The organism is Phyllobacterium lublinensis (genome assembly GCF_020164435.1).
Classification (GTDB): domain Bacteria; phylum Pseudomonadota; class Alphaproteobacteria; order Rhizobiales; family Rhizobiaceae; genus Phyllobacterium; species Phyllobacterium lublinensis.
The window spans coordinates 1-57,553 of the sequence record NZ_JAIUDQ010000021.1; the positions used below are offsets into that span (position 1 = coordinate 1).

Here is a 57,553-nt window from a genome sequence, read left to right on the forward strand (position 1 = left end):
AGTTCCCACGGGAAGGACGGCAATGAGCATAAGCGAGGTTCGGAGGGCGTGGATAAGTTTCAGGTGATTTTTTTTGCAAAGGCGCTGTGCGTGATGACCAGCCGTTATCCTGACACCACCCTCTCCGGCATCCTCGGGTTAAACCCGGACCGAGGATGACGGAGAGCGTGGGAATGATCTCTGCTCAGCCGCCGTCCGTACTGGCGGCCTCGACGAGCCAGTTCCTAAAGGCGGCCATGGCGGGTGACTCGGTTCGTGATTGGAGGCGCGTCAGCCAATAGCTTCCCATAGTCACCGTGACATTGAAGGGTTGCCGGATGGTTTCAGCCCGCAGATGACGCGCGAACATCAAGGGCGGTGCCAGAGCAATGCCGGCACCCTGCATCGCCGCTTCCATCATGGCGATCGAGGAATCGAAAACAATGTCTCTTGGCACTGGCATCCTTGTGGAAACGCCGGCGGCCGCAAACCATTGCTGCCATTCATCGGATCGGTAGGAGCGCAGAAGGGTGTGCTGCGCCAAATCAGCCGGCGTGGAAAGCTGTTCTGCGATCTCCGGAATGCACAGCGCCGAAAGTGGCGCCTCGAGGATGCGCAATGCGTCCACCCCATGCCATGCCCCGGTACCGAACCGGATGGCATAATCGAGCCCCTCTGCGGCAATATCCACCCGGTTGTTGTTCGTCGAAAGGCGCAGGTCGATGAAGGGATGCTGTTCCTGAAAGTCGCGCAGGCGCGGCAATAGCCAGCCGACGGCAAGGGTTCCAACAGCGCCTACGCGCAAAACCTCGCGATAATGCCCGCTCTCGAAGTGTTCCAGTGTCGACGCAATACGGTCGAAGGCGTCACGCAGGGACGGCAGCAGCGTCTCGCCTTCGCGCGTCAGCATCAGGCCGCGCGGAAGCCGGTTGAACAAGGTTACGTTCAACCGGCTCTCGAGACCCTTCACCTGATGGCTGACGGCAGCTTGTGTCACGCGCAGTTCGATCGCGGCGTTGGTGAAACTCAAATGCCGTGCCGATGCTTCGAATGCCCGAAGAGCATTCAAGGGCAGATGAGGTCGAACCATGGAGATGCCCCAATTTTTCTAATGGCCAATGCAAAATATCGTCGTTTGTTCAGTATGTGTCGTTTGCGTATATCGCAGTGGCCGTTTCGGTCAACAACCGCGCAGGTCACGATAGCGCGGTTTTGTTACGAGAATGCCCGTGCCGAGCGACCGCGCGCCAACGGCGTGGCAAAGGCGGCCGACAACATGTACAACCGGAGTCTCCATCTGCCATGAGAAAAATTATCCCTTCAAGAATTAGCGTTCTCGCCGCTGTTCCGTTCCTGTGTGGCACTGCCGCCCATGCGTCTGACGCGCGCGACGTCGAACGCATCGTCGATGAAGCGATCCGTCCTGTGATGCAGAAGAATGAGGTTCCAGGCATGGCGGTGGCGGTCACAGTCAGGGGAAAGCAATATTTTCTCAATTATGGCGTGGCTTCAAAGGACACCCGGATAAAAGTCACGAGGAACACGATTTTCGAGATCGGCTCCATCAGCAAGACTTTTACGGCAACGCTGGCATCCTATGCGCAGGTGAGGGGAGCCCTGTCCCTCTCCGACAGTGCGAGTACTTACTTGCCGGCGCTTGCTGGGAGTAGTTTCGACGGGATCACCCTTCTCGACCTCGGCACTTACTCTGCGGGCGGCCTGCCGCTGCAATTTCCGGACGATGTAACCAATCTGGAGCAGATGATCGCCTATTACAGAAGCTGGCGTCCCGATTACGCGGCCGGTACCCACAGATTATACTCGAACCCGAGCATTGGCCTCTTCGGCTATCTGGCGGCCGAAAGTCTGGAGCAGCCCTTCGACGATCTGATGGGCCAGCAGCTACTGCCTATGCTTGGCTTGTCGAATACGTACATCCATGTCCCCAAGGAAGAGATGGGCAACTATGCCTACGGTTATTCCAAAACGGGCAAACCCGTCCGCGTCACGCCGGGCGTCCTTGATTCAGAGGGCTATGGCGTCAAGACGAGTGCTTACGACCTGATCCGGTTCGTAGAGGCGAACATGAACGGTTCGGGGTTGGACAAGACACTGCAGAGCGCCATTACCGCAACCCATACCGGGTATTTCAGGGTGGGTGACATGACGCAAGGCCTGGGCTGGGAGATGTATGCCTATCCCACGGATCTGGCGCACTTGCTGGTCGGCAACTCTCCGGACATGGCCCTCAAGGCCAACAAAGTTGAGAAATTTGCCTCTCCCCTGCCGCCGCAGGACGATGTGCTGATCAACAAGACCGGTTCCACCAATGGTTTCGGTGCCTACGTCGCCTTTGTTCCGGCCAAAGGCATCGGCATCGTGATGCTGGCAAACAAGAACTATCCCAATGCAGAACGGGTGAAGGCTGCATACGAGATTCTGACCGCGCTCGACGGCGGCACTGACTAGGCGATCTGGACGGCGCATTCTTCGCCGCAACGTCGCATCAGAGCTGCATCGGCAACACATCCAACCCGCCTTGCGCGGCGGGTTTTGACGTATTTCCAAACTGTCAAAAATGACTGATTGCGCCGTTGACAGTGTCTCGCATTCATGTTGAATTGGCCCAATGGTCCAACCAATTTAGGTGATGCGTTTCGTGATCAGTCCGATCCTTGCCCCGGTACATACATCATCGCGTGATGACGCCGTGCTGCATGCGCTGGTGGATTTTGTGACTGGGGAGGGGCTGCGGCCGGGCGATCGCCTGCCGACCGAACGCGAACTCGCCGAACATCTGAAGGTCAGCCGGACAACGGTACGCGAGGCGCTGACCCGGTGGCAGGAGCTTGGCCTTGTCGAACGACGCCAGGGGAGTGGCACCTATTTGAAATCGGCGGTCACGCGCAACATGCTGCATCTGCCGCTGACATTGCCGTCCGGCAATGATTTCAACAGCCTCATGCATACGCTCGAGATACGTCGCGGCCTTGAGGCAGAGGCGGCAGTTCTCAGTGCAGAGCGCGCAAGCGATGCAGATATCGCATTCATCGAGCAGCAGCTTATCCGGATGGAAGAGGCCTTTCACGCGCGGCATGGCATGTCGGCTGACGAGGACTGGGATTTCCACCTTGCGGTATTCCGCACGTCCGGTAATCCGCTTTTCGAGCAGATCATCGCTGCCATGTACGAAATGTTCCACCGGTTCTGGGAGCATCCGCTCGGCGTGCGCGACTTCGGTCATGCCAGCTTCCCGTATCACCGGACATTGTTCAACGCCATTGCGGCGCGCGATCCCGTAGCGGCACGTGCCGAAGCATTGAAATTGATTGCCACCGTCGAGGACGACCTACGGCGCGGTGCTGCAAACCTGAAAAAGCAGAGCAAGAAGAGTTGAAAATGAGCGACAATCCCTATTTTCACGATCAGGACATGATGGCGCAAGCTGCAACGCTGCTTGCCCATGACGAGCCGTTTCCAGGCGGCTCGGTCGTTCCGCCGATCTACCAGACATCGCTCTTCACCTTTGCCAATTATGCGGAGATGGCCGATGCATTTGCCGGGCGCAAGCGCCAGCCGATGTATTCCCGCGGCGACAATCCGACGGTGATGGAGTTCGAGGCCAAGATCGCGGCGCTCGAGGGCGCCGAGGCGGCCCGCGCCTTCTCCAGCGGCATGGGTGCGATAAGCGCCATGGTCCTGGCATTTGTTGGGGCAGGGGACCGTATCGTCGCCGTTCGCAATTGCTATGGCGACGCCTACCGGCTGTTTGAGCGGCTTCTGCCGCATCTCGGCATCAAGGTCGACTATGTCGACGGCTCCGATCCCGATGCCGTGGCCACGGCATTGCCGGGCGCAAAATTGCTTTATCTCGAAAGCCCGAGCTCGATGATGTTCGAGCTTCAGGACATCGCGCACTATGCCAAGCTTGCCAAACAGCATGGCGTCGTCACCACGATCGACAATTCCTGGGCGACGCCACTGTTCCAGAAACCGATCAGTCACGGCATTGACCTCGTCATGCATTCGGCCTCGAAATATCTCGGCGGCCACAGTGACACTGTCGCGGGTGTCGTCGCCGGCTCGAAGGAACTGATCGAGCGGATCAACGGGCGCACCTATTCATATCTTGGAGCGAAGCTCTCGCCATTCGAAGCCTGGCTGCTGCTACGCGGGTTGCGGACGCTGACCTTGCGCCTGCCGCATCACATGAAGAGCGGGCTGACCATCGCCGAGCGGCTGAAAGGCCATGACAGCGTCGAGCGCATCATGCATCCCGCCTATTCCAATCATCCCGGCAAGGCGACGCTGACCGGGTATTCGGGCCTGTTTTCCTTCGAGGTCACCGAGGATATCGATGTGCCGGCCTTCGTCGATGCGTTGAAGTTGTTCCGCATCGGTGTCAGCTGGGGCGGCCACGAAAGTCTCGTTGTCCCGGCGCTTGCCTCGCTGCAACAGACGCCGGATGCCAATTCGATCGGGCGCTTCGGTGTCAGCCCGCGAACCATCCGCCTTCACGTGGGTCTCGAAAGTGTAGAGGAGCTTTGGGCGGACCTCACCAATGCACTGACAATAGCAAAACGCTGAACTTCTGAACTTTGCAAAATGGGAGCAGACAATAATGCAAAAACGAATGGGAACATTTCTGGCAGGGGCAATTGCTGCCCTGTCGATGACCGTATCGGCGGCCTTCGCCGACACGACGATCAAGATGGTGGAGGTTATTTCCAGTCCGCCACGCACCGAGCTGTTGAAGAAGCAGATTGCAGCCTTCGAGCAGGCTAATCCCGGCACGAAGGTTGAGCTTGTCTCGCTGCCCTGGGGCCAGGCCTTCGAGAAGTTCCTGACCATGGTGCAGGCCGGCGATACGCCCGACATTGTCGAGATGCCGGAACGCTGGATGGGTCTTTATGCAACCAATGGCCAGCTTGAGGATCTCGGACCCTATATGGCCAACTGGAAGGATGCGGGCACGCTGGGCGACCGCGCCAAGCAGTTCGGCTCCGTGGTCGACAACAAGCAGTACATGATCCCCTACGGCTACTATGTCCGCGCCATGTTCTGGAACAAGAAGCTGTTCGAACAGGCCGGCCTCAAGGAAGCGCCGAAGACGCTTGACGAGTTCATGGAAGCCAACAAGAAAATCTCGGCGCTCGATGGCAAGTATGGCTACTGCCTGCGCGGCGGGCCCGGCGGCTTCAACGGCGTCCAGATGTTCATGAACATCGCCAATGGCAAGGGCGGCTATTTCAACGAGGATGGTACGGCAACGCTGAACGAGCCGGGCGCAGTCAAGGGCCTGGAGATGTTGGCCGACATCTACAAGAACGGCTATGCGCCCAAGGACAGTGTCAGCTGGGGCTTCAACGAGGTGGTGACCGGTTTCTATTCCGGTACATGCGCCATGCTCGACCAGGATCCGGATGCATTGATCGGTATCGCCGAGAAAATGAAGCCTGAGGATTTCGGCGTTGCACCGCTGCCAACGGGGCCAAACGGGAAGTCGTATCCGACATTGGGTTATGCCGGCTGGGCGATGTTCGCCAATTCCAAGGTCAAGGACGACGCCTGGAAGCTGATGGGCACGTTGCTTGCGCCAGCCGACAACCTCGAATTCGCCAAGAATGTCGGTGTCCTGCCGATCCACAATGGCGCGGACAAGGACCCGTATTTCGGCTCGGAGAGCTTCAAGGGCTGGTTCCAGGAACTGAGCGATCCGAAAACCTTCGAATTCGTCACGCCGCCAACGCATCTGGAAAACCTCGGCAACTTCTATGACTCGGTTTCGGTCAAGAATTTCCAGGAAGTCCTGCTCGGCCAGAAGACGGCCAAGGCCGTTGCCGACGAATGGGCTGCGTTCCTTACCGAACAGCAGCAGGCCTGGATGGCCAAGAACAAGAAGTGACGTGACTGAGACGATGCTCCGGTGCCATGCGCCGGAGCATTTTCCCTTGTGGCTTTCTCCATCGGTCAACCGGATGGTGAAGGACGGGGAACGTATTGGCAAATGAGGGGCCGAACGCAATGGTAATGCAATCGACAGTGGCAGATCTGCCGCAGAAAAGCGGCGGCAAGAGCCGGTTCTCCATGGTGTTCGAACCATGGCTGTACCTGAGCCCCGCGCTCGTTCTGCTGATGCTGGTGCTGGTGGTGCCGCTGATCTTCGGCATCAGCTACTCGTTCCGCAAGTTTTCCGCCTTCAAATCCGAATATGTCGGCCTGGCCCAATATCAGGCAATGCTGCACGATCAGGTGCTTCATCAGGCATTGATGAACACCTTGTGGTGGACGGTCGCGAGCCTCGTCCTGCAATTCTTTCTCGGCCTTGGACTCGCTCTCCTCCTCGACAAGAATTTTGCCGGCAAGAAGTTTGTCCAGGCGATCGTTTTTCTGCCCTGGGCCGTCCCGTCGTTCCTGTCCGGCCTGACCTGGGCCTGGCTGTTCAATCCGATTGTCGGACCCTTGCCACACTGGCTCTTCGCCCTCGGGCTGAAATCGGAGCCGACCAACATCCTGTCCGACCCGGCCACCGCCATGTGGGGGCCCATCATCGCCAATGTCTGGTTCGGAGTTCCCTTTTTCGCCATCACGCTGCTGGCGGCGCTCAAGTCCATCCCCGGAGAGTTGCATGAGGCGGCGGCCATTGACGGTGCAAGTCCTTGGCAGCGCTTTACCAAGGTCACGCTGCCATTCCTTGCACCAACCATCGCAATTACGGTGATGCTGCGAACCATCTGGATCGCGACCTTCGCCGACCTCATCTACGTGATGACTGAAGGCGGGCCTGCAGGGTCGACGAATACGGTCGCAACCTACATTTACGTCAGCGCCTTCAAGACGCTCGACAAGGGCTACGCATCGGCGGTCGCCGTGCTGTTGCTGGCACTTCTCATCCTTTATGCGATCGTCCTGATCCGCATCCGCAAATCCCTCGTGAGGTACTCATGATCGCCGGACGCTCCCGCAACGCGCGCATCCTCGGCGGTATCGGCCTTTATGCCGCCGTCGGCGCCTATGTCGTCTTCGCACTCTTTCCGCTGTTCTGGACGCTGAAGATTTCGGTCACACCGCAGTCGCTGCTCTATTCGGAAGGCATCACGATGTGGCCATCCACGTCGACTTGGGAAAACTACGCCACAGTGCTTCGTGCCACCGACTTTCCGCGCTACTTCCTCAACAGTGTGATCGTCTCGGTCATAACCGCCATTCTGGTAACGATGATCGCTGCGGCGGCTGGCTACGCCATGTCGCGCTTTTCATTCAGGGGCAAGACGACGGTTGCCGTAACGCTGCTGCTGACACAGACCTTCCCGCTGGTCATGGTTATCCCGCCCATGTATCGCATCATGGGTCAGCTTGGACTTACCAATAGTCTGACCGGGCTCATCATCATCTACACGGCCTTCAACATCGCCTTCGCAACATTCCTGATGCAGTCGTTCTTTGACGGCATCCCCAAGGACCTGGAAGAAGCGGCGATGATCGACGGCTGCAGCCGGTCGCAGGCGTTGCGCAAGGTAATCATCCCGCTGACGCTTCCGGGCATGGGTGCAACCCTCGGCTTTGTCTTTACCGCAGCGTGGAGTGAGCTTCTGTTCGCGCTGATGCTGATCAGCAGCGACAGCCAGAAGACCTTCGCGGTTGGTCTGCTGACCTTCATCGGCAAGTTCGCCGTCGACTGGGGTCAGATGATGGCGGCTTCGGTGCTCGCACTGATACCAGCCTGCCTGTTCTTCGCCTTCCTGCAACGCTACCTCGTGACTGGCCTGACGGCCGGTGCGGTCAAGGGCTAACAAGGGATCAATTCGATGGCTTCAGTTACCATCTCCAATGTCCAGAAAAACTATGGCGCCATGAATGTGCTCTCGGCGGTCGATCTTTCCATTGCCGATGGCGAGTTCGTGGTTCTCGTCGGCCCTTCCGGTTGCGGCAAATCCACTCTTCTGCGGATGATCGCCGGGCTTGAAGAGATTTCAGCGGGCGAGATCCGGATTGGCGACCGCGTCGTCAATGATGTGGCGCCGAAGGACCGCGATATCGCCATGGTGTTCCAATCCTATGCGCTCTATCCGCATATGGACGTCGCCGAGAACATGGGCTTCAGCCTCACCCTGCGCAAGACCGCCAAAGAACTGGTCATGAACCGCGTCGGCAGTGCCGCCAAGCGGCTTGGACTCGACGTATTCCTCGAGCGGCTGCCGCGTCAGCTTTCCGGCGGACAACGTCAGCGCGTTGCCATGGGCCGTGCCATCGTCCGCGATCCGAAGGTGTTCTTGTTCGACGAACCGCTTTCCAACCTCGATGCCAAGCTGCGGGTGCACATGCGCACGGAAATCAAGGCGCTCCACCAGCAACTGAAGACGACCTCCGTCTATGTGACGCACGATCAGGTGGAGGCCATGACCATGGCCGACCGGATTGTCGTCATGCATGATGGGGTGATCCAGCAGGTCGGCACGCCGCTCGAACTCTATGATCGTCCCGCCAACGTGTTCGTCGCCGGGTTCATCGGCTCGCCGGGCATGAATTTCCTGCCCGCGGTTGTAAGCCGCCAGGGTGGCAAGGTGGCTGCGGAACTTACAGACGGGCAGATGATCCCCCTGCGGCCGGAGCTCAAGATCGAAGATGGCGACCGGGTGACCGTTGGTATCCGCCCGGAAAACATCGAGGTTGGCGGTGGCAATGCGTTGACATCCAAAATCGAGGTGATCGAGCCGCTTGGCCTGTCGACACAGTTCTACACCAAGCTGGCGGACCAGCAGATCTGCATATTTGCCATGGGGCGGACGGACCGCGGCCCGGGCGATACGATCAGCCTTGGTATCAACCCCGGGGACGTGCATGTGTTTCACGCAAAGACGGGTATCCGCCTGACTTAGACCGGACAGAAACTCGCGACCGAACGCGTGGGAATAATATTCTCCAAAATAGTCGATTTCTGGTATTAGTTTTGCTAAACAACGGTGTACTCCGCCGTGGGATGCCTATGCAGCGCCACGCCAAAGTGACATTTTTCGTTCACTTGCCGAAGGCACATTGGCCGGCCGGCAACCAACAGATGGATGGAAACAAAATGAACTGGCTGAAATCACTCCTCGTCGTCGGCGCCCTTGCAATCGTGCCTGCCCAGGCACAGGCTGCCTCCAATCTTGAACAGATCAAGGCGGCAGGTGTCCTCAAGATCGGTACGGAAGGCACCTATGCGCCATTCACCTATCATGATGCTTCCGGCAAGCTCGTGGGCTTCGACGTGGAGATCGGCGAGGCGATCGCCAAGAACCTGGGCGTCAAGGCGGAGTTCCTGGAAGGCAAATGGGACGGGTTGATCGCGGGTCTCGACGCAAATCGCTACGACACGGTCATCAACCAGGTCGGTATCACCGAAGCGCGCAAGCAGAAATATGATTTCTCGGAACCCTATATCGCCTCCAAAGCGGTGCTGATCGTCAAGGGTGACAATGATGAGGTGAAGGGCTTTGCCGATCTGAAGGGCAAGAAATCGGCACAATCGCTCTCCAGCAATTTCGGCAAGATCGCCCAAGAGGCTGGGGCCGAGCTGGTCGGGACAGACGGCTTCGATCAGTCGATCCAGCTGGTACTCAATGGCCGTGCCGATGCGACGATCAATGACAGCCTGTCCTTCCTCGACTTCAAGAAGCACAAGCCTGACGCCAATGTGAAGATTGCGGCGCAGCAGGAGAATGCCGATTTCTCGGGCATCATCATCCGCAAGGGAGAGCCCGATCTTTTGGCCGCCATCAACAAGGCGCTCGAGACGATCAAGGCGGACGGAACCTACAAGACGATCGCCGACAAGTATTTCGGCCAGGACGTTTCGAAGTAAGCCCCGTTTACGATCGATCCGTTTTACGCTCTAAGAGGGCAGGGAGCAAAACTCCCTGCCTTTGTGTTTGGAGGGAGTACCGGCCGTGCCTCATTGGCTGACGTTGATGCTTGAATCGTTGCCATCCCTTTTGTGGGCGGGGCTGATCTTCACTATTCCACTGACATTGCTCTCTTTCGTGCTTGGTTTGACCGTCGGCCTCATAGCCGCGCTCATCCGGCTTTTTGCGCCGGGACCATTTGCTGCGATCATCAAATTCTACGTATGGATCATTCGGGGCACGCCGCTGCTGGTGCAACTGTTCCTGATCTTCTACGGCTTGCCCAGTGTCGGCATTGTGCTTGATGCCTTTACCGCCGCACTGATCGGCTTCACGCTGAACATTGGAGCCTATACGTCGGAAATCCTGCGCGCAGTCATCTCCTCGGTTCCGAAGGGACAATGGGAGGCTGCCTATTCCATCGGCATGAGCTGGGGACAGGCGATGCGCCGCACCATCCTGCCGCAAGCGGCAAGGGTTGCCGTGCCGCCCCTGTCCAATACCTTCATCTCGCTTGTGAAGGATACCTCCCTCGCAGCCGCCATCACCGTGCCGGAACTGTTTCAGGCGGCGCAGCGCATTGTTGCGACAACATATGAGCCGCTTATCCTTTATATCGAGGCAGCGCTCATTTACCTCGTCCTGAGTTCGGTCCTGTCATCCTTGCAGGCGCGGCTCGAGACCCGCCTCAACCGGTACGGTGGGTTCCTGGAGGCACGGTCATGATGATTGAGCTCAAGAATATCGAAAAGCGCTTCGGGGATCACACTGTCCTGAACGACGTGTCCCTCAGCGTTGCGGAAGGCGCGGTCATGGCGCTCGTGGGCCCGTCAGGCGGCGGCAAGAGTACCCTGCTGCGCTGTATGAACCTCCTGGAAATTCCAACATCCGGATCCGTCGAGATCGCTGGTGACCGGCTGGAGTTTCATCCGGGCGCCAGGGTGAACACCAAGTCAGTGCAGATGCTGCGCCGGCATACCGGCATGGTGTTCCAGAATTTCCAGCTGTTCCCGCACCGCACCGTTGTCGAGAACGTGATGGAAGGCCTCGTTACCGTCCTGAAATGGCCCAAAGCGCGGGCGCATGAACGAGCAGCACAGCTGCTTGAGAAGGTCGGTCTCGCTCACAAGGCCGACGCCTGGCCATCGACCCTTTCGGGCGGGCAACAGCAGCGTGTGGCCATAGCGCGCGCCCTGGCACCGTCGCCCAAGGTTTTGTTGTGCGACGAGCCGACCTCGGCGCTCGATCCGGAGCTGTCTGGGGAGGTGGTCGACGTGCTGGCGCAGCTTGCACGGGAAGGGACGACCATGGTCATGGCCACGCACGATCTGCGTCTTGCATCCAAGATTGCCAATGAAGTGATCGTGCTCGATGGTGGTGTCATCGTTGAGACCGGGACGTCGCGTGATATTTTCACGCAGCCAAAGCGGGAACGCACCAAGCGCTTCATTGCAACGTTAACGCACGAACAAGGCCATACGCACGGGGAGGGGATCTAGCCGATACCCCGGCGCTTGCAATATGCGCGTGTCACGTGACCCATCAGTGGTTGCGCTTGCAAGTGAATGCCGTCACTGCCTGCGCCCCGTAACGATGTTCATGGCGATCCTGCTCATCACGATCCCATCGGCCGCCACTTGCGTCACTCTAGTCTCGAACTCCTCGCGTATCGCTGCGAGCTCCTGCGCAGGGAGTTGTGCGAGTTTGTGGCATGCCGGGTGGGCGATGGATTTCGGCCATATTGCCAGCGCATCGCCAAGATGCATGGCGTGCTCCTGCAGGAGTTCTTCCTTGATCTCAAGAGTCTCGAAGCCGGCGGCGGCCAGCAGTGTGGCACACTTTTCAGGCGTATTGGCGGCCGTAGCATAGGGCAAGGCGATACCGTGACTCAACGCGACATCCGCAATGACACTGTTGATGCCGAACGGCTCGCCTGGCGCGTCGAAGGCGACGATGCCGCCAGGCTTGAGCCAGCGGTGCCACGTCTGGAGCGCGCTCAACGGACTGGAAAGAAGCACGAAGGCCGATGAACACAATACCCTGTCGAAGGTGGCATCTTCGAGGTCCATGTTCTCTGCATCACCCTGGACAAACTGGATGTTGGTCAGGCTTTCCATGCCTGCCTTGAAATGGGCCTGCGTCAGCATTTCGGCGGAAAGATCAATGGCAACGACGGAGCCTGTGTCGCCGATAAGCTTGCTTGCATGCAGGGCGATCCGGCCGGTGCCAGTCCCGATGTCGAGCACAGCGAGGCCCGGTTCAAGGCGTGCGTGGCGTATGACCATTGCAGCGAGGCGGGGATGAATCGCATCCTGATCGTAGGTTTCGCTGCGACGATCAAAATAGTCTGCAGTGAGGCCCTTGTAGTCGGGGAGGTCTTCAGTGTCATCACGCATTCGGCAGTGCCCGTTCTGTCAGTGACGCCGGCATCGGTACAATATACCCGATTTTACTGCCGTGGTTGAATTCACTTGTTCTAGCTAACGGAATATCTGCCAATTGCTTGCATCACCTTTGAGTAGGCAAGTAGATTTCTGCCGGATTAACGGAACACCAAAAATGGTCGTTGGTTCCGAGCCTAGACCGAAAGAGTTAGCGACAGTTATTTGAAGTAAAGCCAAGGACGACGAAGTCTGACACCGGATCTGGAAGCCGCAACGCCTTGCCGATTTCGCAGAACTGTCATGCTTGGGGACGGAAAATTCAAGGAGAGCCCAAAGCCTGGAACGGATTTCTGCTGCATTGCAACATTATGTTGCAATGCAGCAGAAATCGCGTACGCTGTAGAACTGGGGGGAGCAATGTTCACAGAGGGTGCCGACAATGCTCCAAATCGTGATACTTATCTGCTCAACCAGTCTTACGCCCGCCGCGTGTCAGACCGACACGGCACTGGACGTTATCGTGGGACCACAGGCAACCAATGCAATGATGTGTGGCCTGCAGGGCCAGGCCTATGTAGCAAGAACAGCGGTCGTCGGTCGTTCGCCGAATGAATATGTCAAGATCAGGTGTTCACCACCAAAGGCAGTGAAAGCGGCACAGCGTCAATCGCTTTGACACTGCGCCGCCGGGTCAGTCGGCACCGCCGCTGAGAATTTCGCGCTTGCCGACGTGATTGGCAGGGCCGACGAGCCCTTCCTTCTCCATGCGCTCTACCAGCGAGGCGGCGCGGTTATATCCGATCTGTAGGCGACGCTGGATATATGACGTCGAGCATTTCTTGTCGCGCAGGATGACTTTCACGGCCTGATCATAGAGCTCGTTGCCATCTTCGGCGGCCATGCCGCTCTTGTCGAACACGGCGCTGTCATCCGCATCCGGCTCCTCCTCTTCATTTTCATCGGCGGTCACCGTATCGAGATAGTCCGGCTGGCCCTGGGCTTTCAGATGGGCAACCACCTTCTCGACCTCCTCGTCCGACACAAACGGGCCGTGGACGCGAGAGATTCGCCCGCCACCGATCATGTGCAGCATGTCGCCCTGGCCAAGCAACTGTTCGGCGCCCTGTTCGCCGAGGATGGTGCGGCTGTCGATCTTGGATGTCACCTGAAACGAGATGCGAGTCGGGAAATTGGCCTTGATGGTGCCGGTGATGACGTCAACGGAAGGACGCTGCGTCGCCATGATCAGGTGTATGCCGGCGGCACGGGCCATCTGGGCAAGACGCTGGATCGCGCCTTCGATCTCCTTGCCGGCGACCATCATCAGATCGGCCATCTCGTCGACGATGATGACGATGTAGGGCATCGGCGTCAGGTCCATGGTCTCCTGTTCGTACTGCGGCTCGCCGGTTCCCTTGTCAAAACCGGTCTGTACGGTGCACGTAACGGTCTCGCCCTTGTCCTTGGCACTGGTCACGCGAGCATTGAAACCGTCAATGTTGCGGACGCCCAGCTTGGACATCTTGCGGTAACGGTCCTCCATCTCGCGCACCGCCCATTTCAGGGCCATCACGGCCTTTTTCGGATCGGTCACGACTGGTGTCAGCAGATGCGGGATGCCGTCATAGATCGACAATTCCAGCATCTTCGGGTCGACCATGATCAGCCGGCACTCGTCCGGTGTGAGCCGGTAAAGCAGCGAAAGAATCATCGTATTGATGGCAACCGACTTGCCGGAACCGGTCGTGCCGGCCACGAGAAGATGCGGCATCTTGGCGAGTTCCGCGATGACGGGCTCGCCGCCAATCGTCTTGCCAAGACAGAGCGCGAGCTTGAACTTCGTCTTGTCGAAATTGTCCGAGGCGACCATCTCGCGCAGGTAGACGGTTTCGCGTGTCGTGTTGGGCAGCTCGATGCCGATGACGTTGCGACCCGGCACAACGGCCACGCGCGCCGACAGGGCAGACATGGAACGGGCAATATCGTCGGCAAGGCCTATGACGCGCGAGGACTTCACGCCGGGTGCAGGTTCGAACTCATAGAGTGTCACGACCGGGCCGGGGCGCACATGGATGATCTCGCCGCGAATACCGAAATCTTCAAGGACGCTTTCGAGAAGTCCTGCGTTCTGTTCCAGCGTTTCCTGGGAAATCGTGACGGCATCCTGCGCCACCGCTTCCTGGAGCAGGGTCACCGGAGGCCTCTCATAACCGTCGTGGCTGGTCCAGGCGTCGGCCGGGCTGGCGATGGCGAACTGCCTCGGCGCAAGGGGAGGCTGGATCGGAGCGATATCACGGCGGCGAATGGTCGTTTCAGGCGTGGCCACCGGAACGATATCCGGACCAGCAACCGGTCCCGAATCGACAGTGTCACGTGTCTTCAGCTCCGGCACTGGCGGAACTGCTGGTGCCTCGGGCTCTGGAACGAGGGGAGGTGCAGCCAGTTCCTGCTTGGGAGCTTCGTGGCTGATGGGATGTTTCTTGCATTCCACGACGCGAAAGCGCGCCGTGATTTCATCCAGACTGAACCGTGGTTGCGGTTTCGACCTCGGCTCCGTTGCAGCCGGAACGACGTCCCCTGCAAGATCAATCGATTCGAAGAAGGCATGATCCGAAACAAAGGCGAATGGAGATGTCGCCCGGGAAGGCTGTGCCGGTGCCACGTCCGACCGGATCAACGCCGGGGCGGGCGTCCTTGGGGGCACGGGGGGCAAGGGAGCTTTCGGCACCGGCAAGGCGGTGCGCGGCACGGCTGAAGGCACCGGCTTCTGCGCAACGAATGCGGCTTTGGCTTGCACGTCATGTACTGGAGCAGGCTTGCCCTTCATGAGTTCACTATCGGGCGTGCGCGTGAAGCGGACATTTTCGGACAGGGAGAACATGCGTTTTGATATCGGCGCCGAATCGGGATTGACGATTGTCTTTTCCGGTTGCCTCTGACGACCCGCCAGCTGCGTCGGCTGGTTCTGGACAGGCGGCGGCGCAGCGGGACGTCTGACGATTACGGGCTCATATTGCGGGCTGGGGTAACCCGCCACGGGAGGGCGAATCGGCGCGGATGGGGCCGCTGCGACAAGCTGGGCCGACTCGCGGGTGGGCTGCTCACGGTATTCGTCATCGAAACCGTATTCATCTGATTGTATTGGGAAATTTGTTCTGGGGATACGCATGATGCCTGCAAGCGGAATGATGTGAAGGTACCCATTGGGCTTGCTATTTGAATAGAAAGCCAAGGTTAACAAGTCGCTACTTTTGCAGATGTTGACGGTCGATTTCGGTTCAAGGTCTGCGGGGTGTGGCCAAGTGGCCGCACCCGGCCCCGACTACTTCCATCGTTCGATTTTTGCGATCCTATTTTGTGGGGTCATCGTCACCTTGTATTGCTCATATCGGGTGCGATCATCACAGGTCACGCGAACCACGGTTGGCCCCAGTGCGGACAGAACCTTGTCGACCGCGGCCTCGCTCACCTTGTCGCACCAGAATCCGGCATTGCGTATTGCCCGGGCTGTCTGCCTTTCCAGCATACGCGTCTGGGCCGTTTGCGCATGTGCATATTCTGCCATTGTTACCAGCATGAGAAGGGCGGCAATAACACGTTTCATGTTCAACCTCGAACCAACAGTTTCATGCGGGAAAACCGGGGTCTCCGCTTGGCAGACAATGCGACACAGTGCCGGGTAACGCAATGATAACTGTAACAACTTTGACGAGACGACATTTTTCATCCATCAATTGCGCAGACTGATGGAAAGGGTGTCGAGCAAGCGGACTCCTGCACCATCGTCGCGACAGAACCGGCCCAGGAGGCGGCACAAATGTATTGTCATTTCAACCCCATGCGATTGTTCAGGATGTGTGCGGTCGCATTGTGGGTTGGGGCCGTCGTGGCTGCGCCCGCCCATGGCCAGTCGGCTGCTCCAGCGGCGGTCGCACCCCCTCCGGAAAAGGTCGAGCAGCTTCTGAAGCTGCTGGATGACCCGGACGTCAAGGCATGGATCGCAACGAAGGGCACTTCGCCTGCAGCAGAGGAGACGATGGGCCCCTCAGCGAGCGACTTCATGCTGTGGTCCAACTCCATTCGGGCACATCTCCGGGGAATCGGACAGGCAGTTCCGGCTGTGCCCGGCGAGTTCGAGGGGGCGAGTTCCACCATCATGACCGAAATCAACGGCCGTGGACCGGGCGCCATACTGTTCCTGTTTGCCATATTTGCTGCACTCGGGCTCGGCGCTGAGCTGATCTTCCGGCGGCTTGTCAAGCGCGCCGGGCAACGGCACGCGGCGGCCGTTGCTGCGGACGAGACCCCTCCGGCCCGCCATCACATCCTCGGCCGCGCTATTTTCGCGGCGATGGCTCCGCTGGTGGTCTTTGCCATCGTCAGCATCGGTGCATTCCATGCCTTCACATGGCCGCCATTGCTGGGCGCGCTTGTGCTGCCCTTGCTGGTTGCGCTGATCGCCTGGCGCGTTGTCATGAGCATTACCGCCATTTTGCTGGGAGTTCGCAAAGGCAGCGGGATTGGACCCGGCATGGTCCGCCTTATACCGATCGACGACGTGAAGGCGGCGTTCTGGTATCGGCGGGCTGCGGTGTTCTCGGGCATCTTTTTTACCGGATGGGCTGCGGCCGGATTGATGACGGCGCTGAATTTCACCCCCAACGTCAAGGGCCTGATTGTGTACACACTCGGCCTTGGCCTCCTGGCGGTTGCCCTGGAAACCGTATGGAACCGCCCCGAAGCGCCGGTTGCCTCCAAGGCATACCGCGTGAAGGAGTGGCTGCTCACATTCTATCTGTGTCTGCTCTGGTTGCTCTGGGTCGCCGGCCTGAGCCTGGCACTGTGGGTCGGTATCTATGTTCTGGTCCTGCCGCCGATCCTGCGAACGACCAGTGCAGCCGTAAAATCATTCTTTTCCACGGCCGACGACGCGGCAAAGCCCAAGGCGCCTGTCGTCGAAGTTCTCATTGAGCGGGGAGCAAGGGTCATCGTCATCGCCCTTGCTGTGGCATGGCTTGCCTTGGTCCTGCGTTCCCGCACCGTCGGCCTGATGGGGGATGAGGTCGCCAGCCGCCTGTTCCGTGGCGTGTTGGGGGGCGTGGTGATTTTGCTTACCGCCGACCTTGTGTGGAATATCGCCAAGGGCCTCATCAACCGCCGCATCGAACGTGCGCGGGTCGAGGGCGGTGATCCAGCCGAACTGGCCAGAAGCGGTCGCCTGCTGACCCTGCTGCCGATCCTTCGAAATTTCCTTGCGGTACTGATCGCCGCCATTGCTGTCATGATGGTGCTGTCCGGATTGGGTGTTGCGATCGGTCCCTTGATCGCAGGCGCGGGCATTTTCGGTGTTGCGATCGGCTTTGGCTCCCAGGCCCTCGTCAGGGATATCATCAGCGGCATCTTCTACATGACAGACGATGCTTTCCGCGTGGGTGAATATATCCAGAGCGGCAGCTACAAGGGCACAGTCGAATCCTTCAGCATCCGTTCGGTCAAACTGCGCCACCATCGCGGCCCCATTTTCACGGTTCCATTCGGAACACTCGGCGCCGTGCAAAACATGAGCCGGGACTGGGTGATCGACAAGTTCTTCATCTCGGTCAGCTACGACACCGATATTGCCAAGGTGAAGAAGCTGGTGAAGGGAGTCGGTGCAGCTTTGCTTGAAGATGAGGAATTCGGCCCGCAGATCATCGAAACTGTCAAGATGAAGGGTGTCGAGGACTTCGGCGATTATGGCATCAAGCTGAGCTTCGCCATGATGACGAAACCCGGGCATCAGTCGACGATCCGTCGCCGAGCGTATGCCATGATTCGCGAAGCCTTTACGGCCAACGACATCGGGTTTGCGTCGCCAACGGTACAGGTCGCCGGCAATGACGACCTCTCAGCGCCCGCAGCTGCAGCGGCAACCAGGGATGCCATGGCCCGCAAGAATGCGGCCGCAGCCAAACCCGAGGAAGGTTGAAGCGACCGCAATCGGTCTTTTGGAGCTTTTCAGCACCGTCGGCTGAGCGATACAGTTGAAGTCAGGTGATGACGCCGTCGGGTTGTTTTTTCATCATCGTAGCGTACGTGTTCGCCATCCGCTCGGTCTCCTCGAGGTAGGAAGCAGCGCTGGCACGGGATCGAACCAAATCATACAGGGTGGCAATTGCCGAAAAATGCTGGCAGACGGCCTTGCGGTCGAGATATGCGATCCAAAAGCACAAGTAGAAGTCTGCGAGAGAAAAACGGTTTCCGAGTGCGTAGGGCCCCGTTTGTGACAGCCTGGTGTTCAACACGTCCAGGCGGCTGAGGACGAGCGATTTCGCCAGTTCCTGTATGCCGGCATTATCCTCGCTTCGCAGGGAGAAGCGGTGTGGAAAATGAAAGCGCTTCATCTCCGATTGTATGTCGGCGGCAATGTGGAAAACCGCTGAAAGAAACAGCCCCCTGTCCGGATCCGTCGATAGCGGAGCAAGATCGGAGATTTGGTGCCGATCTGCCAGATATAGCATCAGGGCCGCAACCTCGTAGAGCACGTTGCCCTCAGGGGTGATCAGCACCGGCACAAGACCGGCCGGATTTATGGCAAGGAACCTTTCCGAGCGGTGCTCACCATTCATTATGTCTACTTTTCTGAGTTCGTATTCGATCTTGCCTTCTTCAAGCACCCATTGGACTAGCGGTGCGCGGGTGAAATCACCTCCATAGAGAATATACATTGGATCCCCCTTGGCGATCGACCTGTAAAGCCGCATGGCAATACTCTGTTCGTATCGGACATTGAGATTCTTATCGATGATCGACGCAATTGTATCTCAATACTAAACTCTGAACTCTCATATTCAATCTTTTCAGCCTGTTGCGTCCCGTGAAACACTGTCCGTGTTGAGGGGCTTCCATCGCCGCTTTTTGTTCGAGGAGTACGTCTGAAATGATGAAGTCATCGTTTGCATCGCCTGTCCGAACTGAGCCAATCGCCATACTGCCGGAACCGGCAATATTCAGAAGTCGCAATATCACCCGCTGCATGGGGGTGGCCGCTGTCACCCTCATGGCCGTCGCTTTGATACAGGAGCCTGCTTCGGCAGCGTCTCCAGCAACGGGAAGCTTTTCCGTCAAGATTACCATCAATTCCGAATGCAAGTTGATTTCCTCTTCCGATCTCGATTTCGGCAGCCAGGGTGTTCTCAACGCGAATGTCGATGCGACCAGCAACCTGACGGTGCAATGCACTCCGGGAACTTCCTACAATGTGGGGCTTGGAGCCGGCGCTGGAACCATTGGCGCGCGTCACTTGACCGGGCCCGGCAACACCACGATCGACTACAATCTCTACCGAGACCCCGATCATACCCAGGTATGGGGCACGACCATCCTGGCCGACACGGTGTCGAAGACCGGAGACGGCACGGCCCAACTGATCCCCGTCTATGGCCGAGTGGCACCGCAGGCAACGACCCCGCCGACGGGCAATTATTCCGACACGATCGACGTGACCGTTACCTACTAGCGAATCCTCTCATCAGGGCCCGCTATTAATAAGTTGGAACTGGCTCCTGCGCATCGGTCGCGCTCGCGCGGTGGTGCAGGAGCTTCATTAGCAGCAGCAATCAGGAAAATATCGATGCGACCTATGCTTTACGGCATCAGCGCGATGAGTCTCGTCGTGCCGTTTACCGCCACCGCGCAAGCTTCTTCATTGCGCCTTTCGCCGACGAATCTGGAAATCGTCGCGCCGGCCAGTGCGGGCATGCTCACACTGACCAATGACGGCACCCGTCCGATCCAGATGCAGGTCCGCATCTATCGCTGGACGCAGTCTGGCGGCGAAGACCATCTCGAACCTGCGGACGACGTTGTCGCCAGTCCGCCTCTGACCACCCTTCCGGCGAACAAGCCTTATCAAGTGCGTATCATACGCATTGCCCACCGGCCGGTGACCAGCGAAGAGAGCTATCGCGTCGTTGTCGATGAGCTGCCTGACCCCAATCGCAAGCGCGCCGGGGCGGTCGCACTGGTCGTGCGCTACTCGTTGCCGGTCTTCTTCAAGAGCGAGGATGCGACGCCCGCTGAGGTGAAGTGGGGACTGGTGCAGTCGAAGGGCAACCTTCTGCTTACGGCGCACAACGCCGGGAATGCCAGGCTCCGCCTCTCCGACGTGCAACTGGTGCAGGGCGGACGGCTGATCGGGGGGCGCAAGGGGCTCGTTGGCTATGTGCTGGGCGGGGCAAGCATGCAGTGGCCGATCCTGGCCGACAAAAAAGTCCTGCCGGGCAATCTCACCTTCAAGGGACAAAGCGAGTCGGGACCATTCAACACCGACCTTACGAAGTAGCAGCGGTTGTTGATATGGCACGTCCCTCTATCAACAACACATGCTCGACGATGATCGCCACCCTCTTCATCGGCGGTCCCTTCTTCCTGACCTCCAGCATGGCACAGGAATCCGACATGAAGCCGCCGGCAGCTGTAGCGCCACAGGTCGTGGCACAGGATCTCTACCTTGAAGTCTTCATCAATGATGCATCCACACAATTGATCGGAGCGTTCAAGCAATCGCAGGACGGCAGTTTGAAGACGACGCCACAAGAATTGCACGATGTCGGCATCAAGCCTGATGCCAAGGCAATCGAACCGGACGGAATGATCCTGCTCGATCATCTCGATCATGTTCGCTACCGGGTGGATATCCCAACGCAACGTCTCTACATCACCACGATCGACACAGCCCGCACACCCAAAGTCTTCGATGCCAATCCTGCCCCCGATGAGAGGGAGGATGTTGCGCAATCAAGCTGGGGCGCCGTGCTGAATTATTCGTTGTTTGCCAGTATGGATAATCTGCTGGATGACCGCGTGCGTCCCTCGACAGGCCTGTCCGGGAGCTTCGATGCACGATGGTTCAGCCCCTACGGCATGGTCCGGCAATCGTTCACGGCAAGTCCCTTCGATGGCGATGAGTATGGGGTGACCAGGCTGGATACGACGTGGAGCAGATCCGATCCGCAGCGGATGATAACCTACCGTGCCGGCGACATCGTTTCCGGCAGCCTGCCCTGGACCCGTCCGGTCTACCTTGGTGGCCTGCAGGTCGAGCGCAATTTCGCGCTGAGGCCCGATCTCGTAACGCTGCCGGTTCCGGTCGTATCGGGTACAGCTGCTGTTCCCTCGACGCTCGATATCTACATGCAGAATGTCAGGACATACAGCACGTCAGTACCCGCGGGGCCATTCGAGGTCACGAATTTGCCGGTGATCACCGGCCAGGGCGAGGCGAAGGTGGTCCTTCACGATACGCTTGGCCGCGAGACGAGCACCAGCATGCCGTTTTATATGTCGAATCTCATGTTGAAGGAGGGGTTGATAGATTTTTCCGCTGAGATGGGCTTTCCACGCCGCAACTTCGGCATGGAGTCTGACGACTATGCCGGCGATCTGATGGGTGTCGCCACTCTCCGCTATGGGCTGACTGACTGGCTGACCCTCGAAAGCCATTTCGAGGGCGGCGCCGACCTTCTCAATGGGGGCATTGGGGGAACCTTTCCACTTGGCACCTATGGCGTCGCATCGCTCGCAGCTGCGGGAAGCAGTCACGGCGCAAGCAGCGGCATGATTGTCAACGGCTCGGTCGAGTTACCCTTCGACAACAAATACAGGCTTTATGCCCGCCGGCAGCAGGCATTTGGCGATTATGACGACATAGCGTCAGTATCAGCGGAAGAACAGCTGCGGACAATTTTCGCGCAGAGCGGCACCGTGTTCAGTGCTCGAGTGCCGCGCAGCACCACCCAGCTGATGCTTTCGACGCCTGGCCCCTTCGATCACAGCAACCTCAGCTTCGCCTATACCCAGCTCGACAGCGATGAGGGGTCGAAAATCGCCAGCATCTCCTACAGTCAATCGTTGTTCGAAAGCAGCTCGTTCTATGCGACGGCGTTCATCGATGTCGATCACAGCGATCGTCTTGGACTATACGCAGGACTGACCATACCGTTCGACCAGGGCATCACGGCCTCGACCGGCCTTGAGCAGACGGGACGCCGCGCATCGGGCTTCGTCGACATCGCCAAATCGGAAGACCAGGAGGTGGGGAGCTACGGCTGGCGTCTGCGCACGCGCGAGGGCGACGCGCCGGACCGGCTTGCGTCTGGCAGCTTTCGCGCGCCATTTGCCCGGGTTGAGGGCGGTATCGAGCAGGCGGGCGATGCCGTGCGCGCCACTGGACAGATCGACGGGGCGATCGCGATCGCCGCCGGCGGAGTCTTTGCGACGAACCGCATCGACGACGCCTTTGCGGTGGTGGATGCCGGAGCGCCGGATGTCGACGTCAAGTTCGAAAACCGGCCGGCTGGGCGTACCAACGGCAGCGGCAAGCTCATCGTGCCCGACCTGCGATCCTGGGAGCGAAACACCATTGCCATCGATCCAACCAATCTGCCGGTAGATGCCAGTGTGGGCGCAACGCGCAAGGTCGTCATCCCGGCCGACGGCAGCGGCGTGGTTGTCGATTTCAAGGTTGGCAAGACAACGGCTTCTGCCCTTGTAAGTCTTGTCGACGCAATGGGACAACCCCTTGAGGCCGGCCTGAGCGGCCATCTCGAAGGTTCTGCCGGAAGGTTCGTCGTCGGTTATTCCGGCGAGGCCTTCATTTCGTCGCTTGGCAGGCAAAACAACGTCGTTGTCGATCTGTTCGACGGCAAGAGTTGCCGTGCCGTGTTCGACTACCGGCCGCAGCCCGGAACGCAAGTCAAAATCAAACATGTGGTGTGCTCATGAGAATGTGGAGAACCTTCTTCGCGACTGCATTTTTCTGCATCGGCCTCTACCTCTTGCCGTCGAGCGCCTTTGCGCAAACCTGCAATTTCACTACGACGGACATGGTGTTTTCGGGCAGTCTGTTGACCGATACGCCATTGACGTCGACCGCAACGATGACGGTGAACTGCTCCGCCATAACAGGCTTACTTTGGAAGGTGACGGTTTGCCCGAACATTGGCGCAGGCAGCGGCGGCAGTGATGCGACCAGTCGCTTCACCGATAGCGGCGGGCCCTTGTCTATCCGATATCAGCTTTATCAGGATTCGAATTATCAGATTGTCTGGGGTTCATTCTACTCGCAGCAGGGACTGCCACCCGAGATTACCGTCGTTCCGGCAGCGATAGGCGCGGGCGCCAGTGTCAGCCGCACAATTTACGGAAGGGCCACGGTCTTCAGGACCGCGACTCCCGGTACTCATACCTCGTCCTTTGCCGGTCACACCAGATTCCGATATCGGGCATTTGATGGATTCAGCTGCAATGTCGACCGGGGCACGGAGGCGGCCGTGAACTTCAACGTCCGTTTCAATCTCGACAAGGATTGCCGGATCACTGCCACGGACATCGACTTCGGCAGTCGCGGTCTGCTGAACGCCAATTTCGATCAAACCGGCGAGATTCAAGTCACCTGTTCGTCCGCGACGCCCTATTCTGTGGCACTGGGACCAGGCAACTCCTCCTTGGGCGGCGCCGAACGGCAGATGACACGCGGCCACGCCGGCATCAGGTACGCCCTATATTCCGATCCCACACGCACACAGCCCTGGGGAAACATAAAAAATATCAACACGGTGAGCGGTACGGGCACCGCCGAGGCGCAGAGGCTTACCGTTTATGCGCGCGTTCCCCCGCAGAGCACCCCGCCGCCGGGACTCTATAGCGATAAGATCGTGGTCAGCGTGACATATTAGGCAATCCGGAACGTACCGCGCGCCCTCACACCTGTTCCAGCGGCCGCTGGAACAGGTGGGTATGGCATTGCCGAATAATGCGTTTCGATCGCTGATCTTCCGGCAACCAACCTTTGCTTGCACTTTCCTGGTGACAGGTGGATGCCAGCTCGGAAGTTCGCCAATTTGACCAAGGAGCTCGAGCTGACGAGTTCGAACTTTCGGGTGGGGTGAAGACACCCCCGCCAAGGACAAACGCTGAGATTGTATCGGCCACATGATACGGCCGACACAATCAATATACTTTCTTGCAGTGGACATATTACGACGGGAATGGTATCCGAACCCAAGGTACCCTTTAGGTATCCATTTATTAAATATAGTTTTTTCAAATATGCCAGCCCGGCACGCTTTTCTATAAATTATTAGTTTCAATGGTATTTCATGGACAATGCAGACGCGAATATTGACGACGACACCCGCCTGACCCCTGATACCGGCCTTGTTGCCCTCGCAGCCATTGCAGGCTTTTACCGGATTGCTTCCCAACCCGAAACCTTGGCTCGCGAGCTCGCACTGAGCAGGGCGGCACTGCCGGACGACATCCTGTTGGCGGCCAAGTCGATTGGCCTCAAATCCCGCAAGACGACAATACGCGACGGGGACCGGCTGCGAACGCTACCGACGCCAGCGATCGCAACGCTCAGCGATGGAACGTTCGCGTTGTTGGGCGAGGGCGGTCCGGATGGATACAGGCTGATCAATCCCGCCGGATTTGCTTCGCGGATCGTCAGTCCCGCAGACCTTCTGACGATGACCGGGGGATCGTTCATTCTTGTCCAGCGACGGTTTGCCGGTCCCGGCGTCTCACGCGACGCATTCGGGTTCCGCTGGTTCCTGCCGTCCATCTGGCGCTATCGCCGCGCCTTTGGCCATGTCCTTGTCGCATCGCTGTTCGTTCAACTCTTCGCGCTGGTCACGCCCCTGTTTTTTCAGGTGGTCGTCGACAAGGTGCTGGCGCACCGGAGCTACTCGACGCTGATTGTGCTGGTGGTTGGCCTTGCCGCCATAGGCCTCTTCGATGTGGTGTTGCAGTATCTTCGTACCTATGCGTTGTCGCATACGACGAACCGTATCGATGTCGAGTTGGGCAGACGGTTGTTCCGCCACCTCCTCAGGCTGCCGCTCAGCTACTTTGAGACGAGGGCGGCCGGGCAAACCGTGGCGCGGATACGCGAACTGGAAACAATCCGCAATTTCCTGACCGGACAAGGTCTGTTCTCCGGGCTTGATCTGGTTTTCACCTTCGTCTTCATCTTCGTTCTCTTCTGCTATTCGGCGAAACTCGCCTGGATCGTGGTCGCATCAATCCCCTTCTATCTCATCATCGGCTTTCTTATCCGACCGTTTCTCAAGGAGCGCATCGACGAGAAATTCGACCGGGGTGCCTACAGCCAACAATTGCTCGTGGAGACGGTCGTCGGCGTCCAGACACTCAAGGCCGCGGCCGTGGAGCCCGTCGTTGCGGCTGAATGGGAAGAGCGGCTGGCCGGCTATGTCCGCTCCTCCTTCGCTGCGATCATGCTCGCGGCAAAGGGGCAGAACGCCATTCAATACGTGAACAAAGTCACCAGTGCGGCCTTGCTCCTGTTTGGCGCGCAGGCGGTCATCAATGGCGAATTGACAGTTGGTGCTCTCGTCGCATTCAACATGATCGCGGGCCAGGTTTCCCAGCCGATCTTGCGGCTGTCACAGCTCTGGCAGGATTTTCAGCAGGTCCAGGTCTCGATTTCCCGTCTCGCCGACATTCTGAACGCTCCGGCAGAACCGCGTCCGGCAACGCCGATCAGCCTGCCGCCGCCGAAAGGTGCCATCGAGTTCAAGTCCGTTAACTTCCGCTACCATCCGGATGGCCAGGATGTTCTTCGCGATATCCGCTTTTCCGTCCGTCCGGGAGAGGTTATTGGCATTGTGGGGCCATCGGGATCGGGAAAGTCTACCCTGACCAAGCTGGTTCAACGTTTCTACATTCCCAATAGCGGTCAGGTTTTCATCGACGGGCAGGATATTGCCCAGGTCGATCCCGCCTGGCTCAGGAAGCACATAGGTGTGGTGCTGCAGGAGAACATGCTGTTCAACCGCACCATCCACGACAACATCGTGCTGGCCAATCCGGCCATGCAGCGCGAAGGTGCCATGGCAATGGCCCGTCTGTCTGGAGCGGACGAGTTCATTGCGAAACTGCCGCGCGGCTACGATACGCTGATCGAGGAGCGTGGTGCCAATCTCTCCGGCGGGCAGCGGCAAAGGCTTGCCATCGCCCGGGCGCTGGCGACCAATCCGCCGATACTGATCCTTGATGAAGCCACAAGTGCACTCGACTACGAAAGCGAGCGCATCGTGCTTGGCAATATGCGTGAGATCGTCCGCGGGCGCACCGTCATCATCATCGCCCATCGGCTAGCCTCCGTGCGCTATTGCAACCGTATCATCGGTATGAAGGACGGACGTATCGTCGAGGAAGGCACACATGAAACGCTGCTTGCACGGGAAGGCGGCCTCTATGCCCACCTGTGGAACCTGCAGTCCGGAGGTGTCCAATGAACGTACAGGTCGATCCCCGGACGGCAAAACCCGCGCGGTTGGCAAAGCGCCAGCGGGAGGACAACGAATTTCTGCCTGCCGCGCTGGAAATCCTGGAAACCCCGGCGTCGCCAGTACGCACTGCCATGATCTGGTTCGTCTGCGTGCTCGCGGCAAGCGCGCTGCTTTGGACGTGGCTGGGAACTTTCGACATCGTTGCTACCGCCCAGGGTAAGATTCAGCCGACGGGCAGGGTCAAGGTCATCCAGTCGATCGAGGTCGGAAAGACCATTGAGATATCTGTTTCAAACGGCAGCAAGGTGCGGGCAGGGGATCTCCTTGTCAGACTGGACGACACGGAAATTCGCACTGAAGAGGCAGCCAGTACCGCCAGCCTCCACGCCTTCCAGGCCGAGGTGACGCGGCGCAAGGCGGTCCAGGCAACGGTCAATGCGTGGCGCGAGGGCGGACTGTGGCATGTCGCCCATGTGGATGGCGGGCAGCGGCCGGAATTCCCGCCCGAAATACCAGAGGACATCGCGAATAGAGAACGGCTCGTCTACGAGGCAGACGTCTCGCAACTGGGTTCATCACTTGACAATCTCAATGCGCAACGTCTCCAACGCCAGGCGGAAATTGACAGCCTTACCAAGACGATCGCCGCCCAGGACGTTCTGGTACAGACCTTGGACGAACGTGTCATCATGCGAACCCGTCTCATTCCGACGGAGGCAGGATCGCGCGCACAGGTAATCGACGCGTTGCAGCAATTGCAGGAGGCCCAAGCAAACCTGGCCAACCAGAACGGGCAGCTCGCAACGGCACGGGCTGCGCTCAGCGTTACGATCAGTGAGGCAGAAAAGCTGGTTCATGATTCTCTGGCCGACAATATCGAGAAACAATCGGCGGCGGAGCGGCAGGTCGACGAGCTGACTCAGCAGGTGATCAAGGCCGGGAAACGACGGCAGTCGATGACGATCGCCAGTCCGGTCGATGGCATCGTACAGGCTTCCGCCATCAACACTGTGGGCCAGGTGGTGTCGGCCGGCAGCGAGTTGATGCGGATCGTTCCCGAAAACGCTGCTCTCGAAATCGAGGCCTATCTGCCCAACCACGACATCGGATTTGTCACTGCCGGCCAGGAGGCCATCATCAAGGTGGAGGCCTATCCGTTTACCCGTTATGGGATGATCGCGGGAAGGGTCCTGCGCGTTGCCACGGACGCCATTCCCGAACCGGATGCGCAGCAGGTCGAAGAGGCGCCGGCGAAGGAACTGCAAAGCATTGTCCCGACGGGCAATGTCCAGCGTGTGCAGAACCTTGTCTTTCCGGTCACCGTCACGCCCGACAAGGCCACTATCGACGTCGATGGCAAAGCGATGCCGCTTTCCCCCGGCATGGCGGTAACGGTCGAGATCAAGACCGGCAAACGGCGCATCCTCGAATATCTGTTCTCGCCACTTGCCGAGATCTCATCCGAGGCAATGGGCGAGCGGTAGCCGGAGCGTCCGGCGGCGTGGGTTGCCGCTCGGCCGGACTTCATCGCTTGGAATTGTCGGGGCCAGCGAGGACCCGTTATGAACTGATACCGATTGGTCGGGTGTATGCGTGCTCATTTGAACTTCAACCGAATTGCATATTTCACGGCTGTGGCCGATACGGGATCCTTTACGGCCGCGGCTGAAAAACTCGGAATCACCAAGGCTGTCGTCAGCCAACAGGTGGCCAGGCTTGAACAGGAGGCCGGGACCGCCCTCTTCGTGCGCAATACACGCCGCATCTACCTGACGGATGCGGGAAGGGCATTCTACAGCCGCTGCAGCAGCATTCTACATGATGTCGAATCGGCTTTTGACGAGTTAACGGAATCGGCAGGCTCGCCTACCGGCTTGCTGCGGCTCACGGCGCCAATTGGGTACGGACATTGCATGGTGGCGCCTGCCATGGCCGAGTACTGCCGGCTCTATCCGGGGTGCAGGGCCGCGCTTACGCTTACCGACAAGATCATCGACATCCTGGACGCGCAGATCGACATCGCGATTCGCATTGGCTTTCTTTCCGATTCCAGTCTCCACTCTCGCCGCATTGGTACTGCGACGCCTTTTTTTGTCTGCTCGTCGGTATTTGCGGAGCAGGCAGCAGCCATTCGCGAACCGGACGACATCAAAATCCTGCCTTTCATTGCGAATATGGCGAGCGGCGAATCCCATGCCTGGGAGATCACGAACAGCGAGGGCGAGCAAAGGAGCATTCATTTCCGCGCCTCGCTCATGCTTGATACAATGCCGGGTATTCATGCGGCCGTGGTGGCAGGCGGTGGTGTCTCGGTCCTGCCGGAACATTTCATCAGGGATGACATGGCAGCGGGACGTCTGATCCGGCTCTTGCCCGACTGGCATTTGCGGACGGCGGGTATTTATGCAGTCTATCCCGCAGCGCGCTTTCGAGCTCCGAAGATACGGGCCTTTGTCGACCTGCTCGTGAAGATGCAGAAAGTCCGTGACAGCATCATCACCAGCGATTCCGCAAGAGCCGCACCGTAGTAGAACGCTATTCGCCAGCGGTTTTGCACCCACCCGCTTGCTGCAAATGATTGCATAAGAGTTGTTATGGAACTCGAGCGCACTCCTTGCCACAGGTTGAATCCACTCCCGGCAATGTTTGGAATCGACAGCCAACATTCGGGTGATATGATGCCCTTGGACCGGGCCAGTTGGCCCATGCTGCAGACAAATGAATGAACTGACGGGGCAGATGTGACCGAGACATTCGTAATCGCGCAGGGCGGCGGGCCGACTGCAGTAATCAACCAGACATTGGTGGGCGCCGTACTTGAAGTGCGCAAGCGCTATCCCGGTGCCCGCGTGCTTGGTTCACGCCATGGCGTGCGCGGCATCCGCGATACGGATTTTGTCGATCTGTCTGCTCTGACAGAACAGGAACTCCGTCTGATTGCCGGAACACCCAGCGCGGCACTGGGGAGCACGCGCGACAAGCCGGACATGGCCTATTGCGAACTTATCCTGAGTGGCCTGCGCCAAGCGGGGGCAACCGCTTTCATCTATATCGGCGGCAACGATACGGCGGGGACCCAGCAAATACTTGCCGATGCGGCGGGCGGCGATATCGCCTTCGTGCACGCGCCCAAGACAATCGACAATGACCTTGTCGAGAGCGATCATACGCCCGGCTTCATATCGGCAGCGGAGTTCATTGCTGGCGCATTTGTCAGCGTCGATCTCGACTTTCGTGCCTTGCCAGGCATCTATGTCGGTATCGTCATGGGCCGCCACGCCGGGTTCCTTACCGCTGCGGCTGCTGCGTGGCAGCAGGACGAGGATAGTGGCCCCCACCTCCTCTACGTGCCCGAGCGGGCCTTTTCGCCGGTGCAATTTGTCGATGACATTCGTGCTACCCTCAGTCGATATGGGCGCTGCATTGTCGCGATGTCCGAGGGCGTCACGACCGAAGATGGCCGGTCGGTTGTCGAAAGCCTGGTCCCGCCTGACCGGCTCGAACGCGATGCGCATGGGAACGTCCGGCTTTCTGGCGGTGACCTCGGAATGACAATCGAGCAAACGCTCCGGGATGGCCTTCCGGGCGTGCGCGCGCGCGTCGACACTTTCGGCTACCTGCCCCGAGGCAATGTGAGTACCATCAATGCGACCGATGCCCGCGAAGCCTTCGAGGCCGGTGCGTTTGCTGTTGAAGCTGTTGGTCGCGGCGGAGGCTCGGTCGCGTTACAGTATCGGGATCGCGCCACCGTACCGCAACTGGTTCCACTTTCCAGTGTCGCGGGAAAGACCCGCCATCTGCCGGACGATTTCCTTGCGCCAGGGGCGAGTCAGATTGCCTTGCCTTGCCGCACCTATCTGGATCGGTTGCTTCCGCGCCGCTTCCAACTCGCAAAACCATTCGTCTGAATGCCGTCAGGCCAGAGGAATGAACGGGTAACCGCAGGGCCTATGGCACCGGGATCGCGCAGACTTTTGAACGCGTCAGGAACCGGACCTCGCGGCCATTGTCGAGCGAGAACATGCCGCCGCGGCCTGGCACCACGTCGATGATCAGTTCAGTATGCTTCCAGAGATCATATTGGGAAGAGCTTATATAAACAGGAGCGCCGCCTATTTCGCCAAGGCAAACATCCTGATCTCCAATGATGAAATCGCCTTGCGCATAGCACATCGGTGAAGAGCCGTCGCAGCAGCCGCCCGACTGATGGAACAGGATTGGACCATATTCCGACTGCAATGTTGCGATCAGTTCAAGGGCAGCAGGGGTAGCACTGACTTTGTCACTCATCGTATCCCTCCCCTATCAGTAGCGCCGTGACAGCGCCACTGACAGGTGTTTTCGTCGAACCTCAGAAGAAGCCCAGCTTCTTCGGACTATAGCTCACAAGCATGTTCTTGGTCTGCTGATAGTGGTCCAGCATTTTCAGATGGTTCTCCCGGCCAATGCCAGACTGCTTGTAGCCGCCGAATGCAGCGTGTGCCGGATAGGCATGGTAGCAGTTGGTCCAGACACGCCCTGCCTGTATGGCCCGGCCAAAGCGGTAGCATGTGTTGGCATCGCGGCTCCAGATTCCTGCTCCCAGACCGTATAGCGTGTCGTTGGCGATCGACAGCGCCTCGTCATTGTCCTTGAAGGTCGTCACGGACACGACCGGTCCGAAGATTTCCTCCTGGAAGATGCGCATGCGGTTGTGCCCCTTGAACACGGTCGGCTTGACGTAATAGCCACCTGCTAGATCGCCGGCGAGCACATTGCGCTCGCCGCCAGTCAGCACTTCGGCACCTTCCTGCTTGCCAATATCGAGATAGGACAGGATCTTTTCCAGCTGCTCGCTCGATGCCTGCGCACCGATCATCGTCGCCGGGTCAAGCGGGTCGCCTTGTACGATGGCTTCGACGCGCTTCAACGCACGTTCCATGAATTTATCATATATGGATTCGTGGATCAGCGCCCGGCTCGGGCAGGTGCATACCTCACCCTGGTTGAGAGCGAACATGACGAAGCCCTCGATTGCCTTGTCGAAGAAGTCGTCATCCTCGGTGGTGACATCCTTGAAGAAAATGTTTGGTGATTTGCCGCCAAGTTCCAGCGTAACGGGAATGAGGTTCTGGCTGGCATACTGCATGATCAGGCGGCCTGTCGTTGTCTCGCCTGTAAAAGCAATCTTGGCGATACGCGGACTGGATGCCAGGGGTTTGCCGGTCTCGAGCCCGAAGCCATTAACGATGTTCAGCACCCCGGGCGGCAAAAGGTCAGCGATCAGCTCCGCAAGCACGAGAATGGATGCAGGTGTCTGTTCAGCCGGCTTCAGGACCACGCAGTTTCCCGCGGCCAGTGCCGGTGCGAGTTTCCATACAGCCATCAGGAGCGGAAAATTCCAGGGAATGATCTGACCGACGACGCCAAGAGGCTCATGGAAATGGTAGGCCACGGTGTCGTGATCGATCTCCGAAATGCCACCTTCCTGGGCGCGGATGGCCCCGGCAAAATAGCGGAAGTGGTCGATGGCGAGCGGCAGGTCGGCCGCAGTCGTCTCCCGGATGGGCTTGCCGTTATCCCAGGTTTCTGCCTCGGCCAGCGTATCGAGATTGTCTTCCATTACCTGTGCGATCCGGTTGAGGATCACGCTGCGTTCGGCAGGACTGGTCCGGCCCCACGCCTCTTTTGCTGCATGTGCTGCATCAAGTGCCGCCTCGACATCGGCAGCATCGGACCTCGCGATTTCGCAAAGAACCTGACCGTTTACCGGGGATGTGTTTTCAAAATAGCGTCCCGATCTCGGTTCAACGAACTGCCCGTTGATGAAATTGCCGTAACGCCTCCTGAAATTGGGTTTGACCGTGCGGTTGAATTCTACCTTGTTCATCGACTTCCTCCCTTGGCGTGAGACCCCCCGCCCGCCTGGAACAGGAATGTCTCAACTGAAAAACGCCGCCTCCTCGCGGCATCAAGGCAGGATTGCGCCCCACAGCCCTTATGTCAGCCCGGTCGGAAAAGCTTCCATTGCGATCTGTCGCAGAATTGCGACAGTCCGGCGCACAAATCGTTGGGATGGGTAATCAGGAAAGGCCGAGCCGTTTCAGCTTTCGGTGCAGGGTGGCGCGACTGATACGCAAATGTGCCGCGGCAGCCGACACATTGCCGCCAGTACGCGCCAGAGCGCGTTGGATGGCACCGCGTTCGGCATTGGCATAGTCGCGCTCGGCATTGCTATGCTGCCCCAGTATATCGGCGGCAGGCAGTGGCCTGCTCAGCAACTCGTCGGTCAGGCCGAGAATCAGGCGGGCAGAGCGGGATGCACCCACCACCAGATCATCGTCATCCACGGCGATCAGAGCACTCATGGCCCTGTCGCCTACTTCACCGGCTCCGTGCGCAAGCACAATGCGGGCCCTCGGAAAAGCCAGGCGGAAGTTTTCCGCTTCGACCCGGCGCGCGGCATCGACGACGGCAAATGCAATCAATCGGACAAAATCCTCAGTCAGGTCCCGTCGGGCCGACGAAACATCGATGGCCGCCATCAGCCGGCCGCGATGGTCAAAGATGGGAGCTACCGTGCACGATAGCGCCGTGTTCTTGCTGCGAAAATGCTGGTCCCGGTGAATCGTCAGCGCCCGCTGTTCGGCGAGTGCAGTACCGATGCCATTCGTGCCCTCGCGCTCCTCGCTCCAGACGGCCCCTGTCCAAAGACCTATCTTGTAGAATGTCGCGTCGTCTCCCTCATAGCCGCGACGGTCGACGGGCACTCCATCCTTATCAGCCAGCAACACGCAACAACCGGCACCGCCAACGGCGGAGTAGAGCCGGTCGAGACTTGCCTGCGCGGTATGGATCAGCGAGCCCAACCGTTCGCGAGCCTGGTTCAACTCCTGTTCCGTCAGGACGTCCGGGTGGGTACCCTTCTCGGGATCGAGGCCGTAAAGGCGCATCGACCGGCCCCAGGATGCCACCAAAGCCGACTGCGCCGCCGCATCACCGACCAGGGCAGACTGTATCTGTTCAGCATGCAAGCCGTTCTCAAGCGTCCCCATGGTCTCCTCCCGAGTCCAGGCGTTTGGCGATCGTCCGCTGCTAGCCTAGGGCAGTTCGACTTCAGGTCAAGCCCGTCGGATACCGGCGGGGACGCTCATTGAGCAATGCAGTCAGACTGCCAGGGCTTCGGCCGCTGCAATTGCTGACATGTTGACGATCCCCCGGCTTGTCACAGACGGAGCGAGGATATGTGCCGGCCGCTTGGTGCCCATCAGGATGGGTCCCACCGAAAGCGCATTGTTGAGCTCCGCAAGCAAGGTCATCGACACGTTGGATGCTTCCAGAGACGGGAAGATCAGCAGGTTTGCCTCGCCCGGGAACGCCGTACGCGCCACATAGCGCTCGCGCAGCTCGCCATTGATGGCAAGATCACCCTGCATCTCACCTTCAACCAGCAGATCGGGTGCCACCCGCTTCAGTCTTGTATAGACTTCGCGCATCTTCTCCGACGATGCGCCCTCCCGCGAACCGAAATTCGAGTAGCTCAACAACGCGGCTCGTGCCTCGATATTGAAGCGCTTGAGGTGGTCTCGGGCTTGCAAGGCGATCTGGACGATCTCTTCGGCAGTCGGGTCGATGTTCATATAGGTATCGGCCAGGAAGAACACGCCCTTGGTCATGATCAGCATGGACAGAGCCGACAGTTGCGCCGAATCATCCGCCAGCCCGATGATGGAGCGGATGTCGCGGGCATGTTTGATGAAGCTCCCCTGCAGGCCGCAAATGAGCGCGTCCGCCTCTCCGCGATGGACGGCCAAGGCGCCGATTACAGTGGTATTGGTGCGCACGATGGTACGGGCAGTATCGAGGGTAACACCCTTGCGTCCGACAAGGTCGTGAAAAAGGCTGACATAGTCACGGTAACGCGGATCGTCTTCCGGGTTGATGATCTCGAAATCACGCTCCGGTCTGATGGTAAGACCGAAGCGCTCGATCCGATGTTCGACGACAGACGGGCGGCCGATCAGGACCGGCCGGCCGATGCCTTCCTCCAGGATAACCTGGGTAGCGCGCAACACACGCTCATCCTCACCGTCTGCAAAGGCGATGCGCTTCCCCTGCCCCTTGGCGCGCTCGATCATTGGTTTCATGACCAGCCCCGAGCGGAATACGAAGCGTTTCAGGCTGTCCTGGTACGCGCGCATGTCGTGGATTGGACGACGCGATACGCCGCTGTCCATTGCCGCTTGCGCAACCGCTGGCGCGATACGCAGGATCAGGCGCTGGTCGAAGGGCGAAGGAATGAGATAGCCGCTACCAAAAGTGGCAGTCGCGTCACTGCCCAGCGATTCAAGGACAGGCTCGTGTGCCAGCTGCGCAATGGCATAGGCCGCGGCGCGCTTCATGTCGTCGTTGATCGTTGTCGCGCCCGCATCCAGCGCGCCACGGAAGATGAACGGAAAGCACAGGACGTTGTTGACCTGGTTTGGATAATCGGATCGCCCGGTGCAGATCATGGCGTCAGGTCGCTCGGCGATCGCCACTTCCGGCATGATTTCCGGTATCGGGTTAGAAAGTGCAAGGATCAGCGGATCGCGCGCCATCTCCCTAATCATTTCAGGCTTCAAGGCACCAGCCGAGGACAGTCCGACATAGATGTCGGCGCCGGCCATGACATCGGCCAGCTCTGTCGCATCCGTGTCCTGCGCAAACGCGCCGCGCCAGCGGTCCACGGAGTTCGCCCGCTTTTTGGTAACGAGTCCCTGGCGGTCAGCAAGATAGATGTTCTCACGCCGCGCCCCGACTGTCTCGAGCATGTTCATGCAGGCGATAGCCGCAGCGCCCGCACCCGATGTGCAGATCTTCACTTGGGCAATGTTCTTGCCGACAAGTTTCATGGCGTTGAGGACGGCCGCAGCAACGATGATCGCCGTACCATGCTGGTCGTCATGGAACACCGGAATATTCATGCGAGCGCGCAGATTTTCCTCGATGTCGAAGCAATCCGGAGCCTTGATGTCCTCAAGATTGATGCCACCAAAGCTGGGTTCAAGCGGCGCTACTATCTCGATGAATTTCTTCGGATCGGTTTCGTTTACCTCAATATCGATGCTATCGATGCCTGCGAATTTCTTGAAGAGAACCGCCTTGCCTTCCATGACCGGCTTGCTGGCCAGCGCCCCGATATTACCCAGACCGAGGACTGCGGTGCCGTTGGAAATGACGGCCACAAGATTGCCCTTGGACGTATAGGTATATGCCTTCTCAGGGTCTGCGGCGATTTCCTCGCAGGGCGCGGCAACCCCCGGCGAATATGCCAGTGCAAGATCGCGCGCATTGGCCAACGGCTTGCTCGGCGTTATCTCAATCTTGCCCGGCTTCGGGTGTTCGTGGAAATGTAGCGCTGCGTTACGCAAACTCGCCTTCGGGTCTTGAGACACGATCATTTACTCCCTTACAGTTCGGACGTGCGCCGAATTCACGTTGATCCGGCCTGGTGCGGCTGGCTAGACGGAATTTACGATAAACTGTTTATCCGCGTGTTCAAACTGTCCGTTCGGGAAAGGGGTTGCAAGGCTCAAGGATCCGGCCAAGATGCTATTTATTGTAATCGGCCGACGGACATAGTTCATTGTTCGGCAGGGATCCGATTGTCGTACGGTAAGGGCTGCGAAAATGAACATCAACGATCATGATGAACATCTCATAGAGTCGGTATTTCGCAATGGCACCATAACCGTCGTCGGCGTCGTACTGTCTTTTTCGCTTGGCTTCCTCACGCAATGGGCCAGCAATCCGATACCCTGGAGACTGACCGATCTGCCCACGCTGATTCTTATTTCGATAGGGATCGTCATTCAGCTGAGATCTCTCGCCCTGCTGTTGAAAACCGAATCGCTCAAGAAGGTCGTCTACGACCGGGCCAGCCGGCTATTTCTCACAGGTATAATCGTATCCGGATCTGGCGTTTTCCTGGCAATTCTCATCGACTCAATCCGGCTGCTGGCGGGGCGTTAACCGACACTTGTGATCATCCCTCGCGGGCCCTTGATTTGCGGTCGGGAGCCTGTTGAGTTGCGGGCCCCGAGGAGAATGAAATGCGCCTAGAAACTGACTTGTCCGATGCCAGGAATGGCCGTTTTTTACGTGAACCCGTACCTTCACACTGGCCGCGCGGTGTCAGGCAGCTTTCCATGAAAGGGAGCACCCTGTTTGGCGTTCACGAAGAGACTGGCAACCTCTACTGGGATGGCAAGCTTGTACAGACCAGCAACCGTCTCGCCAATTTTGAACGGGGTCTTGGCATCGTTCTCGTAGCAGCAATGGTATCGCTCGCCGTCTTCGACGCCATCCGGTTCTTTCTCTGACCTCAAAGGTCATTTTCCAAATTGTTCTGCTTGCCAGCCATGCCAACACTTGCGCGCGTGGTCGATACTACGCGCCAATATTTGAGTCGTAAGAATTAGTACAAATGAAAGCAATCAAACTAACACGGCATTAAGCACAAAGTTTGGTGACGTTCTGTCAACCATATTCCTTAAGGTGGTTGAAATCGCTGGCGATCTAAGTTCACGACGGTTCAACGAAACCAAGTCAACAAATGACCAGCCAAACAGGGATACATGATCATGAACAAACTCTTCGCACGCTTCCTTAAAGATGAGTCCGGCGCAACTGCTATCGAATACGGCCTGATTGCAGCCCTCATCTCCGTCGGCATCATCGCTGGCGCGACCGCCCTCGGGTCGAGCATCAACACGACGTTCGAAAACCTCGGTTCGACAATGACGACTGCTGCTCCGAAGTAATGAACGGACTGGGGCTGCTCTTAAAGGGCAGCCCCAACGTCCTTCTCCAAGACCAGGCCGCCTTCGGGTGGCTTTTTCGTTATTGGGCGATGAATAAACCGGTTGTGTCCAGTGTTCTGCCTTATACGTATTTTGGGAACCTGCAGCCGCAACGTCTATTCATTCGCAGGAGGAGCGCATGGCAAGATTTCAGCACCCGGTCGCGCTGCTCGCCAGGCTGTTTCTCGCCTATATCTTCATCATTGAAGGCTGGACCAAGATAAACAGCTACACGACGACCGCCGAGTACATGCTAGCCAACGGCGTATCTGCGAAATTGCTGCCACTGGTGATCCTGACGGAACTTGGTGGGGGGATCCTGATTGCCGCCGGGTTCATGACACGGTATGCGGCAGTCGCCCTTGCAGGATTTTGCCTTCTGACGGCCTTGCTGTTCCACACTGATTTTTCTGATTTCGAACAGGTCATCAATTTCAACAAGAACATCGCCATGGCTGGCGGGTTCCTGGCCCTGCTGGCATTCGGGCCGGGAAGCTGGTCAATCGATGGATGGCGTAAGCGAAGCTAACGGAATTTTGCCCGCATGGCATCGATGCCAGGGATACTGGCCATCAGCGGGCGATGGATTTCCTCGAAATTCTGCACGAGCGATCGCTGTGTCTTGCCGACCAGAATAGTGAAAATGTAGGACGCATGGCCGGGCGAGGTCGCGGTCGGATGGTAGCCCGTCGAGAAAGCGAACGTGTCGCCATTGCGCGTCACATGCGCCTCAGGTTCACTACCGTCTTCGTACCAGAGCTGCGTGCCAAATCCGGAGGGCGGGTCGAAGCGCCAGTGATAGAGTTCCTCGTGTGCTGTCTCGCCGGGCTGGTCGGTGTCATGCTTGTGCGGTGGATAGCCGGACCAGCAGCCCTCATCGGCGTAAAGTTCGCTTACCAGCAGTCGGCCAACTTGATCTGCCTGCCTGTTGCCGAGGATATGGAAGATGCGCCGTCGCGATTTGGTTTCGTTCGAACCTACGTCGACCATGTCGACCTCTTGCGGCGCCACTCGGAACGGTGCCATCGGCTTGTCCCAGCGCCCTCCCGCGATGGCGACTTCGCAATCGGTCCGCGCGATGATTTTGACGTCCGCGCCGGGGCCGGCGTAGGCGGAATCCGCCACTCCTGCCCAAACACTCGTGCGCCCTCCGACGGAGTCGAATCTCACCGCGTCGACCGATATGTCACAGCTGCCGGAAAGCGGAACGATCGCTGTTTCGAACGCCGCCAGCCGATAGTTATGCTCGCAACCCGCCGTCAGTTTAACCAGATTGAAATGAACAAGCTCTGCGGGGCTGTTTCCGCTGAGGAGTGCTTCATTGCGATTGTCGTGAGCGCGGATCAGCTTCGCCGGCATTGCTATCGGGCCTCGCTGTTCAGCACCTGCAGCAATGCCGCGATATAGCCATAGGTAAACGCAAATGCCGTATTCTGCGGATCGCGCCCGGAGAGCTGCGGTACATGGTCCGGCATGATCATGTAACGGTAGCCGACTTCCGCATAGGTCTTGAGTGAACGCCACATATCCATGTCGCCTTCCTCTGGGAAAGTCTCCATGAACGACAGCTTGCCGCCGCGAATATTGCGGAAATGCACATTGAACAACTTGCGGCGCTCACCGAACCAGCGAATGATGTCGAAGATTTCTTCCGCTGGATTGTCGAGCATTTCGCCGACCGTGCCTTGGCAGAAATTCAGGCCGTGATGGGGGTTTTCGCGCATCATCACGAATTTCTTCAGACCGTTGACGGTACCGAGAACGCGGGTCACGCCGCGATAGCCCGGAGGCGTATAGGGGTCATGCGGATGACAGGCAAGACGCACCCTGTTGGCCGCGGCGACCGGAACGACGCGTTCAAGAAAATAGTCGATGCGCTCCCAGTTTTCTTCCTCGTCGACAATTCCGGCGATCGTCGGCGGTGCTTCATGATCAGCCTTGTCCCAGCGGAAGGCATCGTTGCGTGATCCGCCCCTGCCAGTCTCAAGCTCTGTTCGCGGAATACCGATGATGTTGAGATTGTATTTCACGGCGGGAATGCCGGCGGCAGCAGCGCGCTCGATCAGGCGGCAGATCGAGTCGATCTGCCGGTCGCGTTCAGGCCCGGCAGAAAGAATGTCCGGACTGTATTGCTTTTCAATGACGTGCGAACTCAGCGGCAGCTGGATCATGTCGAGCGCCAATCCGAAACCCGCCAGATGGTCACGGTGCCGTTCCAGGGTTTCGAATGTCCAATCATGCGGATTTCCGGCGGGATCGGCACAGACGTGCTCGATCCCCAGCTGTGCCATCACCCGATAGTCATCATCGTCGCGCGCTCGAAATTGAGTGCCTAGAAACATGTCCAACTCCTGTTATGAGGCGCGCGGTTGCGCAATGTCGCGCGGGTCTTCACCGTAGGCCTCGCTGGCTGCGATCAGCCTCTTCGTATAGGTCTGGGTTGCCCCGCCATTGACGAGTGCATCGACGTCGAGGGTTTCGACGATAATTCCTGCATGCATAACCGCCGTTCGTTTGCACATGTGAGCAACGACGCCGAGATCGTGGCTGACCATGAGATAGGTCAGGCCGCGCTCATCCTGGAGATCGCAAAGCAGGTTGAGGATTTCGGCCTGGACGGACACGTCCAGTGCCGATGTTGGTTCATCCAGGAGCAGAATATCGGGCTCCGACATCAATGCGCGGGCGATTGCAACGCGTTGCCTTTGTCCGCCGGAAAGCTGGTGAGGATAGCGCCAGAGCAAAGCCCGGCTCAGACCGACCGAGTCGAGTGCCGCATGCCCCCGCGCCTCCGCATCAGGAATGTTCATTATGCGCGCGGGTTCCATGAGCTGACGCCAGATCGTGTGGCGCGGATGCAGTGCCTCATAGGGATCCTGGAAAACCATCTGGACCTTGCGGTAGAAATCCTTGCCGCGCCTGGTGCGGACATCGGCACCGGCAACACGCATTACATCGGCTTCATTGGCCGCAAGGCCGGTGATGGCCCGAAGGATGGTCGACTTACCGGAGCCGGATTCGCCGACAAGGCCGAATGTTTCACCTCGGTGGACGGCAAAGCTGACGCCGCTGACTGCGCGACGTTCGTCCGCTCCTTCGCCGAATGTGACGACAAGGTTCTGGATTTCGATGATCGGCTCACTGGTCATATTGTCATTCACCATGCTGCGTCACGCTTCAGGACCGGCAGCCGCCGGCGCGGCACATGAATGCGCGGCATGGCTTCAAGCAAGCCGCGCGTATAGGGATGCGTCGCCTGGTCAAGTTCGCCAGCCTTGAGCGTTTCGACCACGCGACCGCGATACATGATCAGAACCCGATCGCAGAAGCGGCGCACGAGATTAAGATCGTGGCTGATGAAAATCAGGCCCAGGCCCCGCTTTGCGACGAGGTCGTTCAGAAGGTTGAGGATCTCCAGACGCACGGTAACATCGAGGGCCGATGTCGCTTCGTCTGCGATCAGGATTTCCGGCTCTGACACCAGCATCATTGCGATCATGATCCGCTGTCCCATGCCGCCGGACATTTCGTGCGGATACATGCGGTAGACGCGTTCGGGATCGCGGATCTGGACCGCACCGAGCATCGCAGTTGCTTTCTGGCGCGCATCCGACGTCGATGAATGGGAATGGATCCGGTAGGCTTCCGCAATCTGTTCGCCCACCGTAACGACGGGATTGAGCGAATATTTCGGATCCTGCATGATCAGGCCGATCCGGCGTCCACGAATGGCGTCCATGGTACGTTCGGACGCTCCGAGAATGTCGATGTCGCCCAGCCTGATCGCTTCGGCGCGAACGATCGCAGCGGGTGGCGACAGGCGCATGATGGCCCGGCCAGTCATGCTCTTGCCGGAGCCAGATTCGCCGACGATACCAAGTTTCTCGCGGCCGAGGTCAAAGGATACGCCGCGAACCGCGTCGAAAATGCCGGCGGCACCGTGGAAGCTGACCCTGAGATCGCGGACGGAAAGCAGAGGATTGTCCATACTGTCTACTCCTGCCTTGGGTCGAGCGCATCGCGCAGTGCATCGCCGACCAGATTGAAGGCAAGACTGACGGTCAGAATGGAAAGGCCCGGCATGGTTCCGACCCACCAGCTGTCGAGCATGAAGCGCCGGCCCGTGGAGACCATCGCCCCCCATTCCGGGCTCGGTGGCTGGGCGCCGAGACCAAGGAAGCCAAGACCGGCCGCGGTCAGGATGATCCCCGCCATATTGAGGGTAATGCGAACGATAACCGAGGGCACACAGAGCGGGGCGATATGTCCTAGCACGATGCGCAGGTTTGACGCCCCCATCAGCCGCACTGCCGAAATATGATCGCGGTTGCGCAAGCTCAGCGATTCAGCGCGAGCGAGGCGGGCAATGGGCGGCCATTGCGTCAGTGCGATGGCGATGATCGCGTTGTTCAGGCTGGGTCCGAGCGCCGCCACGAAGGCAAGAGCCAGGATAAGACTTGGAAACGACAGGAAAAGCTCGGTTATGCGCATGAGAACCGTATCGAGCCAGCCGCCATAATAGCCGGCGACACAGCCCACGATCAGCCCGATGGGCGCGACAATGACGCTGACGATGGCAACGATGGAAAGGGTGATGCGGCTTCCCCACAGAATGCGGCTGAGAATGTCCCGGCCCAACTCGTCCGTGCCGAGGAGATGCTGACTGTTCGGAGCGACGAGGGTCTCGCGCAGGTTCTGCTCGAACGGCGAGTACGGCGCAAGCCATGGCACAAAGATAGCGACGAAAACCAGAAGCAGGATGATCATCAGACCAGCGATGCCCAGTGGATTGGAAGCAAACCGCCGCCACACAAGCCAGACATTCTGGAATGCCGCGTGGCTTGCACTGCTTGGCTCTTCCGTCGTCAGCCAGGCTGTCAGCCCCTTACTGTCGATGCTCATTGAATCCTCGGATCAAATATCTTGTAGAGAAGGTCGGAAATCACGTTGAGGGCGATGAAGACGCAGCCGATGATCAGTGTGCAGGCGACGACCACATTCATGTCGCCAATGACCAATGCATTGGTCAGATACTGGCCGAAGCCCGGCCATCCGAAGACCGTTTCAATCAGCACGGCCCCTTCCAGCATGCCGCCATAGGAGAGTGCAACGACAGTCACGAGCTGAACACGGATGTTCTTGAAGGCGTGGCGCCAGATGACACCGCGTCGCGGTACACCCTTTGCGCGCGCCGTCGTTACATATTCCTGGCTCAACTGTTCGAGCATGAAGCTGCGGGTGATGCGGCTGATATAGGCGATCGACGCATAGGCGAGCACTGAGGCTGGCAGAAGGATGTGCGATACCGCGCTCCAGAAGACGTCCATGTCCCCGGCAAGCAATGAATCGATCAGCAGAAAGCCGGTGACATTCGGGACGATGTCCTCGTAGAAAAGATCGATACGACCGGAACCGCCGACCCAGCCAAGCTTCGCATAGAAAAGCATCAGGCCGACCATGCCGATCCAGAAGATCGGCGTTGAATGGCCCAGAAGTGCAATAAGGCGTACGGCATGATCGGCGAAGCGTCCGCGATTGACGGCTGCGTAAACGCCGAGCGGAATACCTATTCCCGCGCCGAGGATGATGGTCACGGTTGCCAATTCGACGGTCGCAGGCAGAACCCTCGCAATATCCTCCATGACTGGACGGCCGGTCAGGAGCGTGCTGCCGAAATCACCATGCAACAGATTCTTGAAGAAGATCCAGAACTGCTGGAGAACGGGCAAGTCGAGGCCCAGTTCCTCGCGGACCTTCAGGTAGGTTGCGCGGTCGGCATCGGGGCCGACCACGGCAATGACGGGGTCCACCGGCATCAGCCGGCCGATCACGAATGTAAGGAGCACCAGCAGAAAGAGCGTCGTGACAACGCTGATCAGCGAGCCGCCAAAACGGCGATATTTCCGCAGACCCGAACGCCTTGTGGGCGTCCGGACTGCCGCTTCAACTTGATTGACCATTATGCTGGCGACCTGACTCTGCTGCTAGTCCTGCTTTTCGACCTGATCCCAGCGCGTCATCCAGCCGATGTCGCCGACATAGTTCTTCAGCCGCGCGCTCTTGGCATAGGGGTCGACGCGCTGCGAAATCGGAATGACGGGCGGGGCCGATTCCTCGAACAGCTTCAACGCCTGTTCGTAGAGTTCTACACGCTTCTCTTCATTGTCGGTGATGGCGGAGGCTTCATCGACCAGCTTGTTGACTTCCGGCAGCTCGAAGGATGCACGCCATGCCTGAAGGTTGGCAAGATTGGCACCATCCGTGTTGTCGGGGTTGTATGCATGGGTACGGATCCAGCCATCAGCGTCGGTCTGTGCGGAGGACGCGGTACGTCCGACGCCGAGCTCGAACTTCCGGTCACGCATGGGCCCGTAGGTCTGATCGCCATTGCCGGTCTGGATCTCCACCTTGACCCCCGCAACCGCGAGGTTCTCCTGGATGGCCGTGGCGAGGTCGGCATAGGGCGTGGAATTGAGCGAGAGCAACTGCTTGCTGAAGCCGTTTCCGTATCCGGCCGCGGCCAATTCCTGCTTGCATTTTTCCGGGTCGTACTTGTTGCCGATGTCCGGAAGATAGCCGGGTATGTCGGAAGGCACGAATGTCGTTGCGCTCTTGCCGTAGTTTTTCATCACGACATCATTGATGTCCTTGTAGTTGATGCAATAGCGCAGTGCCTTGCGCACTTCCGGCTTGGCGAATTCAGGATCCTTGGTGCTCATGATGAGATAGTAGAAGCCGGAACCGACCAGGCGGTCGATGACGATGTTCGGATTGCTGGAGAGGCCGTCAATGTCAGCCGAGACAAGCTGGAATCCGACGTCGAGATCGCCCTTTTCCAGCTGCAGGCGTTCGGTCTGCGATTCAGGCAGGTGGCGCACGAGCACCCGCTTCATCTTCGGCTCGCCACCCCAATACGTATCGAACCGGTTGAGCACGACAATGTCATTCGGGTTCCAGCGGTTCAGGGTGAATGGTCCCGAACCTGCTGCATTGGATGCAAGCCAGCCGCGTCCCATGTCACCGTCCTTCTCGTGCTTGGCGATGACGTCCTTGTCGAGCACGGCGCCGTATGCGCGTGTCAGGGCGCCAAGCTTGAGTGACGGCGCGACTGGAGTCGCTACTTCCATGACGAATGTCCTGTCGTCCTTGGCGCGAAACTTCTGGTCGACATTGTCGGCGGTGTAACCCCAATTTGCATAGTAGGACTTTGCCAGCAGGCCAAGCTTGACCGCGCGCTGCAGGGAATACGCAACATCGCCCGCCGTGATCTGCCTGCCGCTTTGGAAGGTGGCTTTCTCATCCAGGGTGAATTCGATGGTGCCGTCAGGCAGGATGTTCCACGACTTTGCCAGCAACGGCAGGATCTTTCCCGGCGCTTGCGGATCATTGCGGACGAGCGTGTCGTAGAGATTGGCTATGACGTGATAGGATTCATAGGAATTGACATTGTGCGGATCGAGGCTGGTCAGATTGACCATATTCATACCGATGACCAATTGGTCCTGCGGGGTCTTTGCCTCGGCAACAGTCATCGTCATGGCGGCGACGACGGCAGCCGTCCCCGCCAGTAAGGCACGTAAATGCGACATAGTTTTCCTCCCTATGAGCCACATCTTATGTTGTATGACATCGTAGTACTGATCTTATTCCGGAGCAAGCCAAAACTTTGCGAATTATGCGCCGTCGCTGCGCATGTGCGAATATCACTGTTGTTGAAGCAAAATACTTGATTCCACAGGGAAAAACGGCCGCTCAGTTTCCATCTCATTAATATATGATATCTTACTTCCATCAGATGCGCAGGCGGCCTGTCCTTATGTGAACAAGGACAGTGCCCAGAGATCAGAGAAGGTGCAGATGTCCGGACTTGGCAAACGAGAAACGCTTACAGGTCAATTGGTTAAGGCGGTCGCCGACCGTATCACCTCTGGCCATTACAAGCGGGGCGAGCGCCTGCCGACCGAGCAGGAAATGATTGGCGAGTTCAATGTGAGTCGGACCGTCGTGCGCGAAGCCATCGCCAATCTGAAGGCGAAGGGTCTCGTCCATACGCAGCAGGGCATCGGGGCATTTGTGCTCAAGGATATTCCTGCCGCTCCGTTTCGGATCGAGGAAGACAATCTTGAACTCGTTGAAGAAATCATCGGCGTTATGGAATTGAGGATCAGCATCGAGCTCGAGGCAGCGGCCCTTGCTGCAGTTCGACGTGATGAAGGTGATATTGCCAGGCTCAAGGCTGCACTCGATCTGATGAATGAAGCGATAGAGCGGGGTGAGGCATCGGTCCATGCCGATCTCGAATTTCATCGCGCCATCGCATCTGCGACCAAGAATCGCCATTTTCTGAGCATGTTCAACTATCTGGGTGAATTGCTTATTCCCCGGACACGATTGCAGACGCATAGGCTCAACGGTCTGCCGCAGCGCGAGTATCTGGAGCGAATCAATCGCGAGCACGACCAGATCTACCAGTCGATCAAGGCGCAGGATGTGGAAGGTGCCCGAGCAGCCATGCGCCTCCATCTCGGCAGCAGCCGCGACCGATTGCGCAGCAATGCGCTTCAGGCGGACAAGCAGCGCTGAGGGCCGAGCTTCGACCTATCGTGGTCAGCAATGCTAATTGTATGATGACATACATATCGCAAGCCGCCCCTCACCCGAAGCTTGACGTCTTCAGGAATTCAGCAAGGCGTTCGCTTTTGGGCTTGTGGAACATTTCCTTTGGATTGCCTTCCTCGCCGATGCGTCCCTGGTTCATGAAGATGACCCGATTCGAGACTTCATAGGCGAAGCGCATCTCATGGGTCACGAGCAGCATGCTCATCCCGTCCTGTGCGAGCGTCTTGATGACCTGCAGGACTTCGTTGACAAGTTCCGGGTCGAGGGCAGAGGTAACCTCGTCGAACAGCATCAGTTTGGGGTTCATGGCGATAGCCCTGGCGATTGCGACACGCTGCTGCTGCCCGCCGGAAAGCTGTCCTGGAAAATGGTCCGCCCGCGAGCGGAGGCCGACACGATCCAGCCATTTCTCGGCGATCGAGCGCGCTTCTTCCTTATTGAGTTTCTTCACTTTCATGAGGCCGAGCATGATATTGCGCGCAGCAGTCATGTGTGGAAACAGGTTGAACTGTTGGAAAGCCATGCCGGTCAGCGCCCGTTGGCGTGCGATCTCCTTTTCGCTTTTGCGCCGGCGCTGGCCACCGACCAGCTCATATCCGATTTCCTGGCCATCGATGCTGATCGTGCCGCCCTGAAATTCCTCCAGCATGTTGATGCAACGCAACATGGTCGTCTTGCCGGAGCCGCTCGACCCGATGATGCTGATGACATCGCCCTGCGACATGGTGCAGTCGACGCCTTTCAGGACTTCGACGTCTCCATAGCTTTTGTGCAGATCACGAATTTCGAGAAGATTTGACATCGGATCGGAGCCTTACGACGGAATAGCTGTCTTGCGTTCGACGTAGCGGCCGAAACGTTCGATGGCGTAGTTGATGGTGAAGTAGAGCAAGCCTGCGAACAGGTAGAATTCGAGGCTCATGAAGGCCCGTGAAATGATTTCCTGGGTGCGCAGCAGCAGTTCGGCAACGCCGATGATGGAGAGCAAGGTCGACGCCTTTACCATTTCGGCGGCTGTATTGACCCAGGCCGGCAAGATCTGGCGCAAGGCCTGCGGGCCGAGTACGTAGGCAAAGGTTTGCGGGAACGTCAGCCCGACGGCCTTTGCTGCCTCCGTCTGGCCCTTGGGGATGGACTGCAGTGCGCCGCGGACAATTTCACCAACATGGGAACTGCAAAAGACTGCAAGCGCGAGAACGCCGGCCTGAAACGGTCCAAGATCGAGTCCGATCGTTCCGAGAACATAATAGCTCGCCAAGACAAGAACCAATACCGGGGTGCCGCGTATGAAATCCGTATAGCCGCGAACCAGCCAACGCAGGGGCCGGACACCATAGGTCAAGGCGAGGCCGACAAACACCCCGAGGATCGTGCCGCAGCAAATCGCCAGCAACGAGATCGAAATGGTTACGCCGAGTCCCTTGAGGATCGGTATCCGCGCCAGCCAGAGGATCTCCAGAAAATGAGCGATATCCATCAGGTCACCTCGGCAATGAAAGGCGGCGCTCGACCTGGCGCATCAATGCGGCAAGGATCGAACAGGTGAACACGTAAAGACAGCTCGCAACGATCCAGGTTTCGATGACGCGGAAGGTCTCGACGTTGATCTTGCGTGCTTCGAACGTCAATTCAGGCACGGCAATCGCCGCGGCCAGCGAAGTGTCCTTGAACAGCGAAATGATGGTACTGCTGAGCGATGGCAGGACATTGCGAAACATCAACGGCGCAATGATCGAGGTGCGTATCTGCATTTCTGTCAAGCCGATTGCGAGTCCGGCTTCGCGCAGTCCGCCTGGAATGGAAAGGAGACCCGCGCGAAAGACTTCGGCAAGGTAGGCCCCGGAGTAGAGCGCGAGCGTGAAGACAAAACTTTCGATCTTTCCAAGCCGGAAACCAAGCTGCGGGAGCGCAAAATAGGTGAACAGCACCAGCACGAGAATCGGCGTGTTGCGGATGATGGTCACATAGACGCCTGCCGGACGTTTGATGAACCCGTTCCTGGAGATCAGGCAGAATGCGATGACAAGTCCAATCACGGCGCCTATCAAGATCGCCCCGACGGCAAGTGCCAGACTGAGTGCCAGCCCCTCAAGCAAAAGATCGAAGCTGCGCCAGACGGCAGCGAAATTCAGCGTATAGCCCATGCAGCGCCCACCGTTTGGATAGCAGGATCGCGGTTCCGGATTGGCCGGAACCGCGAAAGGTCAGCTCATTTGAATTCGACCGGGAAGCCGATCTGCGGCGGGGTCAGATCCTTGCCGAACCAGGTCTTGAACGATTTCGCATAAAAGTCGAACTCGACGCCTGTCATGGCCTCGTGGAGCGCCGTATTGACGAAATTCAACCAGTCCTGGTCGCCCCGCTTGACGCCGCAGGCATAGGTCTGCGGATTCCAGCCATAGCCGGCGTCCTTGTAGCGTCCCGGATTCTGCGTCATGTACCAGGCAAGGGAAGATTGATCGGTCGCCGCTGCGTCAGCGCGGCCTGATTCCAGAGCCTGATAAATGAGATCCACGGATTCATATTGATCGACCTTGGCCTCCGGCAGAGCGGCATGGACCATGCTTTCGGCGTACACATTCTGCAGTACCGATATGGTGACCGCAGATCCCGCGGCTTTCAAGGCGGCATAATCTGCATACTTGCTGTCGCCCTTCAGCATGAGCCCGACGCCTTCACGGTAATATGGTATGGTGAAAGCTATCTGCTGGGCGCGTTCACCCGTAACGGTCATAAACTGACAAGTGATATCAACTTTGTCAGTCGTTATGTTGGGAATGCGTGCATCGGAAGACTGATTGACGAATTCGATCTTCTCGGGATCGTTGAAGAGCGCCTTCGCGATAATGTGACCCATGTCGACGTCGAAGCCCTGGAGCTTGTCATCGACACTCTTGAAATGCCATGGCGCATTCGTGCTGCCTGTGCCGAGAACCAGATGCCCTCGTGTGAGAACCTCGTCGAGTTTGCTCTTGGTTTCCTGGGCGTTGGCGCTGAGTGAAGGCAGCATGGATAGCGCGGCAAGCGTAGCCGCGATGAAATACCGTTTAGCCATTTGAGTTCCCCTATTCGTCAAGCGAATGTTTTTATCGGCCATCCATTATTATGGAATATAATACCGTATAATGGATTGCTAATAGAATGACAGGTGCCTCAACTTGTCAATAGTCTATCAACAGCGGGGAAGTATTGTTTTCGACGCTACATGCCATTGCTTATGAGTTGCGCGTAAAACTCTACGGCCAGCCAGGCCAACGCTGCCAGACCCAGGGAAACGGTCAGGATGGCCAGAACCGGATAGCCTTGTCTGCCCTGTTTGGCGTCATCGGCCTCAATACGTTTTGCCATGTCAAACTTCCTGATTTCAGTCCAATTCGGAGTGGAACGGAGCCGAGCGGCCATTGTTCCCCATTGAAAACAACAAACCCGCGTCGGTGGCGCGGGTTTTTGCAACAAGCGGCCGATTCAGGCAGCAGCGGCGTTGATCCGGCTTTCTGCCATGGCGGTCAACGCTTTGTCGGTCTGCATTTCTTCCTGAAGGTTTTGTTGGAGCAATGCTGCACAATCATCGCGGCCAAGCTGCCTCGCCCAGGCGACAAGCGTACCGTAACGGGTAATCTCATAGTGCTCTACCGCCTGGCCGGCCGCAATCAATGCCGCGTCAAGGACCTGGTCGTCGTCGACTTCGCCGGCTATTTCGTCTGCCTCTTCGAGGATACCGTCAATTGCAGGGCAGTTTACGCCCCGCACATCGACGCCGTGCAGCTTGAATACCTGTTCCAGACGATCGATCTGCACTTCCGTTTCCTGCAGATGTCGCTCGAAGCCGTCTTTCAACTCCTGATCCGATGCCTTGTCGATCATCTCAGGCAATGCCTTCGCAATTTGGTTTTCGGCATAGTAGATGTCGCGTAGCGTATGGACGAAAAGATCGTCCATCGTTTTGATATCCTTGGAAAAAAATCCCATTTCATCCTCCTGGAAGACGGACACGGCAACCCGTTCGGCAACCTCACGGTCTGCAAGCAGTGATTGTCAGTGGTACAGGCCGATAACGGGATGCCGGAGGAATGGTTCCTGGGATTCCGGTGAACCAGGTTGTAATCTAAAGTTGCACGACCGGGTCGAAGCGACCCTTCCCTGCAAGTTCGATGAGAAAGGTCTTGCCTGCGTCGGGATCGGACCGGTGTACAGGGTCGGTCATGTGATGGTAGGCGGTCGTTACGATCAGATTGGCTGTGCCTTCGGCTACGAAGGCGGGGCATGATGGCTGCAGCACCGGCACTGCTATCGAGCGGATACGCCTTCCCGATGCGGCATAGACGTCGATGCTGGACCTACCCCAGCACGCGTTCCACAGGTTGCCATCGCCGTCGACGACTGAACCGTCGACGCCGCCCTTCTCCTTGTGCTGGTAGAATAACGCAGGCTCTCCCGTCGGCAAACCGGTTTCGGCGTCAGTATCGACGCGCCAGATGATGTTCTTGGCCGTGTCAGCAAAATAGGCAATACGACCGTCAGGCGAAAAGCTGATCGAGTTGGAGATGGATATGTCGCTGAAAAGTTTACGCAATTCACCGCGGCGATACCAATAGATCGAGCCAGCGCCCGTCTCCGATTTCTTACCCATCGTACCGATCCAGAATGCGCCGGCAGGATGCACGCGCGCATCATTGGAGCGGGTAGACGGATTGTCAGCCTCGATTGGCTGGCGCAGAGTCGTCCGGCCGGATTGGCGATCGCGGATGAAAAGCCCTGTCTCCGTTGCGATCAGCTGCCTGCCTTCATCGATGACAGCAAGTGCACTTGCCATTTGCCCGAGGGAGTGTACCTGCAATTCACCGCCAGTGAGTGGCTTCTCGAACAGGCGGCCAGTTACGATATCGAACCACCAGACGGTCCGGGTCAGCGGATCATAGCCCGGTCCCTCGCCCAGTTCACATGCCACATCACAAAAGATGCTGATCTTCGGCTCATCCATTTCAGACCTCGGTAAAAATGCGATCATAGGCTGCGACTGTCAGTTGCGCCCGTTCACGAACAAAGGATGATGAGGCACCAGCCTTGTAGAGGCTCGAGCCAAGGCCGAAGGTACGGACGCCGACGCTGGCATAGTCCGCAAAGCCGTTCTCGTCCACGCCGCCGACGGCGCCGATTGTGGTGCCCTTCGGCAGGATGGCGCTGATCGCCTTGATGCCGTCTGGGCCGAGAACACTGGCCGGGAAAAACTTTAGACCGGATGCGCCGGCCTTCAAGGCAGCGAGGGCTTCTGTCGGCGTGAACACGCCGGGCATTGTGACCATGCCGAAACGGGCCGCCTCCGCCAGCACGCCTGCGTCGACATTGGGGCTGATCATCAAACGTCCACCGGCCGCATCAAGCCGCGCGACATCGGCGGGATCCAGCACGGTGCCTGCTCCGACGAGCACATGCGACGGCAGATTTTTCACAAGCAATTCAATGGATTGGAACGGGTCCGGAGAGTTGAGCGGGACCTCGATGACATCAATGCCCGCATTCAGCAACTCTTCGCCGATGCTGAGAACCTCGACAGGTTTGACACCGCGCAGGATTGCGATGAGGTCGCGCTTGAGCGCCGGCCATGACGCAGATGATTTGTGGTTCATGCGAGACGTTCCTGTTCAATTGGCCAAAGGCGCGAAGCGGCGACGAACAGCCCCTTGCGGACTGCCTCATCGGCGTCAACGAGGTCGTATTCGAGACCGGAAAGAGCCAATGCCCGGCCATAGAGTGCGGCCATGGTTCCGGATGCGACAATCGTGACCCGGCCCTGCTTCTCCATCCTGGCAGCGGCAATTTCCGCGCCGATCAGAAGGCCGGACAAACGCGCGGCCGCGCCCTCCGGGGAAAGATTGTCAAGCAGCATCGCGGCACGAATGCCGAAAAGCTCGCCCAGCATTCGTTTGCCCGACAACATCAGATCAAGCGCGGCGGCAAATTGTGGATGGTCGGGCGAAGCCGCCCCAACAGCGTCGCCAATGGAATGGCGCAGGATCGATTGCGAGGCAAGCAAAGCGTAAAGCTCGCCCGTCAGGAAAGTGGAAAAATGGTTTGCCTTGCCATTTTCAAGTGCGACCCATTTCGAGTGGGTGCCCGGCATGGCAATGATTCCATTGGATAAATTCTGGGTCAGGATTGCGCCCAGCAATTGCGTTTCCTCACCGCGCATGACGTTTGGCGCGCTGCCGGATTGGGACAGGCCCGGAATGATCCGCACATCGCGATCAATGCCCGGAATCCGCACGGTTCCCGAAAGAATGGACGGCAGATCGGCTGGAACCGGCACATAATTGGCCTCCACCCAGCCCTGCCGCGAACCCGCCATGCCGCAGACGATGACCGGGAGATCATCACGCGCACCAAGTTCGGCAAGATGGCTCTCCAGCGTCGCGGCAAAGCCACGGGCGCGGGATGCGTCGAGCCCGTCATCGGTGCGCTTCTCCGCCAGGACATCACCTCGGCCATCGACCAGCCAGAGGCGAAAACGGCTTGTTCCCCAATCACTTAGGCCATAGGCCGGTTGCGGTGTCACAGATAGCCTCCGTCGACGATCAATGTCTGGGCACTGACCATGCGCGCGGCATCGGAGGCGAGGAACAGGCAGGGGCCGACCATGTCGCCAGGCTGGATTTCCTCACGCAGGACCTGTTTGCCGACATGGTTTTTCAGGCCTTCCTCCGTAACCCAGTGCGTCTTCTGGCGTTCGGTCATGACCCAGCCCGGCGCGATGGCATTGACACGGATATTCTCCGGCCCAAGCCGACCGGCCAACCCCTTGGTAAGACCAATGATTCCGGCTTTCGCCGCCGTATAGGACGGCATGTTGCCCTGGTTGATCATGTAGGAGGTCGAGGTGAAATTGATGATCGAGCCACCGCCTGCCGCCCGCATGCCCGGCACGACCGCCTGAGCTGCAAAAAACTGCGGACGCAGGTTGATCGACTGGTTCTTGTCCCAATATTCAACCGTCACGTCATCAATATCGTGCCGGTCGTCCCATGCGGCATTGTTGACGAGAACGGTGATCAAGCCATTGGAATCAATGGCTTTTGCAGTCGCGTTACGCAGATGCTCGACGTCTGTCAGGTCGGCTTTCAGATAGAGAGGCGCATTGCCGTAATCCTTGCCCAGGCGTTCGACAAGAGCCTCGGATGGCGCATCGGCAATGTCGATGAAGGCAACGCGGCAGCCCTGGCGCACGAAGCCTTCGGTGAGCGCAGCGCCGATACCCGAACCGCCTCCAGTGATCAGAACGGAGCGGTCCTTCAGGTCCGGAAAGATGGCGGATGGCATCATGTCATATCTCACGAAGTATGGCAGTTCCATTATTTGGAACGTAGTTTGACTATGCTGAATTGTCATTTTACGATGGTGAAAGTCAAGATGTGACGCCCTTTTACACCTGCACACAACCAAAATTCTTGCGAGGGTTGAAAAATTTGAACCGAAATCAAAGATTCTTGGGCGAGATTTGCCAATTCTTGGATGGTTTGTGTCCAACCTTGCGCAAATTCTGTTCCAGAGTGGCAATGGATGGGCGGCGTTTTTCCGAAACGGGTTGGCCCTGCATCCGAGGCGTAGCCGGAGAGCGTTGGCAACCATGAAAAAAAGCGTACCCGGCGTTACTGCCAGCGACGATCAGCGCAATGGAACGGGCACGCTCGGCAAGGCAATTTCTGTGCTCGATATCATCGCGGGATCGCCCGAGCCTTTGCGCTTTACGGATGTGTTGAACCTTTCCAATCAGCCGCGCGGAACCCTGCACCGGCAAATCTCGAACCTGATCGAAGAAGGGCTGCTTACGGTCAACCGCGACCAGTCCTATGGCCTTGGCCTCAGGCTATTGCAATTTGCGTCGAAGGCATGGGCAGGCAACCAGTTTCGCGCAATAGCCGAACCACACATCCGAAAGTTGCATGAGGCAACCGGCGAGACGGTACACCTCGGAGTCCTGCGGGGAACCGAGGTGATCTATCTCGACAAGATCGAAAGCCGGCAAAGTGTTCGCACGGTTTCGCAGATTGGCAACGCGGCGCCGGCCTGGTGCACCGGAGTCGGCAAGGCGGCACTCTCCGCCCTGCCCGATGCCGAGTTGCGCGAGCGGGTCGGCAGGATCAGGTTCGTGCGCTACACGCCGAACACGCTGGGAGACGCGCGCAGTCTGCTGGAGGAGATCGAGCAAATCCGCAAGGATGGCAATGCCTATGACCGAGAGGAACACGAGACGGGAATTGTGTGCGTTGCAGCGCCCGTCCGCGCCGAACAGCTCATTGCCGGAGTGTCGGTAACCGGCCCGGCCTACCGGATCACGCCCCACGCACTGCAGTCCTGGGCGGGCATCACGCGGGAGGCCGCAGCCGCCATCATGCGGGACATGGAAACGCGGATGGCGCCGCGCGGATAAAGCGCCGCCCGCCCAAGGGGATAGCCGCGGTTTTCGGAGCGTACCATGCAGCCAAGCGCATGCCATCGGGCGCGTGACCGGCCAGTTCCAGTGGCATGGCGTATGATTCGGCAATCGCGGAGCTTTCGCACTAAAGGCTTGCTTGCAAACATGAATAATGGTTATATTGAATGAACATTCAATAAATAAGAGTGAACCAATGCAGATGCCGCCGCGTGATTTGACCATCCCCAAAGACTGGGACCGCCGTGGATTGCCCGCCTGGAGCTACAACAGTCCCGCCCTTCTCGAACTCGAGAAGGAGCATGTCTTCCGCTGTCACTGGCAGATTGCCGGTCACGTTGCAGATGTGCCGAATATCGGGGACTACGTTACCCTTGATGCTGTCGGCGAACGAGCCTTGATCGTACGCGGCAAGGACGGGGAAATCCGGGCGTTTCACAATATCTGCCGCCATCGCGGCTCACGGGTCGTCGCCGAAAACAAGGGCAGTTGCAACAATGCGCTCGTGTGCCCGTTTCACGGCTGGGTCTATAATCTCGACGGCACGCTGCGCGGTGCGGCACGGCCGCGCTCGTTCCCGGATCTCGACAAGAACGAATTCGGACTGCTGCCGCTCGAACTGGAAATCTGGATGGGGTTCATCTTCATCCGGTTCCGGAAGGGAATGCAGCCATCCGTCGCCACGCTGCTGAAGCCATTCGAAGAAGAGATCGCTCATTATCACGTGGCTGACATGGTGCCTGCGGGCTTCTGGACGCAGAAATCACCGGTCAACTGGAAATCTGTCCGCGACGTCGACAATGAGGGTTATCACGTGGCGATGGCGCATCCGGCCCTCCAGGACCTTTATGGCTCGACCTATTATGACGAACCCTTCGTCAATGGCGTGTCGCGATCGTTTGCGACCTACAACCCCCATGCGGGGCGGCGCTGGAGTGTCAGGAATTACATAAAGATCGCGCCGGAGGCGACGCATCTTCCGGAGCATCTGCGCAAGGCATGGATCTATTACGGGATCTTTCCAAATGCGGTCATTGCGCTGACGCCGGAAGGCGCGTCGTATTACCAGGAGTTTCCATTGACCACAGGCGAGACCCTGCTTCGCGGTGCGGTCTTCCGTTTCAGGGATGAATCGCGCCGGCAGGCGGCCGCGCGCTATCTCGCCTCACGCATCGATCGCGAGACCAATTCGGAGGATATCCAGCTCACGAAATGGTCGAACGAGTCGATGCTGTCGAAATCGTTCTCCGGTTTCTATCTGTCCGATCTCGAATATGGCGTCCGTTCGCACCATGACCATCTGCGAAAGGTGCTTCCCGTGCTGTCGGTCGACAAGGCGCCGGTCGAAGCAGAGATTCCGTTGATCAACGCGCAGCTGAGTGTATCGAATTAGAGAAAGCTGGCGCAAATACGCATATGATCTTTGTGGCAATGTCTCACGCCGGCACAAGCATGGCCGGTCACCAGGTCCCTTTAAGCGATATCACTCCAACCAAAGCCGGTATCTCAATTGAGACAACCGACTTTCGTTGAATTCTCTCTCCCGGGGGATTTTCCTACCGTTCCAATCTCAAATTCCTGGAGGGCACAGCCTACATTCTACGCTGTGCCGACGGCTCCTACTATGTCCGATCGACGAAGCAGGAGATTGAAGCGCGGTTGTGGGACATAATGCCGGAATTTGCGATGGATACACAAATGTCGGCGGCCGGTCGAATTGGTCTTCACTGAAACCTATGACCGCATGCTGGATGCGATATCGCGCGAACGACAGATCAAGGGATGGTCCCGCGTGAAGATCGCTCAAAGCGACTGGGGTGACCTGCCACGCGGTACCAGCACCCTTACCCCTGCCAGATGCCTTCGCGGCGCAGATCATCCATAGTTCTCGAGATGCCCTCACGCAGGATTGTCACCATGTCATCGATCTGTTCCCGGGTAATCACCAGAGGCGGTGACATGACGCACATATTGATGAGCGGGCGGACGAGGAGGCCGAGTTCATGGCAATGCGCGTCGATGCGCATGCCGACATTGGTATCCAGTTGCAGGGGGTTCCGGCTTTCATGGTCGGCAACGCATTCGACACAGGCCATGAGACCTATGCCGCGCACCTCCCCCACCAGCGGCAAGTCTTCAAGCTTTTTCAGCTGTTGCTGGAAATAGGGAGCGACGGACCTGGCATGGTCGAGGATGCCATCTTCGAGCAGGTCGAGATTGGCGAGAGCAACGGCGCAGCCGACGGGGTGACTGGTATAGGTCAGGCCGTGAGCATACATCGCCGTCGGATGGTTCGAACGCCGGAGCTCCTCCAGAAGCCGCTGCGAGACGATCATGCCGCCAAGGGGGAAATAGCCGGAGGTGACACCCTTGGCAAAGGTGATGATATCGGGCTCGATGTCGAAAACCTCTTTCGATGCAAAGACGTGGCCAAGCCGGCCAAAGGCGGTGACCACTTCATCGGCTATGAAGAGGATATCGTTGTCGCGGCAGATCTTGTGGATTCTCGGCAGATAGTTCTCCGGTGGCACAATGACGCCGCCCGAGGCCTGGACGGGTTCGCCAATGAAGGCGCCGATCCTGTCCGCCCCCACCCGGCTGACGGTTTCCTCGAACTCGGTCACGAGCATGTCGGAGAATGCGGCAAGGCTCATCGCGGCTGGCCGCCGGAACGGATCGGGCGATGAGAGCTTGATGACCAGTTCGTCGGCTCCGTCCATCCAGTCGCGATCCCGTGGGCGTCCGTTCAGTGATGCGGAAAGGTAGGTCGAACCGTGATAGGCGCCGCCGCGCGAAACGATGAGTTTCTTCTCGGGACGGCCGCGGGCATTGTTGAAGAACTGCATGAACCGAAGTGCACTTTCCACTGCGGTGGAGCCGCCAGTGGTGAAGAAAACATGGTTGAGGTCGCCCGGAGCATAGTCGGCAATGCGCTTGGCAAGAACGGCGGAAGGCTCGTTCATCGTATACCAGGGCGTATTGTAGGAGAGTTGCATGGCCTGGTCATACATGACGCGTGCAAGTTCCTCGCGGCGATGCCCGACATTGACGCACCACATGCCTGCAGGGCCGTCGATCAGGCGCTTGCCCTCACCATCGGTAATATAGATGCCCTCGCCCGCACCAATGAGCGACCGGGTCT

The 57,553-nt window shown here is 58.3% G+C and carries 54 protein-coding genes and 1 pseudogene (1 of these 55 cut by a window edge); 28 read left to right on the forward strand and 27 right to left on the reverse strand.

The window, feature by feature from the left end; all coding sequences use genetic code 11:
- Window positions 1-184 precede the first annotated feature (184 nt).
- A complete protein-coding gene (locus K9U38_RS20140; protein ID WP_224496143.1) occupies window positions 185-1,069 on the reverse strand; it encodes a LysR family transcriptional regulator in 885 nt (294 codons plus the stop codon).
- Between the two features lie 212 nt (window positions 1,070-1,281).
- Between K9U38_RS20140 and ampC the strand changes: the two genes are divergently transcribed.
- From ampC to K9U38_RS20190, 10 genes are all read left to right on the forward strand, one after another.
- Window positions 1,282-2,448 (forward strand): class C beta-lactamase, encoded by a 1,167-nt coding sequence (gene ampC / locus K9U38_RS20145; protein ID WP_224496144.1) that lies wholly within the window; start codon window positions 1,282-1,284, stop codon window positions 2,446-2,448.
- A gap of 190 nt (window positions 2,449-2,638) precedes the next feature.
- Window positions 2,639-3,376, forward strand: coding sequence for a FadR/GntR family transcriptional regulator (locus K9U38_RS20150; RefSeq protein WP_370632023.1), 738 nt, complete (start codon window positions 2,639-2,641; stop codon window positions 3,374-3,376).
- Window positions 3,377-3,378: 2 nt separating this feature from the next.
- Window positions 3,379-4,566 carry a PLP-dependent transferase gene (locus K9U38_RS20155; RefSeq protein ID WP_224496145.1) on the forward strand — a complete coding sequence of 396 codons (1,188 nt, stop codon included), beginning with the start codon at window positions 3,379-3,381 and terminating at the stop codon, window positions 4,564-4,566.
- A gap of 46 nt (window positions 4,567-4,612) precedes the next feature.
- A complete protein-coding gene (locus tag K9U38_RS20160) occupies window positions 4,613-5,884 on the forward strand; it encodes an ABC transporter substrate-binding protein (RefSeq protein ID WP_224496213.1) in 1,272 nt (423 codons plus the stop codon).
- Window positions 5,885-6,066: 182 nt separating this feature from the next.
- Window positions 6,067-6,927 (forward strand): carbohydrate ABC transporter permease, encoded by an 861-nt coding sequence (locus K9U38_RS20165; protein ID WP_224496214.1) that lies wholly within the window; start codon window positions 6,067-6,069, stop codon window positions 6,925-6,927.
- Window positions 6,924-7,772, forward strand: coding sequence for a carbohydrate ABC transporter permease (locus K9U38_RS20170; RefSeq protein ID WP_224496146.1), 849 nt, complete (start codon window positions 6,924-6,926; stop codon window positions 7,770-7,772). Before K9U38_RS20165 ends, K9U38_RS20170 begins: the two co-directional genes overlap by 4 nt.
- A 15-nt stretch (window positions 7,773-7,787) precedes the next feature.
- Window positions 7,788-8,858, forward strand: a complete 1,071-nt coding sequence (locus tag K9U38_RS20175; protein WP_224496147.1) for an ABC transporter ATP-binding protein — start codon at window positions 7,788-7,790, stop codon at window positions 8,856-8,858.
- 194 nt (window positions 8,859-9,052) lie between these two features.
- Entirely contained in the window at window positions 9,053-9,823 is a 771-nt protein-coding gene (locus tag K9U38_RS20180; protein ID WP_224496148.1) for an amino acid ABC transporter substrate-binding protein, read from the forward strand.
- An 85-nt stretch (window positions 9,824-9,908) separates the two neighbouring features.
- Window positions 9,909-10,589, forward strand: coding sequence for an amino acid ABC transporter permease (locus K9U38_RS20185; RefSeq protein ID WP_224496149.1), 681 nt, complete (start codon window positions 9,909-9,911; stop codon window positions 10,587-10,589).
- The gene (locus tag K9U38_RS20190; RefSeq protein WP_224496215.1) at window positions 10,589-11,362 is read left to right on the forward strand and encodes an amino acid ABC transporter ATP-binding protein; all 774 of its coding nucleotides are present in this window, start codon (window positions 10,589-10,591) and stop codon (window positions 11,360-11,362) included. Before K9U38_RS20185 ends, K9U38_RS20190 begins: the two co-directional genes overlap by 1 nt.
- 72 nt (window positions 11,363-11,434) lie before the next feature.
- On the opposite strand, the gene K9U38_RS20195 is transcribed toward K9U38_RS20190, so the two are convergent.
- Window positions 11,435-12,259: a class I SAM-dependent methyltransferase gene (locus tag K9U38_RS20195; protein WP_224496150.1), complete on the reverse strand. Its 825-nt coding sequence runs from the start codon at window positions 12,257-12,259 to the stop codon at window positions 11,435-11,437.
- Window positions 12,260-12,686: 427 nt separating this feature from the next.
- Between K9U38_RS20195 and K9U38_RS20200 the strand changes: the two genes are divergently transcribed.
- Complete coding sequence (locus tag K9U38_RS20200; RefSeq protein WP_224496151.1) at window positions 12,687-12,923, forward strand: hypothetical protein; 237 nt, start codon at window positions 12,687-12,689, stop codon at window positions 12,921-12,923.
- A 15-nt stretch (window positions 12,924-12,938) separates the two neighbouring features.
- On the opposite strand, the gene K9U38_RS20205 is transcribed toward K9U38_RS20200, so the two are convergent.
- Both K9U38_RS20205 and K9U38_RS20210 read right to left on the reverse strand, forming a co-directional pair.
- Window positions 12,939-15,248 (reverse strand): DNA translocase FtsK, encoded by a 2,310-nt coding sequence (locus K9U38_RS20205; protein ID WP_444357927.1) that lies wholly within the window; start codon window positions 15,246-15,248, stop codon window positions 12,939-12,941.
- Between the two features lie 321 nt (window positions 15,249-15,569).
- Window positions 15,570-15,851: a hypothetical protein gene (locus K9U38_RS20210; protein WP_224496153.1), complete on the reverse strand. Its 282-nt coding sequence runs from the start codon at window positions 15,849-15,851 to the stop codon at window positions 15,570-15,572.
- 234 nt (window positions 15,852-16,085) lie between these two features.
- Here K9U38_RS20210 and K9U38_RS20215 point away from each other — a divergent pair, with 234 nt between their 5' ends.
- Window positions 16,086-18,215, forward strand: a complete 2,130-nt coding sequence (locus tag K9U38_RS20215) for a mechanosensitive ion channel family protein (RefSeq protein WP_444357929.1) — start codon at window positions 16,086-16,088, stop codon at window positions 18,213-18,215.
- Between the two features lie 61 nt (window positions 18,216-18,276).
- Here the strand turns inward: K9U38_RS20215 and K9U38_RS20220 are convergent, their stop codons facing one another.
- The gene (locus tag K9U38_RS20220) at window positions 18,277-18,990 is read right to left on the reverse strand and encodes a glutathione S-transferase family protein (RefSeq protein WP_224496155.1); all 714 of its coding nucleotides are present in this window, start codon (window positions 18,988-18,990) and stop codon (window positions 18,277-18,279) included.
- 272 nt (window positions 18,991-19,262) lie between these two features.
- On the opposite strand from K9U38_RS20220, the gene K9U38_RS20225 reads away from it, so the two are divergent.
- From K9U38_RS20225 to K9U38_RS20260, 8 genes are all read left to right on the forward strand, one after another.
- The gene (locus K9U38_RS20225) at window positions 19,263-19,745 is read left to right on the forward strand and encodes a Csu type fimbrial protein (protein ID WP_444357930.1); all 483 of its coding nucleotides are present in this window, start codon (window positions 19,263-19,265) and stop codon (window positions 19,743-19,745) included.
- A 114-nt stretch (window positions 19,746-19,859) separates the two neighbouring features.
- Window positions 19,860-20,570, forward strand: a complete 711-nt coding sequence (locus tag K9U38_RS20230) for a fimbrial biogenesis chaperone (RefSeq protein ID WP_224496157.1) — start codon at window positions 19,860-19,862, stop codon at window positions 20,568-20,570.
- 14 nt (window positions 20,571-20,584) lie between these two features.
- A complete protein-coding gene (locus K9U38_RS20235; protein WP_224496158.1) occupies window positions 20,585-23,011 on the forward strand; it encodes a fimbria/pilus outer membrane usher protein in 2,427 nt (808 codons plus the stop codon).
- Complete coding sequence (locus K9U38_RS20240) at window positions 23,008-23,964, forward strand: Csu type fimbrial protein (RefSeq protein ID WP_224496159.1); 957 nt, start codon at window positions 23,008-23,010, stop codon at window positions 23,962-23,964. The genes K9U38_RS20235 and K9U38_RS20240 overlap by 4 nt, the downstream gene beginning before the upstream one ends.
- A gap of 423 nt (window positions 23,965-24,387) precedes the next feature.
- Window positions 24,388-26,547 carry a type I secretion system permease/ATPase gene (locus K9U38_RS20245; protein ID WP_224496160.1) on the forward strand — a complete coding sequence of 720 codons (2,160 nt, stop codon included), beginning with the start codon at window positions 24,388-24,390 and terminating at the stop codon, window positions 26,545-26,547.
- Complete coding sequence (locus tag K9U38_RS20250) at window positions 26,544-28,025, forward strand: HlyD family type I secretion periplasmic adaptor subunit (protein ID WP_224496161.1); 1,482 nt, start codon at window positions 26,544-26,546, stop codon at window positions 28,023-28,025. Before K9U38_RS20245 ends, K9U38_RS20250 begins: the two co-directional genes overlap by 4 nt.
- A gap of 105 nt (window positions 28,026-28,130) precedes the next feature.
- Complete coding sequence (locus K9U38_RS20255; RefSeq protein ID WP_224496162.1) at window positions 28,131-29,069, forward strand: LysR family transcriptional regulator; 939 nt, start codon at window positions 28,131-28,133, stop codon at window positions 29,067-29,069.
- A gap of 213 nt (window positions 29,070-29,282) precedes the next feature.
- Window positions 29,283-30,449, forward strand: a complete 1,167-nt coding sequence (locus K9U38_RS20260) for a diphosphate--fructose-6-phosphate 1-phosphotransferase (RefSeq protein WP_224496163.1) — start codon at window positions 29,283-29,285, stop codon at window positions 30,447-30,449.
- A 40-nt stretch (window positions 30,450-30,489) separates the two neighbouring features.
- Here K9U38_RS20260 and K9U38_RS20265 read toward each other — a convergent pair whose 3' ends face one another.
- From K9U38_RS20265 to K9U38_RS20280, 4 genes are all read right to left on the reverse strand, one after another.
- On the reverse strand, window positions 30,490-30,831 hold the full coding sequence (locus K9U38_RS20265) for a DUF779 domain-containing protein (protein WP_224496164.1): 342 nt from the start codon (window positions 30,829-30,831) through the stop codon (window positions 30,490-30,492).
- A gap of 61 nt (window positions 30,832-30,892) precedes the next feature.
- On the reverse strand, window positions 30,893-32,410 hold the full coding sequence (gene adh / locus K9U38_RS20270; protein ID WP_224496165.1) for an aldehyde dehydrogenase: 1,518 nt from the start codon (window positions 32,408-32,410) through the stop codon (window positions 30,893-30,895).
- A 193-nt stretch (window positions 32,411-32,603) separates the two neighbouring features.
- A complete protein-coding gene (locus K9U38_RS20275) occupies window positions 32,604-33,575 on the reverse strand; it encodes a GAF domain-containing protein (protein WP_224496166.1) in 972 nt (323 codons plus the stop codon).
- Between the two features lie 111 nt (window positions 33,576-33,686).
- Window positions 33,687-35,963 (reverse strand): NADP-dependent malic enzyme, encoded by a 2,277-nt coding sequence (locus tag K9U38_RS20280; protein WP_224496167.1) that lies wholly within the window; start codon window positions 35,961-35,963, stop codon window positions 33,687-33,689.
- 229 nt (window positions 35,964-36,192) lie between these two features.
- Between K9U38_RS20280 and K9U38_RS20285 the strand changes: the two genes are divergently transcribed.
- The 4 genes from K9U38_RS20285 (at window position 36,193) to K9U38_RS20300 (ending at window position 37,893) form a co-directional block, all read left to right on the forward strand.
- Window positions 36,193-36,534 (forward strand): hypothetical protein, encoded by a 342-nt coding sequence (locus tag K9U38_RS20285; RefSeq protein WP_224496168.1) that lies wholly within the window; start codon window positions 36,193-36,195, stop codon window positions 36,532-36,534.
- A gap of 80 nt (window positions 36,535-36,614) precedes the next feature.
- Complete coding sequence (locus K9U38_RS20290; protein WP_224496169.1) at window positions 36,615-36,884, forward strand: hypothetical protein; 270 nt, start codon at window positions 36,615-36,617, stop codon at window positions 36,882-36,884.
- 261 nt (window positions 36,885-37,145) lie between these two features.
- Window positions 37,146-37,325 carry a Flp family type IVb pilin gene (locus K9U38_RS20295; RefSeq protein WP_100003644.1) on the forward strand — a complete coding sequence of 60 codons (180 nt, stop codon included), beginning with the start codon at window positions 37,146-37,148 and terminating at the stop codon, window positions 37,323-37,325.
- 178 nt (window positions 37,326-37,503) lie between these two features.
- A complete protein-coding gene (locus K9U38_RS20300) occupies window positions 37,504-37,893 on the forward strand; it encodes a DoxX family protein (protein WP_224496170.1) in 390 nt (129 codons plus the stop codon).
- Here K9U38_RS20300 and K9U38_RS20305 read toward each other — a convergent pair.
- Genes K9U38_RS20305 through K9U38_RS20335 form a run of 7 tightly spaced genes read right to left on the reverse strand, consistent with a single transcriptional unit; the run spans window position 37,890 to window position 44,953 of the window.
- Window positions 37,890-38,723: a 5-deoxy-glucuronate isomerase gene (locus tag K9U38_RS20305; protein WP_224496171.1), complete on the reverse strand. Its 834-nt coding sequence runs from the start codon at window positions 38,721-38,723 to the stop codon at window positions 37,890-37,892. The two genes, K9U38_RS20300 and K9U38_RS20305, sit on opposite strands and share 4 nt — an antisense overlap.
- A 2-nt stretch (window positions 38,724-38,725) precedes the next feature.
- Window positions 38,726-39,706, reverse strand: a complete 981-nt coding sequence (locus tag K9U38_RS20310) for a mannonate dehydratase (protein WP_224496172.1) — start codon at window positions 39,704-39,706, stop codon at window positions 38,726-38,728.
- Window positions 39,707-39,718: 12 nt separating this feature from the next.
- A complete protein-coding gene (locus K9U38_RS20315) occupies window positions 39,719-40,528 on the reverse strand; it encodes an ABC transporter ATP-binding protein (RefSeq protein ID WP_370632024.1) in 810 nt (269 codons plus the stop codon).
- A complete protein-coding gene (locus K9U38_RS20320) occupies window positions 40,522-41,352 on the reverse strand; it encodes an ABC transporter ATP-binding protein (protein WP_224496173.1) in 831 nt (276 codons plus the stop codon). Before K9U38_RS20320 ends, K9U38_RS20315 begins: the two co-directional genes overlap by 7 nt.
- Before the next feature lie 5 nt (window positions 41,353-41,357).
- Window positions 41,358-42,266, reverse strand: a complete 909-nt coding sequence (locus tag K9U38_RS20325) for an ABC transporter permease (RefSeq protein ID WP_224496174.1) — start codon at window positions 42,264-42,266, stop codon at window positions 41,358-41,360.
- Window positions 42,263-43,324, reverse strand: a complete 1,062-nt coding sequence (locus K9U38_RS20330) for an ABC transporter permease (protein WP_224496175.1) — start codon at window positions 43,322-43,324, stop codon at window positions 42,263-42,265. Before K9U38_RS20330 ends, K9U38_RS20325 begins: the two co-directional genes overlap by 4 nt.
- 24 nt (window positions 43,325-43,348) lie before the next feature.
- The gene (locus tag K9U38_RS20335; RefSeq protein ID WP_224496176.1) at window positions 43,349-44,953 is read right to left on the reverse strand and encodes an ABC transporter substrate-binding protein; all 1,605 of its coding nucleotides are present in this window, start codon (window positions 44,951-44,953) and stop codon (window positions 43,349-43,351) included.
- A 268-nt stretch (window positions 44,954-45,221) separates the two neighbouring features.
- Between K9U38_RS20335 and K9U38_RS20340 the strand changes: the two genes are divergently transcribed.
- On the forward strand, window positions 45,222-45,947 hold the full coding sequence (locus K9U38_RS20340; RefSeq protein WP_224496177.1) for a FadR/GntR family transcriptional regulator: 726 nt from the start codon (window positions 45,222-45,224) through the stop codon (window positions 45,945-45,947).
- 70 nt (window positions 45,948-46,017) lie between these two features.
- Here K9U38_RS20340 and K9U38_RS20345 read toward each other — a convergent pair whose 3' ends face one another.
- The 10 genes from K9U38_RS20345 to K9U38_RS20390 form a co-directional block, all read right to left on the reverse strand.
- Entirely contained in the window at window positions 46,018-46,785 is a 768-nt protein-coding gene (locus K9U38_RS20345) for an amino acid ABC transporter ATP-binding protein (RefSeq protein ID WP_224496178.1), read from the reverse strand.
- 12 nt (window positions 46,786-46,797) lie between these two features.
- Window positions 46,798-47,460 carry an amino acid ABC transporter permease gene (locus K9U38_RS20350; RefSeq protein ID WP_224496179.1) on the reverse strand — a complete coding sequence of 221 codons (663 nt, stop codon included), beginning with the start codon at window positions 47,458-47,460 and terminating at the stop codon, window positions 46,798-46,800.
- 4 nt (window positions 47,461-47,464) lie between these two features.
- A complete protein-coding gene (locus K9U38_RS20355; RefSeq protein WP_224496180.1) occupies window positions 47,465-48,127 on the reverse strand; it encodes an amino acid ABC transporter permease in 663 nt (220 codons plus the stop codon).
- 65 nt (window positions 48,128-48,192) lie between these two features.
- Window positions 48,193-48,993 (reverse strand): transporter substrate-binding protein, encoded by an 801-nt coding sequence (locus K9U38_RS20360; protein WP_224496217.1) that lies wholly within the window; start codon window positions 48,991-48,993, stop codon window positions 48,193-48,195.
- A 191-nt stretch (window positions 48,994-49,184) separates the two neighbouring features.
- Complete coding sequence (locus K9U38_RS20365; RefSeq protein WP_224496181.1) at window positions 49,185-49,331, reverse strand: hypothetical protein; 147 nt, start codon at window positions 49,329-49,331, stop codon at window positions 49,185-49,187.
- Between the two features lie 117 nt (window positions 49,332-49,448).
- On the reverse strand, window positions 49,449-49,952 hold the full coding sequence (locus K9U38_RS20370) for a YciE/YciF ferroxidase family protein (protein WP_224496182.1): 504 nt from the start codon (window positions 49,950-49,952) through the stop codon (window positions 49,449-49,451).
- Between the two features lie 136 nt (window positions 49,953-50,088).
- A complete protein-coding gene (locus K9U38_RS20375) occupies window positions 50,089-50,964 on the reverse strand; it encodes an SMP-30/gluconolactonase/LRE family protein (RefSeq protein WP_224496183.1) in 876 nt (291 codons plus the stop codon).
- Between the two features lies 1 nt (window position 50,965).
- On the reverse strand, window positions 50,966-51,610 hold the full coding sequence (locus K9U38_RS20380) for a 2-dehydro-3-deoxy-6-phosphogalactonate aldolase (RefSeq protein ID WP_224496184.1): 645 nt from the start codon (window positions 51,608-51,610) through the stop codon (window positions 50,966-50,968).
- Window positions 51,607-52,536, reverse strand: a complete 930-nt coding sequence (locus K9U38_RS20385) for a 2-dehydro-3-deoxygalactonokinase (protein WP_224496185.1) — start codon at window positions 52,534-52,536, stop codon at window positions 51,607-51,609. Before K9U38_RS20385 ends, K9U38_RS20380 begins: the two co-directional genes overlap by 4 nt.
- A complete protein-coding gene (locus K9U38_RS20390; protein WP_224496186.1) occupies window positions 52,533-53,300 on the reverse strand; it encodes an SDR family NAD(P)-dependent oxidoreductase in 768 nt (255 codons plus the stop codon). Before K9U38_RS20390 ends, K9U38_RS20385 begins: the two co-directional genes overlap by 4 nt.
- A gap of 304 nt (window positions 53,301-53,604) precedes the next feature.
- Between K9U38_RS20390 and K9U38_RS20395 the strand changes: the two genes are divergently transcribed.
- The 3 genes and pseudogenes from K9U38_RS20395 (at window position 53,605) to K9U38_RS20405 (ending at window position 56,296) form a co-directional block, all read left to right on the forward strand.
- Window positions 53,605-54,408, forward strand: a complete 804-nt coding sequence (locus K9U38_RS20395; protein ID WP_224496187.1) for an IclR family transcriptional regulator — start codon at window positions 53,605-53,607, stop codon at window positions 54,406-54,408.
- 199 nt (window positions 54,409-54,607) lie between these two features.
- A complete protein-coding gene (locus K9U38_RS20400; protein ID WP_224496188.1) occupies window positions 54,608-55,804 on the forward strand; it encodes an aromatic ring-hydroxylating oxygenase subunit alpha in 1,197 nt (398 codons plus the stop codon).
- Window positions 55,805-55,989: 185 nt separating this feature from the next.
- Window positions 55,990-56,296, forward strand: a pseudogene (locus K9U38_RS20405) (GIY-YIG nuclease family protein).
- On the opposite strand, the gene K9U38_RS20410 reads toward K9U38_RS20405, so the two are convergent.
- Window positions 56,256-57,553, reverse strand: the 3' portion of a protein-coding gene (locus tag K9U38_RS20410) for an aminotransferase (RefSeq protein WP_224496189.1). It continues 127 nt past the right edge of the window; the window shows 1,298 of its 1,425 coding nt (coding positions 128-1,425); its start codon lies beyond the right edge, outside the window — the gene reads right to left on this strand; its stop codon occupies window positions 56,256-56,258. The pseudogene K9U38_RS20405 and the gene K9U38_RS20410 overlap by 41 nt on opposite strands.

Coding starts and splice junctions, on each gene's coding strand:
- K9U38_RS20200 (WP_224496151.1), top strand. CDS start 12,687: ATGCTCCAAATCGTGATACTTATCTGCTCAACCAGTCTTACGCCCGCC.
- ampC (WP_224496144.1), top strand. CDS start 1,282: ATGAGAAAAATTATCCCTTCAAGAATTAGCGTTCTCGCCGCTGTTCCG.
- K9U38_RS20350 (WP_224496179.1), bottom strand. CDS start 47,460: ATGGATATCGCTCATTTTCTGGAGATCCTCTGGCTGGCGCGGATACCG.
- K9U38_RS20155 (WP_224496145.1), top strand. CDS start 3,379: ATGAGCGACAATCCCTATTTTCACGATCAGGACATGATGGCGCAAGCT.
- K9U38_RS20180 (WP_224496148.1), top strand. CDS start 9,053: ATGAACTGGCTGAAATCACTCCTCGTCGTCGGCGCCCTTGCAATCGTG.
- K9U38_RS20225 (WP_444357930.1), top strand. CDS start 19,263: ATGGGGGTGGCCGCTGTCACCCTCATGGCCGTCGCTTTGATACAGGAG.
- K9U38_RS20240 (WP_224496159.1), top strand. CDS start 23,008: ATGAGAATGTGGAGAACCTTCTTCGCGACTGCATTTTTCTGCATCGGC.
- K9U38_RS20275 (WP_224496166.1), bottom strand. CDS start 33,575: ATGGGGACGCTTGAGAACGGCTTGCATGCTGAACAGATACAGTCTGCC.
- K9U38_RS20215 (WP_444357929.1), top strand. CDS start 16,086: ATGCGATTGTTCAGGATGTGTGCGGTCGCATTGTGGGTTGGGGCCGTC.
- K9U38_RS20190 (WP_224496215.1), top strand. CDS start 10,589: ATGATTGAGCTCAAGAATATCGAAAAGCGCTTCGGGGATCACACTGTC.
- K9U38_RS20305 (WP_224496171.1), bottom strand. CDS start 38,723: ATGCCGGCGAAGCTGATCCGCGCTCACGACAATCGCAATGAAGCACTC.
- K9U38_RS20295 (WP_100003644.1), top strand. CDS start 37,146: ATGAACAAACTCTTCGCACGCTTCCTTAAAGATGAGTCCGGCGCAACT.
- K9U38_RS20325 (WP_224496174.1), bottom strand. CDS start 42,266: ATGAGCATCGACAGTAAGGGGCTGACAGCCTGGCTGACGACGGAAGAG.
- K9U38_RS20285 (WP_224496168.1), top strand. CDS start 36,193: ATGAACATCAACGATCATGATGAACATCTCATAGAGTCGGTATTTCGC.
- K9U38_RS20400 (WP_224496188.1), top strand. CDS start 54,608: ATGCAGATGCCGCCGCGTGATTTGACCATCCCCAAAGACTGGGACCGC.
- K9U38_RS20300 (WP_224496170.1), top strand. CDS start 37,504: ATGGCAAGATTTCAGCACCCGGTCGCGCTGCTCGCCAGGCTGTTTCTC.
- K9U38_RS20170 (WP_224496146.1), top strand. CDS start 6,924: ATGATCGCCGGACGCTCCCGCAACGCGCGCATCCTCGGCGGTATCGGC.
- K9U38_RS20235 (WP_224496158.1), top strand. CDS start 20,585: ATGGCACGTCCCTCTATCAACAACACATGCTCGACGATGATCGCCACC.
- K9U38_RS20210 (WP_224496153.1), bottom strand. CDS start 15,851: ATGAAACGTGTTATTGCCGCCCTTCTCATGCTGGTAACAATGGCAGAA.
- K9U38_RS20265 (WP_224496164.1), bottom strand. CDS start 30,831: ATGAGTGACAAAGTCAGTGCTACCCCTGCTGCCCTTGAACTGATCGCA.
- K9U38_RS20335 (WP_224496176.1), bottom strand. CDS start 44,953: ATGTCGCATTTACGTGCCTTACTGGCGGGGACGGCTGCCGTCGTCGCC.
- K9U38_RS20360 (WP_224496217.1), bottom strand. CDS start 48,993: ATGCTGCCTTCACTCAGCGCCAACGCCCAGGAAACCAAGAGCAAACTC.
- K9U38_RS20280 (WP_224496167.1), bottom strand. CDS start 35,963: ATGATCGTGTCTCAAGACCCGAAGGCGAGTTTGCGTAACGCAGCGCTA.
- K9U38_RS20320 (WP_224496173.1), bottom strand. CDS start 41,352: ATGGACAATCCTCTGCTTTCCGTCCGCGATCTCAGGGTCAGCTTCCAC.
- K9U38_RS20310 (WP_224496172.1), bottom strand. CDS start 39,706: ATGTTTCTAGGCACTCAATTTCGAGCGCGCGACGATGATGACTATCGG.
- K9U38_RS20370 (WP_224496182.1), bottom strand. CDS start 49,952: ATGGGATTTTTTTCCAAGGATATCAAAACGATGGACGATCTTTTCGTC.
- K9U38_RS20245 (WP_224496160.1), top strand. CDS start 24,388: ATGGACAATGCAGACGCGAATATTGACGACGACACCCGCCTGACCCCT.
- K9U38_RS20230 (WP_224496157.1), top strand. CDS start 19,860: ATGCGACCTATGCTTTACGGCATCAGCGCGATGAGTCTCGTCGTGCCG.
- K9U38_RS20290 (WP_224496169.1), top strand. CDS start 36,615: ATGCGCCTAGAAACTGACTTGTCCGATGCCAGGAATGGCCGTTTTTTA.
- K9U38_RS20330 (WP_224496175.1), bottom strand. CDS start 43,324: ATGGTCAATCAAGTTGAAGCGGCAGTCCGGACGCCCACAAGGCGTTCG.
- K9U38_RS20380 (WP_224496184.1), bottom strand. CDS start 51,610: ATGAACCACAAATCATCTGCGTCATGGCCGGCGCTCAAGCGCGACCTC.
- adh (WP_224496165.1), bottom strand. CDS start 32,410: ATGAACAAGGTAGAATTCAACCGCACGGTCAAACCCAATTTCAGGAGG.
- K9U38_RS20140 (WP_224496143.1), bottom strand. CDS start 1,069: ATGGTTCGACCTCATCTGCCCTTGAATGCTCTTCGGGCATTCGAAGCA.
- K9U38_RS20315 (WP_370632024.1), bottom strand. CDS start 40,528: ATGGTGAATGACAATATGACCAGTGAGCCGATCATCGAAATCCAGAAC.
- K9U38_RS20255 (WP_224496162.1), top strand. CDS start 28,131: ATGCGTGCTCATTTGAACTTCAACCGAATTGCATATTTCACGGCTGTG.
- K9U38_RS20175 (WP_224496147.1), top strand. CDS start 7,788: ATGGCTTCAGTTACCATCTCCAATGTCCAGAAAAACTATGGCGCCATG.
- K9U38_RS20345 (WP_224496178.1), bottom strand. CDS start 46,785: ATGTCAAATCTTCTCGAAATTCGTGATCTGCACAAAAGCTATGGAGAC.
- K9U38_RS20160 (WP_224496213.1), top strand. CDS start 4,613: ATGGGAACATTTCTGGCAGGGGCAATTGCTGCCCTGTCGATGACCGTA.
- K9U38_RS20340 (WP_224496177.1), top strand. CDS start 45,222: ATGTCCGGACTTGGCAAACGAGAAACGCTTACAGGTCAATTGGTTAAG.
- K9U38_RS20220 (WP_224496155.1), bottom strand. CDS start 18,990: ATGCGGCTTTACAGGTCGATCGCCAAGGGGGATCCAATGTATATTCTC.
- K9U38_RS20395 (WP_224496187.1), top strand. CDS start 53,605: ATGAAAAAAAGCGTACCCGGCGTTACTGCCAGCGACGATCAGCGCAAT.
- K9U38_RS20365 (WP_224496181.1), bottom strand. CDS start 49,331: ATGGCAAAACGTATTGAGGCCGATGACGCCAAACAGGGCAGACAAGGC.
- K9U38_RS20195 (WP_224496150.1), bottom strand. CDS start 12,259: ATGCGTGATGACACTGAAGACCTCCCCGACTACAAGGGCCTCACTGCA.
- K9U38_RS20165 (WP_224496214.1), top strand. CDS start 6,067: ATGGTGTTCGAACCATGGCTGTACCTGAGCCCCGCGCTCGTTCTGCTG.
- K9U38_RS20250 (WP_224496161.1), top strand. CDS start 26,544: ATGAACGTACAGGTCGATCCCCGGACGGCAAAACCCGCGCGGTTGGCA.
- K9U38_RS20375 (WP_224496183.1), bottom strand. CDS start 50,964: ATGGATGAGCCGAAGATCAGCATCTTTTGTGATGTGGCATGTGAACTG.
- K9U38_RS20390 (WP_224496186.1), bottom strand. CDS start 53,300: ATGATGCCATCCGCCATCTTTCCGGACCTGAAGGACCGCTCCGTTCTG.
- K9U38_RS20355 (WP_224496180.1), bottom strand. CDS start 48,127: ATGGGCTATACGCTGAATTTCGCTGCCGTCTGGCGCAGCTTCGATCTT.